This is a genomic window from Nocardia jinanensis (assembly GCF_014645735.1).
Classification (GTDB): Bacteria; Actinomycetota; Actinomycetes; order Mycobacteriales; family Mycobacteriaceae; genus Nocardia; species Nocardia jinanensis.
Genome location: NZ_BMMH01000019.1, coordinates 1 through 57671, shown reverse-complemented (window position 1 = coordinate 57671; position 57671 = coordinate 1). Strand labels below are relative to the sequence as shown.

The following is a 57671-nucleotide window of genomic DNA, read 5'->3' as shown; positions in this document are numbered from 1 at the left end:
GTCGTCGGGCTGGTCTTCAGTGCCAGTGGTTCGTTCCAGCTGGTCTTCCTCGTTCTCGCCGCCGGTCCCTGCCTGGCGATCGTCCCGATGTTCTTCATCCGGGACGCCGACAACCGTGAATCCGTGCCCGGCGCCGCCCCCGCGCAGCACGACGGCACTCCGCTGATCCTCGCCACCGATGGAAAGGGCTGATCCCCGAATGACCCCGAGCAGTACGTACTACGACGTCATCGTCGCGGGCGGCGGATCGGCCGGTATCGCGGCGGCGGTGGGCGCTGCCCGCGCCGGCGCCCGCGCCCTGCTGATCGAGCGCGGCCCGTGCCTGGGCGGTGCGGCGACGCTGCGCAATGTCGTCACCTACTGCGGTCTGTACACCCGCGAGGAGCAGGAGCAGGTCGTCTTCGGTATCGCCGACGAGGTGGTGTCCGAACTGGAGATCCGTGGCGCGGTCAGTGAGCCGCGCAGATTCAACGCGGTCACCGTGGTCTTCGACCCGGAGAACGTGAAAGTCGTCCTCGACGAACTCTGCCGCGCGGCGGGGGTGGATATCCGCCTGCACAGTCTGCTGGTCGACGCGCGCACCGAAGGCGACAGCATCACCTCCGTCGAGATCGCCGACCACGAGGGGGTGCATCGGTTCACCGCCGAGGCCTTCGTAGACGCGACCGGCGATGCCGATCTGGCGCACCGCGCGGGGGCCGAAATCCGTTACGGCACCGACGGGTGGGTGCAGAACGGCAGCCTCGGTGTGCGCTTCGGTGGTATCGCGCCCGAGGCCGAGGTCACAGTGCGTACGGTCGGGGAGGCCGTACGCGAGGCCAAAGCCGCGGGGGTGGAGGGTCTGCTCGCCGAATCCGGATTGGTGGCCCGGATGCCTGTCTCCGGGGACGTCATCATGTATCTGGTGGACGAGGGTTACGATGCCCGTTCCGCGGCCGACACCACCCGTGCCGAGATCAGCGCGCGCCGGCAGGCCCAGGCTTATCTCCCGGTGGTGCGGACGATCCCCGGCGCCGAACACGCCTACATCGTCACCACCGGCCCCGAACTCGGTACCCGCGAATCCCGCCATATCGTCACCCGATATCGCCTGCGCGAGGCGGATATCCTCCACCCGGACAGCACGGAGAGCGCGGTCGCGATCGGTGCCTGGCCGATGGAGTACCACCCGGGCCCGGGTATCCCTTCCACCTGGAAGTTCATCGGCGACCCCGGCTACTACCCGATCCCGCTCGACTGTCTGCGCAGTGCCGGTACCGACAATCTCTACGCGGCCGGGCGCACCCTCGACGGCGACCGGCAGGCAGGCGCGTCGCTGCGTGTCATGGGGACCGCGTTCGCCACCGGCCAGGCCGCCGGGGTGGCGGCCGCGCAGCAGGCCCGCACCGGCACGGTGACCACCGCGGCGGTCCGGGCGGAATTGCAGCGTCAGGGCGCCCGCCTCCCGGATCCGGTGCGCGTCTGATCCGTGACCGCGGGGCTCCGGCCGCGGCGATGCGCATCCGTGGGCATCGGCTGTCCCGGCCGACGGGCGCAGGGGAATCGCGCCCGAGCCCGCATACGGCCGGGATCGGGTGCGATTACGCGGTAATCGATGCTCTTGCCCGGGCGGCAGCGGACCGGATCAGAACTGGATACGTAGATGGTCGGTGACCGGCCGGGCCTGGCAGCCCAGGATGTAACCGTTCTCGATGTCCTCGGGGTCCAGGATCTCGGCGTTCGCCATCTCGACCTTGCCCTCGAGTACGGTGCAGGCGCAGGACCCGCATTCACCCTCCTGGCAGGAGTAGGGCACATCGAGTCCCTTGTCCAGCATGATGTCGACCAGCGTCTGTTTACGCGGCCAGCTCAGGTTGTGCGTCTCGCCGTCGAGTTCGACCTCCACGGTGGCCGCGTCGGCGGCTTCCTCGTCGGAGATCTCGACCGGGGCCGTATCGGCGAACGGGTCGCCGGCCAGCGAATTGAAGACCTCGGCGTGTGTGCGGTTGCGCGGGACACCCAGTTGAGCGAGCGTGTCGTGCACTCCGTCCATGAAGGGCTTCGGGCCGCACAGGAAGGCCGCGTACTCGGTGTAGGGCCGCAGCAGTTCGGCCAGCGCGGCCACGGTCGGCAGGCCCTGCAGGGCCTCCAGCCAGTGCACCACCACCAGCCGCTGCGGGTTCTTCTCGGCCAGTTCGCGCAGTTCGGTCGCGAAGATCACCGATTCGGCGTCGCGGTTGGCGTAGAACAGCACGATCCTGGCGCTGCCCCGCTCCAGCGCGGATTTGAGGATGGACATCACCGGGGTGATACCGCTGCCGGCCGCGCACAGCAGGAGGTCCTCGTCGAGATTCTTCGGAGTGAAGAGGCCCGACGGCGGTAGCACCTCGAGCTGGTCGCCCGGTTTGATGTTGTCGCAGAGCCAGTTGGAGCCGTAACCGTCCCTGGTGCGTTTCACCGTGACCTTGGGGAGATCGTCGGTGAAGGGGGAACTCGCCAGCGAATAGCAGCGCGCCACCGATCCGGTGCGGTCGCTGGGGATGCGCAGGGTGAGGAACTGGCCGGGTTGGTACGCGAACTTCTCCCGCGCCTGCTCGGGGACCTCGAAGACCAGCGAGCTCGCGTCGGTGGTTTCCGCGATGACCTGGGCGACCCGCAATACGACGGATCGCGAGCCATGGGGCACTTCGACGGTGGTCATCTCGTCCTCTCGACACTGGTAGCCGGTGGCATCCGAGCCTACGGCAAAACTAGAACGTGTTCCAATTTTAGCCTATGCCGGCCGCTTGTTGGCGGACGAGCTGACCTTCCAGGCCGGCGACCAGGACGCCCACCCCGAAATCGTAGGAATACTTGCCGCGGAGATCGGGCAGGTATTCCATTGCGCGGGCCACTCGTTCCGGCATCACCACATCGGGCGGGGTGTCGAGGTTGCGCGGGTTCACCCGGCGGCGGCCGAACAGATAGGTGTGGATCGTCGCGTAACCGGCCAGCACATTGCGATCGTCGAACCCGGCCTCGTAGAGGATCTCCATGATCCCGGCGATCAGGTCGAGCTGTTTACCGAGCATCTGCTCGATGAGTACATCGCCCAAGCCGGGGTGTCTGCGCAGCCGTTCGTCGATCTGGGCCAGCAGATCGACCAGGCGGTCCTGCCAGGGCCCCGATTCGGGCGGCGGTTTGCGCACCCCGGTCAGCGCGGCGGTGGCCACCAGGTCCAATAGCTCACGTTTGTCCGCGACGTAGTAGTACGGCGCCATCGGGGAGACGCCGAGCTCGCGTGAGAGTCGCCGCATGGACAACTTCTCCACTCCATCGGCTCGGACGACACGAAGTGCCGCCTCGACGATCTCGGTCTCCGAGAGGGTGCTGCCGTTACCGCCCCCGCCCCCGCTCGCCTGCATCCGCACGACTCCCATTGCCACCTCTACACGTCGAGCGGCATCCGCCCGTCACGTTCTTGTTCAGCTGCTTTGCCCCCGCAGTCTAGAGGTCGCGTTACGGCGCGAGCGCGGACATTACCGTAAAACTGTTCCATTTTGTCAGTGGATGACGTTATGGTGTGACTGTGGTCGCAGCGTGCGGCCGCGGCGCCGGCACTGTGCCAGGGCTCACCGGCGGTATCCACAGCGGTGCCGCCGCGGCGGTCCGTCACGGCATCGGGTCGGCGCGGGCACCAATCTGTGGAGGCAGCCATGGCCGACAACCGTTCCTTCGGACAGACCGAAACCGATCACCGCGGCCCGATCGGAACCGTCGACACCCACGGGGCCGAGGAAGCACCCGTGATCGAGGAATCGCTGATCGAAGAGGTGTCCATCGACGGTATGTGCGGCGTCTACTGACCGGCGGGAGCCAACCATGCTCGATCTGGAAACGCGCTGGCAGTTGCATCCCCGAGTGGCGCTGCGCCCGGAACCCTTCGGTGCGCTGCTCTACCACTTCGGGACCCGCAAACTGTCGTTCCTGAAGAATCCGCGAATAGTCGAGATCGTGCGCTCCCTGCCCGGGCACACCTCGGCCCGCGCGGCCATCCGGGCCGCCGGAATCGAGGACTCGGCCGCCGATCCGTATTTCCGGGCACTGGCGGATCTGGCCGATTCGCAGATGATCCAGCACGCGCCGGAGACGGCCGTGCTCGGCGAGCCCGCACCCTTCACCGGGGTGGGTCCGGCCGACCCGGCCGTACGACTCGTGGACCGTTTCGAATCGGGCCTGGCGGCCCCGATTTGCCTCACCTGGGAACTCACCTACGCGTGCAATCTCTCCTGTGTGCACTGCCTGTCCTCGTCCGGCAGGCGCGATCCGGGAGAACTCAGCACCGAACAGTGCAAAGCACTGATCGACGAATTCCAGCGGATGCAGGTGTTCTACGTGAACATCGGTGGTGGCGAACCCACCGTGCGCCCGGATTTCTGGGAACTGGTCGATTACGCGACCTCGCATCAGGTCGGGGTGAAATTCTCCACCAACGGGGTGCGAATAACTCCCGAGGTCGCGCAGCGGCTCGCCGCCAGCGATTACGTCGATGTCCAGATCTCGCTGGACGGCGCCGACGCCGAGGTGAACGACGCGGTGCGCGGCGCGGGTAGCTATGCCACGGCAATCCGGGCGCTGGAGAATCTCGCGAACGCCGGATTCCGGGACGCGAAATTGTCCGTAGTGGCGACTCGGCACAATATCGATCAGCTCGACCAGTTCAAGGAGATCGCCGATCGGTACGGCGCCACCCTGCGGCTCACCCGGCTCCGGCCGTCGGGTCGCGGCGCCGACGTATGGGACGAATTGCATCCACTCCCGGAACAGCAGCGCACGCTCTACGACTGGCTGGTCCGCAACGGAGACGGTGTCCTCACCGGAGATTCGTTCTTCCACCTCTCCGCCTACGGTCAGGCCCTGCCGGGACTGAACCTGTGCGGGGCGGGCCGGGTGGTGTGCCTGGTCGATCCACTGGGTGATGTCTACGCCTGCCCGTTCGCGATCCACGAGAAATTCCATGCCGGAAACGTGGTCACCGACGGTGGTTTCGCCACGGTATGGCGGGAATCGGCGCTGTTCGAGGAGTTGCGGGAGCCCAGCGGTGGCGGGGCCTGCGCCTCGTGTGCCCACTACGACTCGTGCCGCGGCGGGTGTATGGCGGCGAAGTTCTTCACCGGACTGCCCGCCGACGGCCCCGACCCGGAATGCGTTCAGGGTTACGGGGAAGCGGCACTGGCCGCCACCGGGCGGGTGATCCCGCGTCCGGCGGTCGATCATTCCCGTAAGAGCACCCCCCGCCGGTCGCGTTCCGGCGGACCGGTTCCGCTGACGCTGCTGCCGCCGACACAGCGTCCGGCGCGCGCGTGTGACGAGAGTCCGCTCGTGTGAGGATCATCCGGAAGACCGCTCGGAGCGGCGATAGCCAGGCTGTTGCTCCGAGCGGTTTTCCATATCCGCGCAACGGCTCCGGTGATCCATTTCATGCTGGTACTCACGGTAGTTCCGGCAATTTCTTCGGATCGAAACACTTTTTCCCGGACTGCTGATGTCTCGTATCGAATCGGCAGTTACCATCCGTGGAATGCGCAATGATCGCCTGCCCGACGGATTCGGGGTGCGGATCGACCCACGGGTACGCGCATACTCGGGGGGTCGAATCCTTATCGGAGGTTCACCTGCCCGGTTGCTGCGCTTGGCTCCCGAGGCCGCCGAAATGATCGGCGACGGCTATCTCGAGGTGAACAGCCCGCAATCGGCGGTGGTTGCCAGACGGCTACTGGATTCGGGGGTGGCCAATCCGCGGCCGCGGCTGTTGCCGTCGCCGGAGGATGTGACGATCATCGTCCCGTTGCGCAACAATCCGGTCGGCCTGGATCGGCTGCTGGCCGCGCTGCGCGGTCATACCGTGATCGTCGTGGACGACGGTTCCGATAACGAAGTGCGGATCGCCGACGAGCACACCGGCCGCTGCCGAGTGAAAGTTCTGCGCCACGAACGGAGCCGCGGCCCGGCCGCCGCCCGCAACACCGGGCTGCGCGCCGCGACAACCCAGTTCGTCGCCTTCCTCGATTCCGACGTGGTACCGCGCAGCGGCTGGCTCGAAGTGATGCTCGGCCATTTCAGCGACCCCCAGGTCGCGCTGGTCGCGCCGCGGATCGTGGCGCTGGACCCGGAGTCCAATACGCTGGCCCGTTACGAGCACACCCGCTCCTCGCTGGACCTGGGCCGGCGCGAATCGGCGGTGCAATCGCGCGGGGTCGTCTCGTATGTGCCCAGCGCGGCCCTGCTGGTGCGCCGTTCGGTGCTGGAAGCCGAAGGCGGGTTCGACGAAACCATGCAGGTCGCCGAGGATGTGGACCTGTGCTGGCGCCTCGAACGCTCGGGTTGGCGGGCACGGTACGAACCGGCCGCCCATGTGGCCCACGATCATCGGGTCTCGTTCCGGGACTGGTTCCGGCGCAAACAGTTCTACGGCACCGGCGCCGCCCCGCTCAGCGAACGGCACGCGGGCATGGTGTCGCCGCTGCAGGTCCCGAAATGGACCGCGGCGGCGGTGCTGCTGCTCGCGACCCGCACCCGGTGGGGTGCGCTGGGCGCGGGGCTCACCCTGCTGCTGCCGCTGCGCCGGTTGCGCCGCGCGTTCGCCGGTGTCGACAACCCGACCGGTGTCGCGGCGATCTATGTGGCGCGCGGATTCTTCGCCGGACTGTGGCGTATCGCCTCGGCCATGTGCCGCCACTACTGGCCGATAACCGTGGCCGCCATGCTGTTCTCCCGCCGGATCCGGCGGATAGCGGTGTCGCTCGCGGTGGCCGAAGGGGCGGTCGACTGGTACACCCATCGAGAACCGGGCGGGCTGGATCCACTGCGTTATATCGCGTTCCGGCGGGTCGACGATATCGGCTACGGCACCGGTCTGTGGCTGGGCGCGTTCCGGGCCGGGAGCCTCGCGGCCCTGAAGCCGACCGCCCCGCCCCAGTAGTCCGAGCGATAATCCGTGGTGGACACGCTGATCATCGGTGCCGGTACCGCCGGATGCGTACTGGCCGCCCGGCTCAGCGAGGATCCGGGGCATACTGTGCGGGTCGTCGAGGCGGGCAGTCACTGGGCCGGCACCGATGATTTCCCACCGGAATTGGCCGATAGCGCGGACCTGCCGCTCGGTGACCGGGCGTCCTGGCTGTGGCGGTACTCCGTGGCGCTCACCCCGGACCGGCCGGGCACCATCGTGCGCGGGCGCGGAATCGGCGGTTCCGGATCGGTGAACGGCTCCTATTTCATCCGGGCCGCGGCCCGGGATTTCACGGCCTGGAGCCGGGAGACCGGCAGCCGGTCGTGGGATTTCGAGTCGGCGCTGCCCTATTTCCGCGCGCTGGAAAACGATCACGACTACGGGGATCATCCCGGGCACGGCCGGGCGGGGCCGGTTCCGGTGCGCCGGACCGCGCGGCCCACCCCGTTGGTGCAGGAGTTCGGCGCGGCCTGCCGGGATCTCGGGTTCGGTGAGGTGGCCGACTGGAACGCACTGCCCGGCGGTCCCGAATCGGGCGTCGGTCCGGTCCCGTGCACGGTCGGGCCACCCGACGCGTCCGGGCGGCGTCACCGGATAGGGCCCGCGCATTCCTATCTGCTGCCCGCGCTGTCGCGCCCCAACCTGACCGTGCGGGGGGAGACCGTGGTGACCCGGCTGTGTTTCCGGGGTAGCCGGGTGACGGGTGTCGACTGCCTGACCGCCGGCGAGCCGGAGACGATCCGGGCCGAGCGGGTGGTGTTGTGCGCGGGCGCGATCGAATCGGCGGCGCTGCTGCTTCGTTCCGGTATCGGGCCGGTCGCGCAGTCGGCGGCACTGGATATCCCGGTGATCGCCGAAGCGCCCGTCGGCCGCTGGTTCACCGATCATCCGGAGATCGGGATCGACTACCGGCATCCGGCCCCCGAAGGCCGTTCCGTTCCGCTCGAATACGTCCTGGAATTCGACGATATCGAGATCCGGCCCTATACGGTCGCGTTCACGCCGGGTGCATACCGGATGGGCGTGACGCTGATGCGACCCACCAGCGCCGGCGGTATCCGGCTGACCACCGCTGATCCGCTGTCCGCTCCCCGGATCGAACACGGATACCTCGAAACCGGTAGCGACCGGGACCGGCTGCGCGATGCGGTGGAACTGACCGGGCAGATCCTCGAGGCCATGAATGCCGAACCGGTCGGAGGAACCGGTCCGATCTCGGACCGGTGGCTGCTGGATCGGCTCGGTACCTCGCAGCATCTCGCGGGCACCTGCCGGATGGGTCGCGCGGACGATCCGCGCGCGGTGGTCGACGCGCGGTTCCGGGTGCACGGCGTGGAGGGGCTGTCGGTCGTGGACCTCTCGGTGGTTCCGGTTCCGCTGAGCCGGGGTCCGCAGGCGACGGTCGTGCTGCTGGCGGAACGGGCCGCCACCGAGCTGCGCTGAATTCGCGCCGGAAACGGCCGGTGGGTCCGGCGCGGGTGTGCCGGAACAGTATTCGATACATTGGGCATTCGATGTCGCGCTAATCGGTGGCGAACCGCTTGCGGACGGGTGCCCGGCGCCGCGTGATGCCTCCTGTTTCCCCACTGGCGCGCCTTTGGCCGGTGCGGTACTTTCCACCGGTGCGATTCGCCGGGCGGACCTCCGGCCACCCGTAACGGGCGGTCCGGATACCGCCATCCGCCCGTTCGCGAATTGCCGGCACCGAGGTATAGCCGTCTGCTATCGGCGTGCTTCATTCGCCTGCGCCGGGACAACCGGTGTGGTAGGTGAGCTGTATCGGTCGGGGATACAGCTCACCGGGGTCGACGGGTCGAAATATCAAGCGGCACCGCGCAATATTGCATCCCCATTTTCGACACCCCGGGCGGATCTCCCGGGAATCGGGCCGCGAGCTTGTACTCTGGTCCCTCGGGTGGCCCGCTGCGGCAACGTGATCCGGCCACCCGGGAATCCGCACCCGGCGCCGGACTCGGGGAAGGTACGGCGCCGGTGCGGAAGACTCAGCGAACTCTCCGCGACCTCGGGATTCTCGCCAGGTCGACCGACCCTCTCGCACAGATGATCTATGTCGAAGAGATCTATGTAGATACTTTCTACATGGATTCCAGCCCGGGACGAAGATAGTCCGTCACTCCTCGGGTACGGGCCGGTTCGGATCGGATACTGCTGTGTCTCAGACCAGGTGGCGGCCGCCGGCCGAGAGCGCGGCTTCGTCCACAGCCGGGTACCGCGTGCCGGTGCGGACACGTTCACACGGCCGATTCGTCACCGTCCACCGATTCCGGACAGGGTGACACCCCGGATGAATGCCTTCTGCGCGAGGGCGTACACGATCACCAGCGGCAGCAGGATCAGCATGGACGCGGCCATCAGCACCGGCCAGTTCGAGACGTACTGTCCCTGCATCCACACCAGTCCGAGGGTGACGGTGGAAATATCCTGGCGTTGGATCATCACCAACGGCCACAGGAAATCGTTCCATACGTTCACCCAGGTGAGGACGGCCAGAACCATGACCGCCGGCTTGGCGTTGGGCAGCAGCACCCGCCGGTAGACCTGCCACGGCGAGCAGCCGTCGATAATGGCGGCCTCTTCGAGTTCGACGGGCAGGGCGCGGAAGAACTGCCGCATCAGATAGGTCCCGAATGCGCTGCCGAACAGACCCGGCACGATCAATGCCCAGGGCGTATCCGTCCAGCCCAGCATGCGGATGAGGATGAACTGCGGAACAACGGTCACCGTGAGTGGGACCATGAGCGTGGCCAGGTAGGCCACGAACAGGACATCGCGTCCGGGGAAGCGCAGCCGGGCGAACGCATATCCGGCCAGCGAGCAGAAGAAGACCTGACCTGCCGTGATACATCCGGCGTAGAGGATCGTGTTGAGGAACATCCGGCCGAACGGCATCTCCTGGAAAACAGTGCTGTAGTTGGACCACTGCGGATCTTCCGGGAGCAGGGCCGGTGTGGTGACTTCGGATTGTTTCTTCACCGAACCCGCCAGCGCCCACAGAATGGGAAGCAGCGCGCACCACGCCATCGCGATGAGCGCGAGATAGAGCACCGCGGCCCGGACCAGGGCGCGGGTTCTCCAGCGCCGCGCCGGTGTCGCCGTCATCGATCCGTCGAATTCTTGCGGGCGAACCACAGTTGCGCGACGGTCAGCGCCAACAGCACTACGAAGATCAGCCAGGCGATCGCGGACGCATATCCGGCGTCACCGAACGCGAAGGCGTGCTGGAAGATCATGATGCCGAGGACATAGGTTCCCGTCTCCGGTCCGCCGTGGCCGCCGGTGAGGACATATATCTGGTCGAACGCCTGTACCGAGTCGATGATCGAGACGACGAAGACGAAGGACAGCGCACCCCGGATCAAGGGCACGGTGATCGATACGAATCGCCGGATCGGCCCCGCTCCGTCGATTTTCGCGGCCTCGTACAGGTCCTCCGGGACACCCTGCATCGCGGCGAGCAGGACGATCGTGGCGAACGGGATGCTTTTCCAGACGCTGACCAGGCATACCGAAACCATTGCCCACCGCGGGTCGACCAGCCAGGGCACGGGATCGATTCCGATCCAGCCGAGCATCGTATTGAGCGGACCGTTGTTCGTATCGAAGACGAAACGCCAGATCACCGCCATCACCACGCTCGATATCGCGAGTGGAAGGAACATGACCGTCCGGAAGAGGCCGGTTCCCCGGACTCCCCGGTTCAGGGCCGCGGCGACGACGAGGCTGATCGCGACCGTGGGGATCAGGGTGCCGAGCGTGAAGACGATCGTGTTGCGCAACGCGATGGTGAACAGCGGATCCGCGGTGAGCAGCCGGCGGAAGTTCTCCAGGCCGGTGAACCGTATCGGACTGAACAGATCCCACTGTTGGAAGCTCAGATAGAGCGAGAATCCCAGTGGGAAAACCAGGAACACCGCCACCGCCAGGAGGTTCGGCGCGATGAACAGCCGCGCCGCCCGTGCCTGCCGCCGGGCGAGGTCCGAGCGCCGCGGCGCGGCGGCGGATTTCGGTGCCGCAGGGCCCCCGATCGCGATCTCGTCGGTGGTGGTCATCGGTTGCGCAGCACCTCGTCGGCTTCGGGAGCGAGCCGGTTCGCCAGCGATGTCGCGGGGGTGGCGCCGCGGAGCACGGGGCCGATGTACCGGTCCATCAGCGCATCGATCCGTGCCCACTCGGCCGTGACCGGCAGGGGCGCGGAATGCGCCGGGCCCTCGATGAGGATGTCCAGGTTTCCGATATCGCTGTGCGCTTCGGCGAACCCGGCAGATCTCACCGCGGATTCGAGAACCGGCACGAACAGGCCGGTCTCCGCGATGAGCGCCTGACCAGCCGGCCCGGCCGCGAATTTCAGGAACTCCCACGCCTGCTCTTTGTGGCGGCTGCCGGCGGATATGGCCAGGCCCGTCGTGCCGATATTCGACTGTGCCCCGCGGATCGCCGACCCGGACGGCAGGGCGGTGACGTCGAAATCCAGGTCGTCGGCATCGGAGAAGGTGCGGTATCTCCAGTGCCCGCCCAGCGCCAGCGCGGCCCGGCCCTGGGTGAACAGGTCCATAGCCGATATCGACTGCTGATCCGCCGGGGTGGGGGCCACGTGATATCTGTTGGCCAGGTCCGCGTAGAACTGGACGCCCTCGGCGAAAGCATCGCCGGAGAAGGCCGAACGTTCGGGGGCGGTGCGCGGGCTCGCCCATTCGGCGCCGTTGTTGATGGCGAAGAGGCCGGCCGAATAGTACGGCACCCAGGTGTCCACGAACCCCCACTGCGCAATCTCCCCAGACCGGTCACGTTCGGTGAGAGCGCTGCTGGTATCGCGGAATTCGGCGAAGCTCCACGCGTCCTCCCAGCGCGCGGGGGGACGTAGTCCGGCCTCGTCGAACAACGTCCTGTTGTAGAACAGGAAGTTTCCCGACCACTGTTCCGGGAGCGCGTATTGCCCGCCCTCGAAAGCGAAGGTGTCGTACAGCGACGCGATACCTTCTGCCTCCAGCTCGGCGGCGAAGGCCGGATCGCGGTCGAGCATGATATTCAGATCCAGCAGGACGCCCCGCTCGGCGAGACCGGCATAGGTCTGTTCCCACGCCATCAACACGTCGGGGCATTTACCGCCCGCGCAGAAAGTGGACATCTGCTGCATCGGGTCGGGGCCGGACAATACGGTACGCACCCGGATATCCGGATGGCTGCGGGCGAATTCGTCGATGACGCGCCGGCGGCCGTCGGCTTCGGCGGGGTTGGCCTGGAAGAAGAACGTGAGTGCGTCACCGTCGTTGCCGCACCCAGCCAGTGCCGGCAGGGCCAGCGCCGCGCCGACGCCAGCGGTGGCGCGCAGGAATTCGCGCCGCCCCACGGGCCTCCCTCGCTCAACCACGCCGCGGTCACCTCCTGCGCCGCGCCCGCTCGCGCGAAGTCGTCCTGGTCCGGAATCGCGAATCGTGCATCGAACGCCGGGAGACGTCGGCTCCTTCTTCCTCGGATGCCGACGTCCCGGCCTCTGCGATTGTCCAACGCCGTCGTGTGAATCGACCCGAGCGACTCGCCTGCTTCTCGCGGGTCGGCCCAGTGGCGAATTCCGCACGGTACGGTTCGGCCCTGTTCGAGGACCTCGGAGAATTCAGCCGGCGAAATATCCGATCCCCCCGGCCCGCGGGGCCGATGGTGTGCAATCCGAGTCCAGCCGGCCGCGGCGAATCAGCGATTCCCGGTTTCTGGATCCTCCGCCGACACATCGCCGTCGGGCGTCGCGGGGCTACCGGCCCCGCCGGAATCTCTACGCGAGGGAAGGTTGTCGATATCGACGCCCAGGTCCGCCAGATCATCGGCGAACGCACTCATATCGATGACAGGGTCGCTGCCGCCGGCGTCGGCTCCGTCGGAGTGGTGGAGTTCGAACCAGTGGGTGGCACTCGAACCGTCTGTGCCGAAACGAAGCTCGCGGCCGCAGGCGGCGCTCAGTTCGTGCGCGAGTTGGGTGCCCCGGCCCCCTTGGCGGTTGACGGACTGCTGGTCGGGAACCCATTCCGCCATATTCCTGGCCGCACCGGGGGCCAGGGCATTGCTCACCGAGATCCGCACCTGACCGTCCGCCGGCGCGGTGATATCGATATTCGCTCGATGGTCGGGCGAATAAGTGACCGAATTCGTGTACAGCTCCGAGATGATCAATCTCGCGTCGTAGATCTGCTCCGGCGTCAGCCACGGAAAGTTGTCGCTCAAATGTCTGTCCAGCGCCCTGCGGATCTCACTGACTCCCCTTTGATAGTCCTGATTCACCACCTCACCGTCCCGGCCCCACATCGGATTCTGCCGGTCATCCCCGTCGACCCCTGTCTCGCGTTCCGGTCGTGGGGCGGGATCCGGTCCCCGCTCCACTGTCCGCGGCGTCTGGTCCAGTTCCCAGATCGTGCGTACCTGGCTGGCGCCGGTGTGGGTGACCTGGATACCGAGTAGCCGGGATCCGCCCGGCCGGCCGAAGGTCGCCGCGGTGATCCGGACCGTACCGCGGCCGTGCTCGACCACCTCGCCGACCGCGCTCGCGATATCGTCGACGTAACCGGGTGAGGACCAGCCGTGCAGCCTCGCGGTCAGCGCGTCCCGCACCCGGGCGGCGCTGTCGGCGTTCGCGCGGAGCGCGGGCGAACCGGGGCCGCCCAGGTCCAGGAGCATGGAAGGCTCGTCGTCATCGGCTCCGGATCCGGCGCCCCTGGGCGGCAGCGGAGGCTCTCCCGTTCCATTCCCGAAGAGGGCAGGTGTGTCTCCGCCGGACGATTCCCGACGTCCGGCGGTATCGGTGGCCTCGGGCAGTCCTCGCCGCCCGGCCGTACTTTCCGGCCCGGATCGATGCTGTGTGCCGTCGACGATTTCCTTGCCCCTGTGGTTCCCGTCGAGGAGCTGGTCAGCGGATTGCCTTGTCCCACCGAGTATTGCCTGCTCTCTCCGGACAACCTCCGAGGTGCCTGTCAGCACGGCGCGCGCCGCGCGCGCCGCCACCTCTTGCGCAACCGCAGCCGGGTTGGTCGGACCCGGTGATCCCGCGCTGTTCATTGTCCTCTCGATCACGATCGGCTCCAGGAAATCCTGGATGGCATCGTCGATCAGGCCGATGGGCCGGCGGGGCGAGGGAGTCGCGTAGCGGAGCAATTCCGGTAGCGGACGCTCCGGTGACTCCATCGTCCGACGACCGGAATTCTTGCGGGGAACGCTTCCGCTCCCTGTGGCGGAACCCTCGCACCACGCGTCGAGCCTATGCCAAGGCGGTGTGCGGGCTGCCCGGAATGTTCCGATTCCATTGTCGGGAGCTCAGTCCGCCGAACAAGCCGGGTTTCCGATCACCTCGTCTTCGGATGGACCCGCGGTGAAGCGACCGCACACCACACAGCCGGCAGGGCGGGTCAGATGAGGTTCTTCTGCTTCTCGACGCGCCGGCGGACGTCGGCCATCAGGGCGTGGCTTCCGCCGTGCCGGAAGAAGCGGGGGATGAAACGGTTCACGAAACCGACGAAGAGGAACAGATTCTCGAAACGCCGCTGATCGGCAGCGGTCCATTCGACCCGCAGCTGTTCGCGGAACCAGGGGCTCAGGAATCCGATGGTGAGGAACTTCAGCAGGTTGCGGAACGGGATACGCAGGTACCAGCCGATCATCCGCAGGTTCAGCAGGTCGTCGAGGTAGGCGCGGACGAAATCGTCGAGAACGGCCTGTTCGCAGGCGGTGTTCCAGTACTCGTCGAATTCGGCACGGGTGGCCGGCCACATATCCTCGGTGACCTGCAAGGTGGTGCCGAGCGAGGACGAGGACCGGTAGAACGCTTCGTTCTGTTCGGGACTCATCCGGCCGGAGAGCAGCTGGTAGGTGTCCTCGAAACCGATGTAGAGACAGGCCGCCACCCAGAGTTGGAGGTCGCGGTCGAAGGCGTTGTATCTCACCGGGGCGCCGGGTTCGGACCGCACTTGACGATGGGCGCCGTTCACCGCTTCCCGGAATGCCTTCTTCTCCTCTTCGTCGCCGAGGATGGCGACGGCCAGGTACTGGGTGGTGGTGCGGGCGCGTTTCCACGGCCGCTTCAGCAGTGAACCCGATTCCACCTTGCTCTCGGCGACACCGTATCCGACTCCGGGCCGGGCCATCTGCATGATGACGTTCGCGGCGGCGCCGGCGAACTGCCAGAAGTCGAGGGCGTCGGTGAGCTTCAGTGGGCGTTCGGTGAACGGGCGGTGGGTGGTGCTGATCCGGATGCGCGTCTGTTCGGTGGTCAGCCGCGGCCGGTCGGCGGGCCGCGGATCGCGCGCAGTGTCGGAATCGTGCGCGGGATCGGTTTGCCAGGAGTGTGCGGCGGCTGCCATGAGTGTCCTTCCCGAGGAATCCGGTGTGGCCTAAGTTACTCCAAATTCTTCTGACAGTCAGTTGTTATCAATGAACAGTCGCTAACTTATTACCCTTCGATCTGGTTGGGAAATGCCCCTAGAACAGGTATCGAGCCATGATCCCGGACCACAAATCTTCGCGAAACCTTCCGGCGTCGCAGGAATCGTGCGTAACATACGGCTCCGACCCGACCGTCTCAGACGTTCCCCCGAGGGGAGGGCACGTCAACGGCCGGCCAAGGAAGGATCGCACTATGCTCAAGCGGCTGGATCGCCTGTTCAGCTACGAGATGAAGGTGTCCGAGTTCCTCGGAACCCTGATCATCCTCGGCATTCCCTACGGGCTCGTCGGGATCGTCTGGACACTCACCCACACTTCGCATCTGCGGGAGATGCACGGTCCGGACGTGATCATCTCGTTCCTCGGGTCCATCGTGTGCTGGCCCGTGCTCACCTTCGCGAACGTGACGATGACCTGATGATGGCGCTGGTATGGCTCATCGACATCCTGGTGATCATCGTCAAGATCCTCGGTGGGCAGATGTCGGTCGACCCGATCCTGCGCTTCGGTCTCCGGCTCGCTCTGCTGTGCGTCCTCGCTGCCGGACTCGCGGTGGTGGGCGCCGGATTCGTGCTGTTGCAGCAGTACCTGACCGGTGATCTCGCCACGACCGGACCGGAACTGCCATGGTGACGGCCGGGCCGGACGAACCGGCGGAACGCACCGATCTCGAGCAGGCGGTCGACGACCTGAAGGGACTCTGGCAGCGGCATCCGCAACGCTCCCTGGAAACCCTCGGCAGGCAGGTGACCCTGGGCCGGGAAGCGATGGTGGAGACCGTGAAATCCGTGGTCGCGCGGCGTTTCCCGTTCGCGGAGTTCGCCAAGCAGTGCGGGTTCATGGCCAATGTGTCCGCCGCGCCCACCATCTTCGTGGCCATGCCCATCGCGGTGGTGGTCTCGATCCAGATCGGCGCGCTGGTGAACCAGGTGGGCGCCACCACCTTCATCGGCGCGGTGGCCGGGCTGGGCATCATCCGGCAGGGCGCCCCGCTGGTGACCTCGCTGATGATCGCGGGAGCCGTGGGTTCGGCCATCTGCGCCGATCTCGGCTCCCGGACCGTCCGCGAGGAGATCGACGCCATGATGGTGATGGGGGTCGACCCTGTCCGCAGACTCGTGGCACCACGGCTGGTGGCAGCCGTGGTGGTGAGCATGCTGCTGTGCGGGTTCATCGTGTTCGTCGGGTTCGCGACGGCCTATATGTTCAATGTCTACGCGCAGTCGGGGACGCCGGGCTCGTTCATCGGCTCTTTCGCCTCGTTCGCGGTCGCCAACGATATGGCCGTCGCGCTGGTGAAATCGGCGATATTCGGTGTACTCACCGCGATCATCGCCTGCGATATCGGACTACACGCCAAGGGCGGCCCGGGCGGCGTGGCCGACGCGGTGAACTCCGCGGTGGTCTCCTCGGCGCTGATGCTGTTCGCCACCAACATCATCATCACGCAGGTGTACAACACCGTCTTCCCGACGAAGGTGATCTGAGGTGGGCACGCGATACACGCCTCCGGCGCTCAAACCGGTCCGGATGGTGGCCGCGGCGGCGGCCGTGCCGATGGACGCCAACCGCCGTCTCGGTCACCAGGGGATCATCTTCGTCCAGGCGCTCATCGCGATCCCGTTCGTGCTCGAGCACTATCGCAAGGAAGTGCTGCGGCTGACCGCCGACGTCGGATGGGGCAACGGTTCGCTCATCGTGGGCGGTGGCACGGTCGGCGTGGTGATCATCCTGTGCGGTTTCGGCGGGATCACCGTGGGGATGGAGGCCTTCAGCGCGCTGAACCTGCTGACCATGGGCCCGCTCACCGGTGCCATATCCGGGTTCGCGACCACGCGAGAGTTAGCGCCGATTCTTGCCACCCTCGCGTTCGCGATCCAGGCTGGCTGCCGATTCACCGCGCAACTGGGATCCATGCGGATCGCCGAGGAGATCGACGCGCTGGAATCCCTCGCGATCCGGCCGCTGCCGTATCTGGTGAGCACCCGGATGATCGCGTCCACCGTCACCATCATCCCGCTGTACAGCGTCGGGCTGGCGGTCGCCTATCTCGCCACGAAACTGTCGGTGCTGCTGCTGGGCGGTACTTCGGCGGGCACCTACGACCACTACTTCTTCCAGTTCCTCATCGGACCGGATCTCTTCTTCTCCCTGCTCAAGGTCGTGGTGTTCGTCCTGTTGGCCACCTTCATCCAGTGTTACTACGGATTCTTCGCCACCGGCGGGCCGGAGGGCGTGGGTGTGGCGGCCGGGCAGGCGATCAAGATGGTGATCGTCGTGATGGTGTTCGCGAACCTGTTCCTGACCTTGGCGATATGGGGTATCGACCCCGGCTTCCGGATTTCGGGGTGATGCGGCGATGTTCACAGATCACAGCGGCCGGGGCCCGCGGCCGTGGCATATGTCGGCGGCCGGTCTGGCGATGATCACCCTGGTGGCGGTGCTGCTGGGCCTGCTCGGGCTGCGGTACTCCGGTCGTTTCGAGGATCGGGTGCCGGTGAACGCGGTACTCACCAGCACCGGTGACGGACTTCCGGAGCGTGCGGATGTGAAGTTCCGCGGCATGGTGGTCGGTGCGGTGACCGCGGTGGACGTGGTGGCTGCCGGTAAGCGGCAGCAGGTCCGGATCGATCTGGATTCCCGTATCGCACCGACGATCCCCGACAATGTCACCGCACGGATCGTGCCGAACAACCTGTTCGGCGTCACCGGTATCGAGCTGGTGGACAACGGCTCCGCACCCGGCCGGTTGGCCGCGGGCGCGGAGATCGCCGAGGACACCAGCGCCGGGACGGTGCAGTTGCAGACGACGCTGACCGTACTGCGCGATGTACTGGAAAATATTCAGCCGGAGAAACTCGGCCGGGTGCTGGCGACCTTCTCCGAGGCACTGGACCCCGGCGCCCGGGCCCCCGGATCCACAATCGAGCGGCTGGACAAATGGGTGACCGAGGTCCGGCATATCGAGGGTGTGGGTGATCTGCTCGGCGATCTGGGGCGGGCGACCACCGCGCTGAGCCGGTCGGCGCCCGAACTCGTGGGTGTGCTGTCGGAATCGGTGACCACCGCCCGCACGCTCACCGAACGCCGCGAGAACCTGATCACCATGCTCGCCAACGCCAGTGGGGCGGTGGACTCGGTGAACGCCCTGTTCGCCCGGAATCCCGACGCGGCCAAGGAATTGGTACCGGGGCTGGACGGTCTCTTCGGATCGCTGGCGCAGGACCCGGAGGCGATTCCGACAGCGGTGGCCAACCTGAACGCGGCCCTCGCGAAACTGTCGGGAGCGTTCGGCTGGGGTGCGCAGGGGCAGATGCGCTGGAGTCTGGACGTATCGTTCACACCGTTCCAGCAGTACACGGCGAAGGACTGTCCCCGCTACGGCGAGATGGCCGGACCGCGCTGCGATGGTCCCTCGGTGCCGCAGGTCGCGCCACCGCAGGAGTATCCGCCGACGCTGCTGCCCGGCTGGGTCGAGGGCGCGGGACCGAAACCGCCGCTGCCGGTGCCGGGGCTACCCGCACCGGCGCAGACTCCCGCGATTCCGCTGCTTCCGGGGCTGCCCGCGCTTCCCGGCCTGCCGGCCATCCCGGGGATCACCACGCCACTGTTCCCCGCAGCTCCGGCGCCCGCGGGGCAGCCGGCAGTGCCCGGGCAGGCGGCGCCCGCCGCTGGGCCGATCGCGCAGCTGCGCGGCCACGCCGCCGTCGCCGCGCTCCTCGGCAGACAACCCACCACCGCCGAATTGCTCCTGCTCACACCGATCCTGGCGGGCGGCACGATCGATATCTACTCCGACGGGGAGGCCTGATGCGCCTGGCGCGGACAATCGCCGGATTCAGTATCTTCGCCGTAGTCGCGATCGTGCTGACTTTCACCATCTGGTCCACCCTGCAACGGTCGGTGCCCGGGGAGACCGAAACCTATTCGGCCACCTTCACCGATGTGATGGGCGTGCGGGTCGGCGACGATGTGCGCATGGCCGGGGTACGGGTCGGCCGGGTCGATTCGATCGAGTTCGAATCGGACTACAAGGCCCGGCTGGTACTGCGGATAGAGCAACGGCAGCGGCTCACCGACACCTCGAAAGCGCTGGTGCGGTATCAGAACCTGATCGGCCAGCGCTATATCGCGCTGTTGCCGGGTGAGGAGAAAGGCACCGAGGTACCGCCGGGGTCACATATCCCGGTGGAGCGCACCGAACCGTCGTTCGACGTCTCGGCGCTGCTGTCCGGTTTCGAACCGCTGTTCAGCGTACTCCAGCCGGACCAGATCAATTCACTGTCGGACACCCTCATCCAGGCTCTCCAGGGCGACGGTGTCTCGCTGAGCGCCCTCATCACCCAGGCGGCCGAATTGGCGAACACCTTCGGTCAGCGCGACGAGATCCTGGGCGCGGTGATCACCAACCTGAGCAGTGTGGTCGCCGGGCTGGCCAATCGAAGCCAGGAGTTGGAAACACTGATCACCCAGACCAGAGGATTGATGGACGCGCTGTACGCCGAGGGCGAGACGCTGAAGAGTTCGGTGGATCAGGTGGCGCGTTCCACCGATTCACTGACCGCCCTGATCAGCTCCGTCAAACCCGATGTGGTCGCGGCCCAGGACCAGGCCACCACCGCCGTGGAACTACTGCTGCGCAACGGCACCGCACTGGACCAGGTGGCGGTCGAACTGCCGAACGTGCTCAACGGCCTGGCCCGGTTCACCGGATACGGCGCCTACGGCAACGCCTATATCTGCAACCTGGATGTCTCGCTGTGGGGCGTGCTGTTGCCGCCGGGCCTGTTCTCCCGGATAGGTGGCGATTCGCAATCGGAGGTGTGCCGCTGATGGCCCGGTTGCGTCGTCCGGCTTTCACGAAGAACCGGTTTCTGTGGCAGGGACTGCTCGCCGCCGCCGCGGTGGCCGCGCTGCTCGTCGGATCGAATGTGTTCTCGCAGCTGCGGCTCGGCGACAAAACCGTGACCGCGGAGTTCGCGCAGGCGGCGGGTATGCGTCCGGGCGCGACGGTGGACGTCTCGGGTATCGAGGTCGGCGAGGTGCGCTCGGTGCGGCTGGCCGGGGACAAGGTCGAGGTGGTGATGAAGATCAGCCGCGATATCCGGCTTGCGGCCGACGCGCGCGCGGCGATCGAGATGTCGACCATCCTCGGCCGTATGCACATCGAACTGGTACCCGGTTCGGGCCAGGAATCGGGAGCCGACCGGATTCCGCTGGCCAACACCTCGGTTCCGTACAACTTGGCCAAGGTCATCCAGGACCCGAAGTACACCTCGTCGTTCGAGCGGATCGAGCGGATCGACCCGGACAAGTTGCGGGAGGCACTGGACGTCTTCTCTCAGCAGATGGGTGGTTCACCCGAGCTCGCCGTGACGGCACTGGATTCGATCGGTGCGCTGGCGAAGGTGATCAATGCCCGGCGCGACGAGGTGGACACCCTGCTGCGGAGTATGGATCAGGTCTCGCAGCTGGTCGCCGACAATCAGAACAGTGTGCTGATGCTGCTCACCCGCGGTGAGGCGATCGGCAACGCGGTCGCGCTGCGCCAGGACCTACTGCGCCGGTTGCTGGACAATGTCGCCGCGCTGTCGGGTCTGCTGCGGGATATGGGTCTGGAGAACAACGGCCAGCTCGGCCCGCTGATCCAGAACCTGAACACGATGACCCAGGGGCTGGAGAAGAACCGGGACAACCTGGACCGGCTCTACGAGATCCTGCCGGTCTCGCTGCGGCAGTTCAACAATGTGATCGGCAACGGGCCTTACGCCGATGTGTGGGCGCCCTGGTTCCTACCGGACAACTGGCTGTGCTTCGCGCAGGTCGTACAGGGGTGTGGCAAATGAACCTACGCACACTCGCGCGCGTGCTCGCCGCCGGTATCGCCGGCCTGTGCGCGGCGGGCTGTTCGGTCCTGCCGGACAGTATCGCCGGGCTACCGGAACAGTATCTGGGCGAACACGTCCGGATCAGCGCCGACTTCGAGAACGTGGCCGGTCTGTACGCCGGTAACGAGGTGGCGGTGCTCGGGGTGCCGGTCGGCCGGGTCGAGACCGTCACGCCGCGTGGCAGCTACGTCGAGGTCACCATGGCACTGGACAAGAACGTCGATGTGCCGGCCGACGCCATGGCCGCGCTGATCTCGCCGCAGCTGATCACCAACCGGCATGTGGAACTGGCCCCCGCTTACCGCGGTAACGGCCCGAAACTTCTCGACGGGGCGCATATTCCGCTGGAACGCACCCGGGTCCCGGTGGAACTGGACCGGATCCTGGAGAACTTCGACCAGCTCGGTGCCGCGCTCAAAGGTGACAACGAGGCCGGCCCGCTGGCCAGCCGGGTACTGTTCCCGCTGCTCGAGGGCAACGGCGACCGGTTGCGCGAAACCCTCGACAATCTATCCGCGGCATTCGAGGTGACCTTCGCCAACAAGGACCAGATCGCCGACACCATCGTCGAGCTGAACGAGATCACGCAGGTCGTCGCCCAGAACGACCGGACCGTCCGCGATTTCAGTGCCCGGCTCACCGAGCTGGTGCAGCTGATGGGGGACCAGTCCCCGGGGTTGCAGGCGGTGCTCGTACAACTCGACGATTTCGTGAACACCACCTCGACGCTGGTCGGCGAGAACCGGGACCAGCTGTCCGGAGCGCTACAGCGCTTCGTCACCATCACCGCGCAGATGCGGGCCAATGCCCGTGGCCTCACCGAACTGGTGGATGTGGGTCCGCTGTTCTTCGAGAACCTCGCCAACGGCGTGAGCCACGAACACCGGGCATTCCGGGTGCACGCACTACTGGACAAGGCGCTGCTGGACAACGAGGTGCTGTCCACCTTCTGCGAACGCGTCCAGATGCGCTCCGACGGGTGCCGTACCGGCCGCGTCCAGGACTTCGGACCGGATTTCGGGATCACCGCCGCGCTGCTGGGAATGATGCGATGAGGGACAGGAACCGGGTGTACCGGAGAGCGCTGGTCGTGCTGGTGGCGGCGGTACTCGCCGTACCGGGGTGCGGTGCGCTGACGGTGCAGAGTGTGCCGATGCCGGAACCGGGTATCGGCGGACCGGGTTACACCGTGCGCGCCCGGTTCGAGGATGCGCTCAATCTGCCCGACCGGGCCCACGTGAAGATCGGCGGCACAGATATCGGGGTGGTCACCGATATCTCCACCACCGATTTCGTCGCCGACGTGGATCTGCTCATCCGCGAGGACATCCGGTTGCCGCGGGGCACCACCGCCGAATTGCGGCAGGGCACACCCCTCGGCGATATCTTCATCGCCATGACCCTCCCCCGGGAGGATCCGGACGCGGTGATCCTCGCCGACGGTGATGTGATCGATACCGACCTCACCGGCGCCGGCGCTTCCGTGGAAGAACTCATGGTATCGGTATCGCTGCTGCTCAACGGTGGTGGTTTGAATCAGGCGGCGCGGATCACCGCGGAAATGGATTCGATGTTCGCCGGGCGGGCACCGCAATTGGGGCATCTGATCACCGAGATGACCCAGGTGCTGAGCGCGCTGAACACGCGGACCGCCGATATCGACAGTGTCCTGCACGGGGTGAACGTGCTCACCGGAGAACTCGCTGCCCGCAAACAGGAACTCGGCCGGGCAGCGGACGCTTTCCCCGATCTGCTGGGGCTGGTGGCGGAGAACAACCGGGATATCACCGGGTTGATCCAGAAGATCTCGGTGACCATGTCGGCGCTGGGCGATTTCAGTGATACCACCAGCCCGGAATTCATCAGCCTTTTCGACAGTATCCGGCGGCTCATGGGCGGTTTCACGGCAATGGGCGACAACCTGCGGCAGACCCTGGACGGTCTGCACGCGCTGTATCCGTCCTTGGCACAGTCTTTCGAAGGTCCCACACTGGCCGTCGCCGCGCGGGTCTCCTACCTGAGTGTCGGCGCGCTGACCGATCCCTCGCGCAGTCGGCTGCCCGATGGTTCGGATGTGCCGGCCTTCATCGGCAGCCTCGCGCAGGTGTTGCAGAAGATCCAGGGCCGGCTGACCGGCCCGCCACAGCCCGGCCCGGCGCCACAGGAAGGCCCGCGATGAACATTCCGCTCTGGAACTGGCTGGTCCGGCACCGGATCGGCGTCGCGAATATCGGCCTGATCGTGGTTCTGCTGGTGGGCTGCGGCTATCTGGGGACCGAGGTACTGCGCATCAACCTGCTACCGAACAGCACTTACCGGGTCACTGTGGAACTGTCCGGGTCCGGTGGGTTGCTCGCCGATAACGATGTCGACTTCCGTGGTACCCGGGTGGGCCGCGTCGCCGATGTCCGGGTATCGGAAACCGGTATCGAGGCGGTCGCCGAGATCGATTCCGGGATCCCGATCCCGGTGGGCGGCACCGTGGTGGTCGGGCGGTTGTCGGCGGTCGGCGAACAGTACCTGGACTTCCGGCCCGACGCGGATACCGGCCCCTACCTGCGCGACGGTGATCGGGTCGCGCCGCAGCGCACCCGGATACCGGTCACCGTGCATTCGCTGCTGTCGAATATGAGCGCGATGATCAGCGGGCTCAATCCGGAACGGCTGACCGTGATCGTGGACGAACTGGACAAGGCGCTGGCCGGCGGGCCGGACCGGCTGCGCAATATGATCTCCGGCATCAGCCGGGCGATGGCCGGTCTCGAGGATCTGCTGCCGCAGACACGGCAGCTCATCGAGAATCTCACCGTAATCGCCGACACGACCCAGTACGCCCAACCCGACCTGGGGACCCTGACCGGTTCCGCGGGCGTGCTGTTCCAGCAGCTCACCGCTGCCGACCAGGAAGTGCGCCGACTGCTGGACCTGGCGCCGGGACAGTTGGCCACCCTCGGCGGTTTCGTCGACGAGACCCAGGATCCGATCACGAACCTGGTGACCAACTTCGTGGCCATCACCCGGGCCGCGAAACTGCGGCAACCGGCGATCGCGGCGCTGTTCCCGGCGCTGCGGGCGGGGACGGCGGCGCTGAACGTGCCGGTACACGACGGGATGTTCAACACCCTGGTGGATATCTGGCCGCGGCCCACCTGCGAATACAACACGATTCCGCTGGTCCCGACCGAGCGAACGGCCGATACCCGGGTCCGTTTGTACAACTACTGTGTCACCGACGATCCAGCGTTGCAGGTGCGCGGTTCCGCCAACGCACCCCGCCCGAACGTGCCCGACAACACCGTCGGACCGCCGCCCGGTGTCAGCGGTGACGAACTGTCCCGCCCGATTCCGGGCCGTTGAGGAGTAGACGACGATGAGTGACGACAAGTCAGTGGAAGCCGGTACCGGGGAAGCCGAGGAGACGGTGAATCCGGCGGCGGGGGCGGCGGACGAGAAAATAGCCGCGGCGGATTCCGAAGCTGTTGCCGGCGAATCGAAATCCGCGGCAGCCGAATCGTCTTCGGCGGCTCGGGACAGCGGGCCCACCGAGTCGGTGAAGCCGGGCGGTGATCGACCAGACGGTGACGTGGTCCGGTCGGTGAAGCCGGGCGGCGACCCGGCCCGCGCCGGATCGGAAGGGCCGCGCAGCACGTCCCGGCCCGCCCGGCCACTGATCGCCGCTCTCGTCGCGGCAGCGGTTCTGCTGCTCGGCGCGGTAGGAGTCGCCGGCTATCTCTTCGTGCAGGAGCGCGACAAGTCCGCGACACTGGCCGCATACGAGGAAGCGCGACAGGCAGCCTGCCGCTACGCTCCGGTGCTCGCCAATTACGACGCGAAGAACCTGGACCCGTACTTCTCCGCTGTGACAGCGGGCGCCACCGGCGACTGGAAGCGGGAATTCGAGACCACCACCGCCGAACTCCGTGAGGCCCTCGTCGCGGGGCAGGTGGTCTCCGCTGCCGGCGATATCCAATGCGCGGTGAAATCGGCGGACGAGACTTCGGCGGAGACCGTGGTGGTGATCGGGCAGACCATCAGCAGCCTCGGCACCCGGGGACAGCCCGCGCCGGGGCAACTGAGCATGGTGATGCGGATGCAGAAGATCGACGGCAACTGGCTGGTCGATCAGATGATCACGCCCCTGGCCCCCAGCCCGGCGCCTTGACCGGAAACGGCCGCCGGACTCGGATGGCCGTTCGCCCGGGCGTCAGCTGATGGAGTGTCCGTACAGAACTGTGCGCATGAGCAGGGAGACCCGCTCCTGCGAGGCGGTCGCGACAGTGCCGAACGCGCGACCCAGGTCGACGACCAGGGCGAAAGCCGCGTGGACGAGGAAGCGCGTCTGTGGACCGGACAGTTCCGGGCGGACCTGGCGGACCAGTCGCGCCCATTCCTCCACGCTCAGCCGCTGCACATTGCGCAGGGCGGCGCGTTCCTCGGCGGGAACGTGCTGGAATTCGGTGTAGTAGACGAAGGTGAGCTCGCGTTCGGCGAACGAACCCTCGACGTACTGATGGATCAGTGAATCCAGTGCCTCGCGCGGTCCGGACGCCCCCGCGACAGCGGGACCGATCGCGCTGGACACCCGTTCGGCGGCGCGCCGGAAGGCCGCGGCCAGTAGATCGCTCTTACCGCGGTAGAACCGGTACACCGCCGAGGCGGCGGACAGGCCTGCCGCGGTGGCGATATCCTCCACACTCACATTCGGATAGCCGCGGGCGTGGAAGAGTTCCACGCCCTTGCGTAGCAGTAGTTCGTGCTTGAACGACTCCGGAATCTCCACCGGCCGAGCGGGTGCGACGGCGGCGGGTTCGGGGAGCGAGACTTCGGCGAGGTCCATCGCAGTGGTGACGAGCAGTCCCACAAGGGCTTTCGTGGGCAGCGTCGCATGATGGTCGGCGATACTGGTGATCACCGACAGCAGTGCCACTACCAGTACCTGGCGATCCTGCCCGCGTACATCGGGCCGATAGGCGGCGAGCTGGGTACCCAGCGCGGCCAGTACCGCGTTCTGCTGCGCGTCCCGGATCTCCCGATCCGCCGGTTCCAGATAGCGGCCCTCCCATCGCACCAGCGCGACACTGGCCCGATTGGCCACCGTGACCGCGCACAGCCCCTCCAGCACGCCGCGCAGTCGCTGCTCGGGTTCGGCCGCGGTGGCCTCGGGATCGAGTCGTACCGCGTCGGCCATGGCCTGGCCCACGCGCAGGGACTCCTCCTGGAACAGCGCGTACTTGCTGGGGTAGTGCCGGTACAGTGCGGCGGAGCTGATACCGAGCCCGCCGGCGATATCCTCCATGCTCACGCTGTGGTATCCGAGCGCACCGAACGCATTGGCCGCGGCTGCGGCGATCTGCGCCCGCCGGTTCTTGGGCCGGCGGCGCACGGGCCTGGCCGCCGCGGCGCTCTCCTGCTCCCCGGCGGCGTCGTCAGCCGGATCCGCGCGACCGTCCGCGCGCACCGACGGCGCGGACGACCGGACCCGGCGATTGTCGACGCTCATTCCGCAATCCTAACGTCGGGTAACCAGCGACAACGCCTCGCACCCCGCTCAGGGGCAGTTTTCGGCGGCGAGCGCACAGCGCGCCGTTTCCGGCTCGTCGCCGGAACGGGGCCCGGGAACCGGACGGATACGCGCGCTCCCCGATGTGGTGTCTGCGCGACGCGCCGCCGGATCCATTCCGCCAGCCACTGCGCGCCGGGTCCACGACCGACGTAGCGCAGACCGCGTTCTCGGGGATCACGGAACTGTGGCCGCGGAGTTCACCGACGCGCACGATGGTCGCCGGAGCCGCGCGGTGGCGGCCGCCGTCTCAGCACCGACATTCGCCGGCCCGGCCGCGACCGGAATGCAACCCGACTCGGAGCGGCGGCAACCGTTCCGTGACGACAGAACCCCGAAATTGACAATTACTTGTCTGGTTTCGACTTCCTGACCGGCGAAAACTTAGGCGTGCGTCAGGAAAGCAAACGTCCATCAACCGGAGGTCGGGAAATGTCGGCCAGAATCACCAAACTCTTAGCCGCGAGCGCGAGCGCGATCGCCTTGTCCTTGAGCGTCGTCGCGGCCCCCGCCGCCTCGGCCGCGACGGAACCGGTCACCCCGGTCACCGGGTCGGTCGTGATCTGCATCCCGTTCGGAATCGCGTCGATCTGCTTCTGAGTTCGCGGCCGCTACCCGCCCACGATCGCCGGCCCGGTCGAGCTACGGCCGGAGCTCGCGTCGGCGGGCGGGTCTGAGCGTGTCCGTCCCGGGGGCCACTCCCACGCTCCCCTGAGCATCCGCAGCGGGGCGATCCGACGCCGGCCGACCGCGGTGCCCGCTGCCTCCGCCGCAGGCAGGGCCGGGCCTGAGCGTATGCCGAAACCTGTCCACTGACGGGGAACGGAGCCGGGTCCACCGCGTGCGCCGGGTCACTATCGGCGCAGTTACTCAACTCCGCTGGAACATGGAGGTTCCGATGCCGGCTCATGCACCGAACGGGCGATCCCAGCACGGTACAGACGAATACAGGCAGATCGAGGCGGCGGCGGCCCCGACCCGGTTCGCGCGCGGCTGGCACTGCCTGGGCCTGGCGAGATCGTTCCGGGACGGGCAGCCGCACGAGGTGAAGGCCTTCGGTACGACCCTGGTGGTCTTCCGCTCCGAGATCGACGACACGCTGCACGTACTCGACGCGTACTGCCGCCATATGAACTGGTCAGGATCACCGACCCGCCGCCGCGCGCGATGATATCGGCGCCCTCCTCGGCCAGCCGGCGGCAATGGGCGCGGCCCATCCCACCGGCCGCCCCGGTCACCACCGCTACCCGGTCCTGTAGGCGCTTCATCGCGCGCCACCGGCGAATACCGTATCCATACGGGCGACGCCAGGTCCCACCGATTTCCGGCGGTGCCGTTCCTCCCGGTCACCGGGCCGTGACCTACACCGCTCCCGCTGGGTGGGAAGGGCGCCATCGCGACGGCGCCATGGGCCCGGCCGGTCGGGCGATCAGCACGGTGCCGACCGCGCGATTCGGAATCCGATATCGTCGAGCCGGACCGTGGGGTGACTGCGGCGGCGCACCGAGGCGCGGCAACTCCAGTGTGCGTCGAACCAGCCACCGCCCCGAAGCACCCGGTAGCTGCCGTAGACATCCGGATCGTAGAGGTCCCAGCACCATTCCCAGACGGTGCCGAGCATATCGGCGAGCCCCCACGCATTGGGTTGCTTGGTGCCGACTTCGGGCAGTCGGCCGTCGGAATTCTCCCGGTACCAGGCGATATCGTCGAGCCGGCCGTAGCGCGGTCCGGTCGTGCCCGCGCGGCACGCGTACTCCCACTCCGCCTCGGTCGGCAGTCGATATCCGTCGGCCGCCGCGACCCGATCGACCGCGCCGTCGTCGCCGATCCGGTACATCGGAGTCATACCGCTTCGTTCGGACAGGGCATTGCAGAAACGAATCGCCTCGTCCCAGGAGACGCTGTCGGCGGGCAGCCGATCGCTCCGAGCCCCGTCCGTCGGGCAGCCCGAGACCTCTGCGTACTGCCATCGGGTGACCGGAACGGCCGCCAGCTGGTACGGCCCGACTTCCACCGACCAACTGCGCTGGGTCCGCCGATCGGACAGCGTCACCTGTCCCGGCGGGATATCGACCATGTCGAGCCCGGTCGCGTGCGCATTCACCACACGAACCTACCGGCAGGTGCGCGACAGGGCGGGAACTGTCCGAACCACCCGTCGATCACGCGCAGACCTCGCGGCGGATGTCTACCGCGAGGTGGTGCTTCGTCGGTTGTGTTCGCCCGCGCTACGGGACGATGACCGCGCGGCCGCGCAGAGTTCCGGCGGCCAGCCGGCGATACGCCTCGGGCGCCGCGTCCAGGCTGAAACGCTCGGTGGCGATATCGAGGACCCCCTCGTGGGCGAGGTCCACGAGTTCGATCAGCTCGGCGCGCGCGCCCCAGTACGGCGAGGTCGCGGCCGCCTCGTAGGGGCTCACCCCGAACCCGACCCGCGCGGCCGATCTGCCGTCACCGATCCCGACGATGGTCACATCGGAGTCGATACCGGCCACCGCCATGGCGGTATCGATGGTCGGCTGGAAACCGACGAAATCCAGCACCAGGCTCGCCCCGGCCGGGCCGGTGATCTTGCGGACCTTGCCGGCGGCCTTCTCGTCGGAGAGCACCGCCTCGTGCGCGCCGACCGAGCGGGCGAAATCGAGTTTCTCGTCGTTCACGTCCAATGCGATGACACGGGTAGCGGACAGATGCCGTAGCAACTGGATGGCGACATGGCCGAGACCGCCGCTGCCGATCACCACCGTCCAGGAGCCCGGCCGCAGTTTGCCCAACGATCGTTTGATCGCGTGATAGGGCGTCAGGCCCGCGTCGGTGAGCGGCACGGTGGCCACCGGGTCCAGATCGCCGATGGGTACCAGATGGCGGGGCGAATCGACGATCAGGTACTCGGCGATGGCGCCCGGCGAGCCGAGCCCGGGCGGCATGATGCCCAGCTCGGCGGCCCGGGAACAGTAGTTCTCCAGACCCTGCGCGCAGAACCAGCAGTTTCCGCAGCCCCAGGGCCCGTAGACGACGACATTCGTGCCGATATCGATCCCGCGCACCCCGTCCCCGACGGCCGCGACCTGTCCGGCGCCCTCGTGTCCGAGGGTCAGGGGAAGCTCGATGCCGAACTGTTCGGGTGGGTTGTTCATGACGAAATCGTCGGAATGGCAGACCCCCGCCGCGGTCACCCGGAGCAGGACCTCCCCGGGGCCGGGTTCGGGGGTGGGAATCTCGCGGACCTCCGGTTCCGCCCCGGCGGTCACGTATTGCAGTGCCTTCATAGCGCCTGTCCTCTCCGAGCCGAGCGACTGGGTGCGTACTGGTGACGGTAGCGAATGCGCATGGACAACGGTTGCCGACCAGGCTAGTCCGGCGGCGTCCCACCGGCCCAGTTGTGGAATACGACACGAGCTCACCGGGATCAGGCCCGCGTGTCGGCGAAACGATCTCTGCCGTCCCGGGAGCGTGCAGTGGTGGTCAGTCGGTCGTACCGTCGGCGCCTTCCGCGGCGGGGGTCAGCGGTTGCCGGGCGGGCGGATACCGGTGAACCAGTCGAGCAGATCGGGATCATCGACAGCGCTGCGCTCCACCACCCGCGCCGGATCGGCACCCTGGAACAGGCGTTTGATCGGGACCTCGAGTTTCTTACCCGTGCGGGTGTGCGGAATCGCGGGTGCGGCCAGGATCTCGTCGGGGACATGGCGCGGCGAGACCTCGGTGCGGATGACCTCGTTGATCCGGTCGCATAGTCCGTCGGTGAGCTCGGCGCCCGGGGCCAACACCACGAACAGCGGCATCCAATAGCCGCCGCCGGGTTGTTCGGCGCCGATCACCAGGGCCTCGGCGATCTCCGGCAGGCGCTCGACCGCCTGGTAGATATCGGCGCTGCCCATCCGGATCCCGTGCCGGTTCAGGGTGGAATCGGAACGGCCGTGGACCACCACACTGCCCCGGCCGGTGAGGGTGATCCAGTCGCCGTGCCGCCAGATACCGGGGTAGGTGTCGAAATAGGCGTCGTGGTAGCGGTTGCCGTCCGGATCGCGCCAGAACTGCACCGGCATGGACGGCATCGGCGCCGTCACCACCAGCTCGCCGACCTCGCCGCGGATCGGTTGTCCCACCTCGTCGAAGGCATCGAGCGCGACGCCCAGATACGGCGCCGAGAGCTCACCCGGCCATACCGGGACCGTGCGTACGCCACCGGCGAACGCCGACACCACATCCGTACCGCCACTGATCGACGACACCGGCACACCCCCGGCGTTCTCGTGCAACCACAGCGCCGACGCCGGCGGCAGCGAGGAACCGGTGATACCGATCAGCCGCAGTGCCGAGAGGTCGTGCTCGGCGACGGGTACCGACCCTGCCTTCATGCAGCCCAGAACATAGCCCGGGCTGGTGCCCAGGACGGTGGTGCGGGTGCGGGCGGCGATTTCCCAGAGGCTGTCCGGCCGAGGGTGAGCGGGACTGCCGTCGTAGCAGACGATGGTCGCACCGGCGAGCAGACCGGCGATCTGGAAGTTCCACATCATCCAGCTCGGACTGGTGTACCAGAGGAACGTATCGGCCGGACCGATATCGGATTGCAGCGCCACGGCTTTGAGATGTTCCAGGACCACACCGCCGTGGCCGTGCACGATCCCCTTGGGCAGACCGGTCGTACCGGAGGAGAAGACGATCCACAGCGGATGCGCGAAATCCACCGGCTCGGTTTCCAGGCCCGGAGCTCCGGCCGGATCCGCTGCCGCCGCCCACGGGGTGCTACCGGGGATCTCGACGCCCAGCCGCTCGACCACGACGGTCGCGCGCAGACTGTCCAATCCCTCACGCAAGGTGGCGATATCCGCACTCTTGTCGTGTGTTTTCCCGCCGTAGCGATAACCGTCGGCGGTAACCAGAACCACCGGTCGCAGCTGGCCCAGCCGGTCCAGTGCGGCCTTCGCCGAATAGTCCTGGCCACATGCGCTCCAGACCGCTCCGATCGCGGCCGTGCCGAGGAAAGCCACCACGGTCTCGGTGATATTCGGCAGATAGCCGATCACCCGGTCGCCGGGGCGCACCCCGAGATCGCGCAGCGTGCGCGCGAACGCGGCGGCCCCGGCCAGCAGATCCGCCCACGAGGTCTCGGTGACATCCGTAGTGCCCTCGGTAACCTGTAGTACCGCCGGACGGTCGGTTCGTGCCTGACCGGCCACCCGATCCACATAGTTCAGAGTCGTACCGGGGAACCAGCGCGTATGGGGCATCTCCGGGCACGGCAGCACCTCATCGGCGATGGGCCCGAGGTCGAAGTACTCCCAGACGGCCAGCCAGAAATCGGACAGGTTGTCCACCGACCAGCGCCACAGCGCGCGGTAGTCCGGTAGTTCGGCTCCGGTCCGCGCGGCGACGAAACGGGCGAAATCGGTGATCCGGGCGTCGGCGATATCCCGTTCGCTCGGTACCCACTGTGGTTCCACCGGGTAACCCTTCCTGTGCTGTGTTCGGCGCCGTTCGTGGCGGGAGTGAGTGCTGTCCTGTTGCCGAAAGGGCTATCCGGGCAGGACGCGAGATCATGCGCCCATGTTCGACGATCGCTCCGGCAGTCGCATCCGGTTCTCCCGCCCCTCGGTTGTTCGTGGTCTCGAACGTTCCCTCGAACAGTGCGATGAAACCCACGGCGGCGAGCCGGTTCTCCGGGAATCGGTCGAACGTGGTGTCCTGCGCTCGGCCGGTACTTCGATTCGGAGTCGGGTGCCGGTGGGTCCTGCTGGAATGTAACTGTTTCACAGTTTCTCGGGGCGCGCGCACCGGAAGTCCGCTCCGGCATGCCATCGAATACTGCCGGCGTCATCTCAGTGAGTGCTCTGTTCGTCGCCCGGGGCGCGCAGGCAGATCTGCTCGGCGTGGCGCAGCAGAGGCGCGTCCACCATGCGGCCCTCATAGGCGAAGACACCGCGATGGTTCGGTGCGGCGGCGAGTACCCCCCGGGCCCACTCGATCTCGTCCTGCGACGGCGCGTACGCGGCCCGGATGACCGGGATCTGCGAAGGATGGATGGCGACCTTGATCTCGAAGCCCACCGCCACCGCGTCCTCGGACTCGATACGCAGTCCGTCGAGATCGCGGATGTTCAGATACACCATGTCCAGGGCCAGCCGCCCGTATGCTTTGGCGGCGAGCAGGCCGGTGCTGCGCAGGTGCAGTGCCACATCGCGATAGCTGCCGTCGGCCCGGCGGGTGCCGGTACCACCCATCGCGGCGACCAGGTCCTCGACTCCGCACATCACGCCGCGGGTATTGGCGGCCGAAGCGATCTGCTGGATCTCCAGCGCGCCCAGCGGTGATTCGATCAGTGCGAACACCTGGTATCCGGACAAGCCGGTCACCTGGTGGATCGACTCGGTCTTGGGCAGCATCACCAGCCGGTAGGCGGTGCGGCGCAGTGCCGCCAGGTCCAGTTCGTGGTCGGGGGTGCCCGCCGCATTGACCCGGACCACCGTGGTCGCGGGGTCGAGCGGAGTCTCCACGAGGGCCGTTCGGGCGGCGGGTTTATCGGCCGGGGCCACGCCGTCCTCGAGGTCGAGGATCACCACATCGGCGGTATCGGCGGCTTTGCGGTAGCGCTCCGGGCGGTCGGCCGGGCAGAACAGCCACGCCGGGCCGGGGGACTGCCAGGTGGCATCCACGCTGTTCTGATCGGTCACCGGTCGTACCTCCTGACGCTGCTTTCGCCGATCGTGAGCCTCACGCCTGCTCCCCGGTAGGGCGCAACCTGATCAGCGCGTTGCGGACGGCCACTCCGACGACTGTGCCGTGTTGATTGCGGGCGACGTGACGGAAGGTGACCACGCCCTGACCGGGCCGGCTCTTCGATTCCCGTTTGTCCAGCACCACGGTCTCGGTGTACACGGTGTCGCCGTGGAACAGCGGCGCCGGGAACTTCACCTCCTCGAAGCCGAGGTTGGCGACCGTGGTGCCCTGGGTCAGATGCGCGACCGCCTGCCCGATCATGGTGCCCAGGGTGAACAGCGAGTTGACCAGCCGTTCGTGGAACGGCTCTTGAGCGTCGCTGAAGGCCTTGTCGATATGCAGACCCTGGGTGTTCATGGTCAGGGTGCTGAACAGGACGTTGTCGGTCTCGGTCATGGTCCGGCCGGGACGGTGCTCGTAGAGCACCCCGGTCTCCAGTTCCTCGAACCACAGCCCGGTCTGCACGACCCGTTTCAGGCCGGAGGTGTCGTGGTCGACGTCCTTGGTGATCTTCTCGCCACTCACAGGCCGAGCTCCCGTCCGATCAGCATGAGTTGTACTTCCGTGGTGCCCTCGCCGATTTCGAGGATCTTGCTGTCCCGGTAGTGCCGGGCCACCGGGTACTCGTTCATGAAGCCGTAGCCGCCGAAGATCTGGGTGGCGTCGCGGGAGTTGTCCATGGCGGCTTCGCTGGCCACCAGTTTGGCGATGGAGGCCTGCTTCTTGAAGGGTTTGCCGGAGAGCATGAGCGCGGCGGCGTCGTAGTAGGCGGTGCGGGCGGTGTGGGCGCGCGCCTCCATCCGGGCGATCTTGAACGCGATCGCCTGGTTGCTCCCGATCGTCTTCCCGAACGCCTCCCGCTCCCCGGCGTAGCGGACGCATTCGTCCACGCAACCTTGGGCGGCGCCGACGGACAGCGCCGCGATGGCGATCCGGCCCTCGTCGAGGATGCGCAGGAAGTTGGCGTAGCCGCGACCGCGTTCGCCGAGCAGGTTCTCTTTCGGCACCCGGACGTCGGTGAAGGTGAGTGGGTGGGTGTCCGAGGCGTTCCAGCCGACCTTGTTGTAGGCGGGCTCGGCGGTGAATCCGGAGGTGTCGGCCGGGACCAGGATGGTGGAGATCTCCTTCTTGCCGCCGACCTGCCCGGTCACCGCGGTCACCGTGATCAGAGCGGTGATATCGGTGCCGGAGTTGGTGATGAACTGTTTGTTGCCGTTGATCACCCAGCTGTCCCCGTCTTCGGCGGCGGTGGTGCGGGTCCCGCCCGCGTCGCTACCGGCGCCCGCCTCGGTGAGCCCGAACGCGCCGAGGTTCTGTCCGCTCGCCAGCCGGGGGAGCCACTCCTGCTTCTGTTTCTCGTCGCCGAAGCGGTAGATCGGCATGGCGCCGAGCGAGACCCCGGCCTCCAGGGTGATGGCGACGCTCTGGTCGATCTTGCCGAGTTCCTCGAGGGCCAGACAGAGCGCGAAATAGTCGCCGCCCATCCCGCCGTACTCCTCCGGGAACGGCAGCCCGAACAAGCCCATTCGCGCCATCCCCGCGACCACCTCGTACGGGAAACTGTGCTCGGCATCGTGTTTCGCCGCCACGGGGGCGACCACCTGGTTCGCGAAGTCCCGGACGGTCAGAGCCAGGTCGCGGTAGTGCTCGGGCAGTGTGCCGGTGGAGAGGAAATCGGTCACCAGTGCCTCATCTCGTTTCTCGGGGACGGTTTCGCCTGTTCTCGGACCGGAATCAGTGCAGGGCGGGTTCGGCGGCGGGCTCCGGGTCGGTCCCGGCCGCCGGTTCCGGATGCACGCGCGCGAGCACCTCGTCCAACCGCACCGAAGCGCCCGCCGCGACGAGTACCTCGACGATGCCCGGCAGCGGCGCGGTGAGCGAATGCTCCATCTTCATGGCCTCGACCACCAGGATCGGCTCTCCCGCGGTCACCGGCTTCCCGGATTCCGCGGTCACGGTGAGCACCGTGCCCGGCATGGGACTGCGGATCTCGGCGTCGTGCGCGGCGGCGTCGTCGGCGCGCACGGATTCCTCGGCGAGTTCGCGCAGCAGCGCCACCCCGGAGGCTCCGGCGACCCAGATCGCGTCCGTGGATTCCGCGACGCGGTACTCGCGGCGGATACCGTCGAGAGTGAGCGTCACGGTGTGGACCACGGTCCCGGGCGGGAGCCCGGCGGACGTATCGTCCGGGCCGAGTCGTGCTGTCGCGCTGGCGGGTTCGCCGTCCTCGATCCGCACTTCGGCGGCATCGGGTGTGCCGGTGAGGTGGACGTGCACCACGCGGTCCCCGCCCGTCAGCCGGACCCGGATCGGTGCCTGCGTACCGACCCGCCAGCCGTTCGGATATGCCCACGGATCGGCCGGCGCCGCCGGCCAGCGCCGCAGCCACCGGTAGACCGCTGCGGCCGCGAAGATATCGTCGGCGACCGGCGGTGCCCGGAAATCACCGGCCCGGCGGTCCAGCAGCGCGGTGTCCAGTCGGCCCGCCGCCACATCCGGGTCGGCCAGCAGGAAACGCAGGAAGTCGATATTGGTCCGGACCCCGAGCAGGACCGTATCGCCGAGCGCGTGGTCCAGGGTGGCCAGCGCGGCATCGCGGTCGTGACCGTGCGCGACGACTTTCCCGAGCATCGGGTCGTAATCGCTACCGACCACCGTGCCCACCGCGAGCCCGGAATCCACCCGGACCCCGGGACCGCCGGGTTCGGCGAGGTCCAGGACGGTGCCGCCGGTCGGCAGGAAATCGCGGGCCGGATCCTCGGCGTACACCCGGGCCTCGACGGCATGGCCGTGCAGCCGGATATCGCCCTGCGCCAGCCGGATCCGCTGACCCGCCGCGATCCGGACCTGGCATTCCACCAGATCGAACCCGGTGACCATCTCGGTGACCGGATGTTCCACCTGCAGGCGGGTGTTCATCTCCATGAAGAAGAACTCGTCCGGCCGGTCGGCGGAGACGATGAACTCCACCGTCCCCGCGCCCACATAGTCGACGCTGCGCGCGGTGGCACACGCGGCGGCACCGATCCGGGCGCGCGTAGCGGGGTCCAGCAGCGGTGAAGGTGCTTCCTCGATCACCTTCTGGTGCCGCCGTTGCAGACTGCATTCGCGTTCGCCGAGATGGAGCACGGTGCCGTGGGTATCGGCCAGGATCTGCACTTCGATATGCCGGGGCCGGGCGACGAAACGTTCCAGGAACAGGGTGTCGTCACCGAAGGCCGCGGCCGCCTCTCGTCTGGCGCTGACCAGCGCCGCGGGCAGATCGGCGGGATCGTCGACCCGCCGCATCCCCTTACCGCCGCCGCCCGCGGACGGTTTCACCAGCACCGGGTAACCGATATCGGTGGCCGCCGCGACGAGCGCGGCATCGGTCAGCCCCGATTCGGCGATCCCCGGGACGACCGCGACCCCGGACGCGGCGACCGTGGTCTTCGCGGTGATCTTGTCGCCCATGATCTCGATCGCCGCGGCCGGGGGGCCCAGGAAGACGATTCCGGCCGCGTCCAAGGTGGCGGCGAAAGCGGCGTTCTCGGACAGGAACCCGTATCCGGGGTGGACCGCGCCGGCGCCGGTGCGGCGCGCGGCGTCGACGATCCGGTCGATGTTCAGATAGCTGTCCCGGGCGGGTGCCGGACCCAGCCGCACAGCTACATCCGCGGCTCGGACGTGCGCGGCGTGCGCGTCGGCGTCGCTGTACACCGCGACCGAGCGCAGGCCCATGGTCCGCAGCGTCCGGATGACCCGTACCGCGATCTCACCACGATTGGCCACCAGCACCGTGTCGAAGGGCAGGGGGTGATTCGAGTTCAGCATGGTGATCACATCCGGAAGACGCCGTAGGAGACCGGCTCGAGCGGTGCTTGCGCGCACACCGAGAGCGCCAGTCCGAGCACTGTGCGGGTATCGGCCGGGTCGATGACGCCGTCGTCCCACAGTCGTGCGGTCGAGTAGTAGGGGTTGCCCTGGGCTTCGTACTGTTGCCGGATGGGTTCTTTGAACGCCTCCTGATCGGCAACGCTGCACGGCCGGCCGTTGCCGTCGAGCTGATCACCGCGCACTGTGGCCAGTACCGACGCCGCCTGCTCGCCACCCATCACCGAGATCCGGGCATTCGGCCACATCCACAGGAACCGTGGTGAGTAGGCCCGGCCGCACATCGAATAGTTCCCGGCCCCGTAGGAGCCGCCGATCACTACGGTCAGTTTGGGCACCCGCGCGCATGCCACGGCGGTCACCATCTTCGCCCCGTGTTTGGCGATACCGCCGGCCTCGTAATCGCGTCCGACCATGAAACCGGTGATGTTCTGCAGGAACAGCAGCGGGATCTCGCGCTTATCGCAGAGTTCGATGAAATGCGCGCCCTTCATGGCGGATTCGCTGAACAGCACTCCATTGTTGGCGACGATGCCCACCGGATGGCCGTGGATATGCGCGAAACCGGTGACCAGGGTGGTGCCGTATTCGGCTTTGAACTCGTGGAATCCGGCGGCGCCGGTGGTGTCGGCGTCGACGATGCGGGCGATCACCTCGCGTACGTCGTAGGGCGTGCGCAGATCAGCGGGGACGATGTCGTAGAGCTCGTCCACGGGGGCGGCGGGTTCACGGGCGGGACGCACCTCCCAGGCCGGTTCCGGACGCGGACCCAGGGTGGCGACGATCCGGCGCACCGTGGCCAGGGCGTCACGGTCGTCGTCGGCCAGATGGTCGGTGACCCCGGAAGTGCGGGAATGCAGCGCGCCGCCGCCCAGCTCCTCGGCGGTCACCACCTCACCGGTGGCCGCCTTCACCAGGGGCGGTCCGCCGAGAAAGATCGTGCCCTGGTCGCGCACGATGACCGCCTCGTCGCTCATGGCCGGTACATACGCGCCGCCCGCGGTGCACGACCCCATGACCGCGGCGATCTGGGCGATACCACGGGCGCTCATGGTGGCCTGGTTGTAGAAGATGCGGCCGAAATGTTCGCGGTCGGGGAACACCTCGTCCTGTTCGGGCAGGTACGCGCCGCCGGAATCCACCAGGTATACGCACGGCAGGTTGTTGTGCAGGGCCACTTCCTGGGCGCGCAGATGCTTTTTCACCGTGACCGGGTAGTAGGTCCCGCCCTTGACCGTGGCGTCGTTGGCGACGATCACGCATTCACGCCCGGAGACCCGGCCGATACCGGTGATGATGCCCGCGCCCGGACACGCGTCGTCGTACATACCGTCGGCGGCCAGCGGGGACAGTTCCAGAAACGGACTGCCGGGATCGAGCAGCTGGTCCACCCGATCGCGCGGTAGGAGTTTGCCGCGGGCGATATGCCGCTGCCGGGCTTTCTCCGGTCCGCCGAGCGCCGTTTCGGCGAGCCGGTGACGTAACCGGTCGGCCAGGGCGAGATTCGCGGTCCGGTTATCGGATCCGGACCGGGTGGCGGGCGCTGGGCTCGCGGTGCGGGTCATCGCGTCATCCTGACGTATGAGTTAATCACTGATAACTGGAAATGAGGTTAATCTTGACTAACCGAGTTGTCCAGAGCTGTGAAAGGAGTGCGGGTGACCAGTGCCGAGTCTGCCACCCCTACCCGACGCGAACTTCTGAAACAGGAGCGGCGCGGCCAGCTGCTGATCGCCGGGGCGCGGCTCATCGCCGAACGCGGATACCTCGGTATGCGCCTCGACGACCTGGGTGCCGCGGTCGGCATCAGCGGCCCCGCCGTCTATCGGCATTTCCCCAACAAGGAAGCATTGCTGATCGAACTGCTGGTCGGGATCAGCCGCCGACTGCTCGACGGCGGCACCCTCGTCGCCGCCGACGCGGCCGGACCGCCGGAGGCGCTGGCCGCACTGGTGGATTTCCACCTCGACTTCGCGCTCGGCGAACCCGAGCTCATCCGCATCCAGGACCGTGACCTCGACAATGTGCCGCCCCCGGCCCGCCGGGAGATCCGGCGCACCCAGCGCCGCTACGTGGAGATCTGGGTGGGGGTGCTGTGCGAACTGACACCCGCCCTCGACGAGGAGACCGCACGAGTACAGGCTCACGCGGTGTTCGGGCTGCTCAACTCCACCCCGCACAGTGCCGGGCCCGTTCGCGGTCGTACCCGTACGGTGCTGCGCTCGATGGCCCTGGTCGCGTTGACCGGTTCGGTACCGGACTGAGGTGAAGGTTGGCACCGGCGGCCCACGAAAACGCCCGGCCGGGATACCTCGGCCGAGCGTTCTCGTGGGCGCGCGTCGAACCCCGGCCTGGTGTCGTACCGACCTCGGGGCCCTTGTGGCGATGCGTGGGTACTACCTACGCTGCGGCCTCGAATCGCAGGTGGGTTTCGATATCGGCGGGGGATCCGGTGTAGTGGAGAGTGCGCAACCCCAGGTCGGCGGCGGCCCGGCAGTTGTCGGCACGGTCGTCGATGAACAGGACGCGGCCGGGATCGCGGACGCCGGTCGCGACGAGTGCGTTCCGGTAGGTAGCGGGGTGGGGTTTGTTCATGCCGAGCCGGGCCGAGTAGAGGGCGTCGGTCATCAGCGGGCGCCAATCGGCGGCGTCGAGCGCATCACTCACCGGATGGGGTGCGTTGGAGAGCAATACCATCGGGAGCCCTGCCTGCCGAAACCGGTGTAGGAGCGCGACGACGCGATCGTCGGTCCGGGTCCACAGCGCGGTGTCGACGGCACGCAACCGGATGAGCAGTTCCGGGTTCGGGCGATGACCGAGCACAGCGGTCCAGAAGCCCGCGTCGTCGAGCTCGCCGGAATCGTAGGGTTCCCGGGCGCTCCAGAAAGCGCTCTGGAAGTGTCCGAGCTGGTCGGTGCCCCAACCGGTGAGTTCGGCGAGTCCGCTCCAGCCGAGCAGGGTGGGCTGCAGACCGATGACGCCGTTGTAGTCGAAGATGATCGCGTCCAGTCGCGGGGGCCGATACGAGAGTTCGGTTGTCATTTGTTCTCCAGGGCTCGATGGGACAGTCCGGCCACGCCCGCGGCGAGCAGGGCGGGCAGCATGAGGGCGACGGGCAGGGATGTGACGGCGGCCAGCGCGCCGATGAGCGCCGGTCCCGCGAGGAGCCCGAGGTAGCCGGTCACGGTCACGGCGGCGATCCCGCGAGGACCGCCGGCCCCGGCCGCGCTGATCAGGACGGGGATCGTGACGGACAGGCCGAGGCCGAACGCGGCCCAGCCGACGAGCGCCAATGGAATGCTGGCCACCGCCGAGCCCGTGAGAAGTCCGATCGAGGCCAGAATCGCACCCGCGCGCACCACATTCGAGGCACCGAAGCGCGCCGTGAGCCGATCACCGACGAGACGGCCAGCGGCCATGGCCGCGCTGTATCCGGCATAGGCCGCGGCACCGATCGCGGCGGATGCGTGCAGCCCGGTGAGGTGGACAGCCGACCAATCCGCCGCGGTGCCTTCGCCCAGCAGACATCCGGCGGCCAGTAACCCCAACAGCCAGAGCCGGGCCCGCGACAGTTCGGGCCGGCCTTCCCGTGTCCCCTTTTCCACCGGATCGAGGGCCGTGGCCGGCCATCCGATACAGCGGGTAGCCGGTGCCACCCCGACTGCGGCCACCATGACCACGACCGCGGTGACGCCGAATACATAGGTGTGCGAGTAGTGGGCGCAGACAGCGGCGAGCACCGCCCCACCCAGCGCGCCGAGACTGTAGGCCGCGTGCAGGCCCGACATGATCGGGCGACCGTATGCTTCCTGGCACCGGACCGCCGCGACATTCACCGCGACGTCCAGCACACCGTGCGCGGCCCCGAAGAGCAGAGCCGTGGCGGCGAGTGCGATCGCAGATCCACCGATACCGAGCAGGGCGAGACTCGCGGCGAGACAGATCCCGCCACCGGTCAGCAGTCGGGGAAGCCGGCCGGGTTCGGCGATTCGCCCACCGGCACGGAGGCCTGCGACCATACCGACCGCGGCCGCGAGCAGGACCGCGGCCAGCCCGGCGGTGTCCAGCCCGGCGGCCGCCTGTACGGCCGGAATCCGTGTCCCCCAAATAGCCATCACTACGCCGAGTCCGGCGAAGTATCCCGTCAACAACCCCCGACTCCGCACGACGGCATCGGATACTTTTTGTGCGCGTTCCAAAGCCGGGGGCGCGCTTGTATGCGTCATGAGATCTCCATGAATTCAGGCGCCGCAATAGGTTTCGCGGGTCACGCGAAATCGGCTGCGGGGTAAGACAATTCCAGACTCTTTCCACGACGAAAGAGGCGAATGAACAGCGGAATGACAGAATGTTGCGCGGGTCGAGAGTCGAAGATGATGCGACGCTGCACGAACAAGCCGAAACATATCAACGGTTGTTGCGCTGTACCACCCGAGAACGGGTCTCAGTGACCTGCTCCACAAAGTGCCACCCGAAGGTCTCACCGGAGTCGTTGCCCGGAACCACTCGCCGGTGCCGCATCCGGTCCTCGGACAGCTCCGAGTATGTGTGCCCTCCGCCGAGATGATCTGGCTCCCAGACCTACCGGCGTCTGACCGACCCCTGCGAGCAACAACCGCTCGGCCACAGATTCGACTCGTATCGACGGACCGCACGGCCACCGGCCCGGTCGGCCCGACCTGCGCGCTCCGGACTCGGGCGATCGCACCGTGGCTGCACGCCCTCGCCCGCCCCTTCGGCACCAGCCGCTATCGAGGCACAACCGAGGCCCTGCAAATCGGCTCGGCGATCGAGGAATCTCGATCCTGCTCTCGCGTACGACCGGCGCACGGGCGCTGCCGCCCGCGAAATAGTTACTCGCTACCCTGTCGGGTCTCCGGGCGCGAGCACACTTGGATCACGCTGTGCCCGAAACCGAACGCACCGACTCGAGACCTCTCTTATTCGAGCGCCTTCAGGGCCAGACTCCAAGGATAGGTATCAAGTACCTTTCCGCCTGTTCGTGGTGGGTGCGGCTCGAATTCTCCGGGCCCGAACAGTACGCGTATTCCGGCGTGCCGAAGCTCTTCCACACTGCGCACGAACACTCGGTTGGCCGCGAGTGCTTGATTGACAAACGGCAAGACCACCATCTTGGCCCCGAGTCCGGTCAGTTCCGCAAGCTGGTTGAGCGCGTACGTATCCGAGATTCCTGCCGCCCACTTGTTGATCGTGTTATAGGTCGCCGGTGCCACGATGACGCCGTCTGGTCTCGGTAACGGCTCATCACCAGGTTTCCGGTACGACGTGCGCACTTGATGGCCGGTCGCATTCTCCAGATCCTGAATGTCCAGGAAATGTTCGACCGCCGCCGGGGTGGCAATGCAGTACACCGACCAGCCCTCGGCCTGTGCTGAGGTCACCATCTCGATTACCCGACTCGCTGGACCTGCGCCACAGATGAACAGGTACAGAACGCGGTCCCTCATGCGGTGACGCCTGCCCGCGATGCTATCCGTCGCACGGCACGCCCCGTATCCTCGCCGGTATTTTTCAGCATTGCCCGGAGTAGGCCATGCGACAAGGGGCGGCAGCGGACCTCCTCGGGTGCGATTCGATCAGCGTCGATCAAGGTCCGGGCGGCGTCCGTATATTGGCCGGTCTGGGTATACGCGGAAGCGATGTCGAGCATGTAATTGACTCTCCGCTCCGGTGGCAGATTCGAAATAGATTCCTGATCAATGGTTTGGGCATATTCCAACGCTTGCCCCGGTTCATGCAATCGAACAAGGGCGGCTACCCGATGAAGCCCAACATTTGTAGGCCCGAAGAACGTTCGGTGCATATCGTAGCCGGGACAAAGCCTTTCAGCTGCCGCTCGTGCTTGCTCATGCATCAGGAGTGCTGTGTCTGCGTCTTCCTGATCGGCTGCCGCGATCGAGGCAGCCAAAAACAGCATGCCGTACAACGACAGTAATTCGTCTGCCCGCGTGTCGAGTTCGGGTTGCATTCGGTCGGTCATGCCTGTGACAGCGTTGATAGCACTCGTTAGTTGCCCCGTGCTGGTCAGTGATCGGGCGACGCTGCGTGTCGCTCTTGCGAGGGCTAACGTGTCGTCCACTGCCAAGGCTTCTTGCATAGCGCGATCTGCTGCAAGCCACGCCACGTCGTTGGTCTCGAACTTCAGGAGAACCGAGGAAGCCAGCCGATAAGCCAGGACCAGCGTTCGGGTTGCCGGGATCTGTTGGGAAGGCTGAGCGATGTAAGCCAACATTCGGGCCTCGTGCAGCAGCCGCGGAAGATAGCGAACTACAACCGTGAAATGCGAAGAAAGCCAGGCCTGATCAACGTATTTCAGTTGCTTGGTTACTCGATCGAGAGTCGGCTCTTGCTTGCTGTCTTGTGCCGACAACGAGGGGTACCGACTCAATGCCTCGCGAATAGTCCGCACCTCGACGGCATCCACACACCCCACCGTCCGGCGAGCGGTTGAGATGTCGGTCAGGGCGGCGGGATCAACGCCGAGAACCTCGGCTACTCGGTCGAGCATGGGCAGGCGAAGAAGATTGCGCTCGCCCTTTTCGATCTTGTCCAGCCACGACGTCGAGCGGCCCACCATGTCAGCGAACTGTTGCCGGTCGAGGTTGCGCCGGAGCCGCCAGTATCGAACGCGGCGACCGATTGCGTGAGCTTGCTCGTCCATGCGGCTGGTCTCTCACTACCTCGAGGTCTGCGGGGCGGGTGTGAGGCGTAGCGGGCCGAAGCGCGGCCATGCGACACCGGCTCAACAGTACTGATCTCTCCGAAACCGAACTAGCTGTAGGTACTCACACATTTTGTACAAACCGCAGTCTGTCCTCGCTCATAGTGTCGTCGCCATGACCAGCAACAACGCCATCCTCACAAGGCTTCGATCGAGGCTGGAGCCGATCGGATCGGCAGATACCGAAGGTTGCCGACTTCCGCAGCGCCTGAGCGGTCGGTTTCATCCCGTCAGGTACCACGTCGAGCTTCTCGCTCGGTCGGGTATCCACCCCTGCGCGTATCGCTCATACCTATGACGACGGCTCGAGTTGTTACGTCGATCGTCAACAGGCGAGGAGTCGGCTTCCCGGCCCGAGCAGGTCGAACCACCACACGACAACCATGAACGAGGTATCCGTATGTGTCACGAGACACCGGCCCTGCCCGTCAGGGCTCCGCACAATCTGGCCATGGCCGCCACGGTCCGGCTGTGGCAGGCGGGCAAGAGGTGGGTTGCCGATGACCCGGTGATTCTGCGGCAGCTGGCCGACGGGCTCCGGGCGTTACCGGCTGGCTGTCCCACGGCGCACTGCCGGTCGCGGGACCCGATCCGCGGGTACGCGCATGCCCATCAGGTGATGGATGTGCATGCCGCGCATCGCTGTCCGCGTTACGAGGCGGCGGCGGCGTACGCGGCGGAGGTGCGTCGGTGACCACCGCCCCTGTTCAGCGGGCGGGATCGGCTACCGGCCGCCCGTCGCTGTCCCGCGATTCTGTGCCGGCTGCCGCTCCCGGCCCGACGCGGCGCGAGCGGCGTCGGCCCGGTCGATATCGGTCAGGTCGAACCCCTTGGTCTCGCGGGCGAACAGCACCGCCACCGCCGTCACCGCGGTCGCCGCCGCGAGATACAGCGCGATGGGTACGGCCGAATCGTAGATCTCGAGCAGTTTCACGGCGATCACCGGAGCCAGCGAACCGGCGACGATCGAGGTCACCTGATAGCCCAGCGACACCCCGGAGTACCGCATCCGGGTCGGGAACATCTCCGCCATGATGGCCGGTTGCGGTGCGTACATCCCCGCGTGCGCGATCAGGCCGAGCATGATCGCCGCGGTGATCACCCACCCGTTGCCGGTGTCCATCATCGGGAAGGCGAAGAAACCCCAGGCCCCGGCCGCGACGGTACCGGCCAGGTAGACCGGTCGCCGTCCGATCCGGTCGGCCAGCGCACCGGCCAGCGGAATGGCCGCGAAGTGCACCGCGTGCGCGGCCAGCAGCCACCAGAGGATGTCGTCGGTGGCCATACCCTCGCGCACCTTCAGATAGGTGATGGTGAACGTGACGACCAGGTAGTACATGATGTTCTCGCCGAAGCGCAGGCCCATCGCGGTGAACACACCCCGGGGATACCGCTTCAGTACTTCCACTGCGCTGAACGACGAGGACCGTACCTGCTCGGCCTCCTGCCGCGCGGCGGTGAAGATCGGGGCGTCGCTCACCTTGGTGCGCACGTAGTAGCCGATCAGGACGACCACCGCGGACAACCAGAACGCGATCCGCCACCCCCACGACAGGAAGGCGTCGTCGGACAGCATCGCGGTCAGCGCCAGCAGGACCAGCGTGGCCAGCAGATTCCCGCCGGGCACCCCCGACTGCGGCCAGCTCGCCCAGAAACCGCGACTGCGGTTCGGGCTGTGCTCGGCCACCAGCAGTACCGCGCCACCCCACTCGCCGCCGACCGCGAAACCCTGCAGGAACCGGAGCAGCACCAGCAGCGCGGGTGCCAGGTAACCGATCTGGCCGTAGGTGGGCAGACAGCCCATCAGGAAAGTCGAGGCGCCCACCAGCACCAGGCTGAACTGCAGCAACCGTTTGCGGCCGTAGCGGTCGCCGAAATGACCGAACACGATCCCGCCGAGCGGGCGGGCGGCGAAACCCACGGCGTAGGTGAGGAACGCCTTCAGGATCGCGTCGAGTTCGCTGTCGGAGGCGGGAAAGAAGATCTTGCTGAACACCAGCGTCGCGGCCGTGCCGTAGAGGAAGAACTCGTACCACTCGACCACGGTCCCCGCCATGGAAGCGGCGACCACCCGGCGCAGCCCGGACCGATCGGAAGGAGAGGTCCCGCCGGTCTTCCCCGACCCGTCCACCACACTCATCGCCAACTCCTCACACGCTGCGGCTCCCGGTGACGGGCGCCACACGGAGTATCACCCGCGAGAGGTCGCGATATCGGCGGTTTCGCGGGGACGGCCGGGGCGCTGCCCGGTCAGTGGGAGGGTGTTGTCCGCGGCGACCTTTTCGTCCGTGGGAAACGGCGGCGGCATCGTCCCGGGGGGACAGGTGGACGCCGCCGCGGCCGGTGGGTCAGCGGGCCAGTTGCAGGACGAGGGTGGCGACGATCGGAGCCAGGTACAGCAGCGGGAACACCGCCGTCTTGTACGAGCGGGCCCGTAGGGCAGTCGCGGTCGCGCCGAGGAAGTAGAGGATCAGGCCGACGGCGGCGGCCACGCCGAGAGCCGGGAGGACGAAACCGGCGATCAATCCCAGCGCTCCGGCGGTCTTGGCCAGGGCCAGCCAGTTCCACCACGACCGCGGCACACCGTACTGCTCGAGAGGTTCGACGACGAATTGCTGCTTCGAGAACAGCGAGTAGCCCGAGAATCCGACCCACAGAGCGGTCAGGACCGCGACGATGTAATAGGCGATATTCATGGCGAACCTCTTCTCTTCGACCGGCGTATCCCGGCGGATACCGAATCGACGGTGTGGGTCGCCCAGGTGTGACATCACCACCGGTGGACAGGCGGTCGGCAGCGAGACGCGGATGTTCTTACAGTCCCTGGTGTGGAACCATCGGACCTACTGCCGGGCGGGCCTTCGCGGTTACCGGTCGATCTCATGAAATACCTGACCGAGCAGCTTCAACAGACACTCGACACGGTGGCCGCCGGCGGGGCCGCGAACCTGAGGACCGTGGCTCGCGAGAGCCCCGCGGGGGCGAACACGGTGGCCGCGGCGGCGGATGGAAGCAAGCTCGGATTCCATCCCGAGATACTCGGCTCCCCCCGGCTTCCCGCCGGGTCCGGTGGGCGATCGATACCGCCGAATTCGCCGTTGACCCCACGGGAGATCATGGCGCTGGAGACCTACACCGGAACCGGATCCCCAGAGGTCAACAGAGCGCTTCGTGAAGGCAGGGGCATCGATTTCCAGCACGATGTCGACGATCTTCGATCTGCCCTTCGAAAGCTGGATGATTTCCGGGGCACGGTCTATCGGCATATCGATCTACCGGAAGAAGTTCTGGCCCAGCACCGAAAGGGTGCGGTGATCACCGAATTGGGCTTCATGAGTACCTCTACCCGGCCATACGCACTCAAGAAGGGTCACGTGCACATAGCGATGGCATCGTTCACCGGTAAGTCGGTAAAGCAGTGGTCGGCCGATCCGGACGAAGAGGAAATCCTGTTTCTCGACGGCACGTCGTATCGAGTGCACTCGCGCGTCGATCGTCTCGAGCAGGGGCGACTGCACAGCTATATGAGCGCATTCCAAACAGAGATGCCGCCGCGGATCGTATGAGCGGCGACACACAGAGCTGTTTCGCGTGCGCGCGGTCGGCCGTTTCCGGATCGGCGACGATCGAGTACTCGAGAGACGAGGTGCCTTTCCGAGCCGACCGAAGGCGCGCCTGTGCAGACACCCCCACACCTCCTCCCTACTTCGGATGGTCCGCTTCCGTGGTCGGGGCCCGCCCCGGTTCTGGAGCGACGTAGCGAAGGAGCGCAGCGACTGAGCGAAGGAGTGAAGAACCGGGGTTAACAGGGCCCCGACCCGCCCCGCCGAAGGCGGGGCAAGTAGGCACAGCCCCCTAGGCTGGTCGTATGGCCTCACTTTCCGATCCCAAGGTGCGTGAATTCCTCAGTTACGGAACCCGAACCGCGAAGGTCGCCTACACCGCGTCCGACGGGCGTCCGCTGGTCACCCCGGTGTGGTTCCTGCTCGACGGCGACGAGATCGTGTTCAACACTGGTAAGGAGACGGCGAAGGGCAAGGCATTGCGGCGCGACCCCCGGATCGCGATCGTGGTGGATCTGGAGGAGCCGCCCTTCGCCGCCGTGCAGATCCAGGGCACCGTCACTTTCTCCGAGGACCCGGCCGAACTGCTGCGTTCGGCGACCGCGATCGGCGGCCGCTATATGGGTACGGCCCGTGCCGACGAGTTCGGACGTCGCAACGGTGTCCCCGGTGAACTGCTGGTCCGGGTGCAGCCGATCAAGGTCATCGCTTTCTTCGACGCCGTCGGCTGACTTCGGCGGGCCGCGGCGGCCGCTCCTGCCGATTGCGGCTCGACCAGACAATGCCGGGATGCTGACCGGCTCCGATGTGCGGGCGGTGGTCGCCGACCTGCTCGTCGGCGGCCGGTGCCTAGACTCGACCCATGACGGTGCACTTCATCGGAGCCGGGCCCGGCGCCGCGGATCTGCTGACGGTGCGCGCGGTGGAGCTGCTGCGGCGTTGTGCGGTCTGCCTGTATCCGGGGACCTACCTGGATCCCGAGGTGCTCGGTCACTGCGCGCCGGCCACCGAACTCATCGACACCCAGCGGCTCGACCTGGACGAGATCACGGCGCATATGGTGCGCGCCACGGCGGAGGGCCGTGCGGTGGCGCGGTTGTGTTCGGGTGATCCGTCCCTCTATTCCGCCCTCACCGAGCAGACGCGCAGACTCGACGCGGCCGGGGTGGGCTGGGATATCACCCCGGGTGTCCCCGCGTACGCCGCCGCCGCGGCGCTGCTGGGTGCCGAGCTGACCGTTCCCGAGGTCGCGCAGTCGGTGGTACTGACCCGTACCCGGGCCCGGTCGACCGCGATGCCGGAGTCCGAGGCACTGCCGGAATTCGCGCGGACGCGCGCCACGCTGGTGTTACACCTGGCGATCACCCGTATCCGGGAGCTCGCGCTGGAGCTCGTCGCGGATTATGGGCCGGGGTGCCCGGCTGCCGTGGTCTATCGCGCGAGTCAACCGGATCAGATTGTGCTGCGTGGCACACTGGCCGATATCGCGGATCGGGTCGAGGCGGCGGGGCTGTCGCGGGCGGCGGTCATCCTGGTCGGACAGGCTTTGGACCCCGGAATCGATTGTGCGCAATCGCACCTCTACGACCCGGCGCGCGACCGCAGCGACCTGAGCGGATAAGCGCGAGGTGGCCGGGTTGTCCGGAACCGCCCGGAAACCGCCCCGTGACCGGTGGGACGGTCACGGAACCCGGTTGGTGCCACGGCCGTGCTTCGGTAGATTGGATCGGTGATCAGGAGTCGACGCCCGGGTGCGATGGCACGGTGGCATGGGGCACCGGGTGTGCCGGGTGGTACGGGGCGCCCGATGTAACGTCCCTGGCTTCACAAACGGATAACTCCGATGGACATTTCTGCCTGAGCAAACGAGAAGTGGGCCTGGAACCGCGGATGCCGAGCTGTCGGCGGTGCGCGTCGCAATCCGGGTGGTAACGGGAAGCGCACGCGTGCGTTCCGGAAGCGAGGTTACGGTTGGACCGGCTGGACAACGGCGGGAACGGTACGGACAGTGGCGCAGCAGCCACGGACGGGAGTCTGTTCCCCCTGTCGCCCGCGCAGCTGGGCATCTGGTACGCGCAGCATATGGACCCGCAGGTCCCGGTCAACATCGCTCAGTACGTCGAGCTGCACGGTGAGCTCGATGTCGACACCCTGAGCCGGGCCGCTCTGGACGCCTCCCTCGAGGTGGGTTCCTCCTTCCTGCGCATCGTCGAACGCGACGGTGAACCGCTGCAGTGGGTCGACCACTCCATCGCCGACGACGAGAACGACGGTGTCACCGCTGTCGATCTGCGCGACGCCGACGACCCGGTGGCGGCCGCCCGTGCGTGGATGCGCGCCGAGTACAGCCGTCCGCTCGATATGACCACCGATCGCCTGGCCGCCAGTTTCGCCCTGCGGCTGGCCGACGACCATTGGTACTGGTACTCCCGCGTCCACCACATCGCGTTCGACGGCTTCGGCGCGATGAACTATGTGAACCGGGTCGCCGAGCTGTACACGGCCTACCGCACCGGGACCGATCCGCAGAAGTCCAAAGCGGCGTCGCTGCGCACGCTCTACGACCAGGAGATCGCCTACCGCGACAGTGCCCGGTTCGAATCCGACAAAGAGTACTGGGCCGAACGCGTCACCGGGCTCGAGGAGGGCAACAGCCTGGCCGGCCGGACGGCCGCGCCCTCGGCATGGAACGGGGTCCAGCAGGCGGCGCTGACCGATCGCCGCAACGCGCTGCTCGACGCGAGCGTGGCGCAGCGCGAGTCCACTCCCGCGCAGGAGCTGCTGGCGGGGTTCGCCGCGTATCTGGCGCAGTGGAACGGCGTCACCGAGGTGATCCTGAGCCTGCCCGTGACCGCGCGCGTCACCGCGGCCATGCGTCGTTCCGGCGGCGCATTGTCGAATATCGTGCCCCTGCGGTTGCGGGTAGGCCACGATACGACCGTCGCGGATCTGCTGCGTCAGGTCCAACTGGAAGTGGCCGGGGCACTGCGCCACCAGCGCTACCGGAGTGAGGACATCCGCCGCGATGCCGGCACGAACTCCACCTCCTTCGGCCCGGCGGTCAACGTCATGTTGTTCTCCGACGAGATCGTCCTCGGCGATGCCGTCGGCACTCTGCAGGTACTGACCACCGGCAGCATCACGGATCTGAGCGTCAACTTCTATCAGTCGATGCGCGGCACCCGGCTGCACATCGACTTCGAGACCAACCCCAACGTCTACACAGCCGCCGAGGCCGAACGCCACCACACGCGCTTCCTCGAATTCTTCGACGGATTCCTCGCCGCCGGCGCGGAGACCGCGGTCTGGGATCTGGAACTCACCAGTGCCGCCGAACGCGAGCTGACGACAGTCGAATTCAACAGCCGGACCCTGGAGGTCTCGGCCGCCACCCTGCCCGAACTGCTCGATGAGCAGGAAGTGGATCCACAGAGCGTCGCCCTCGTCTTCGAGGGACTGACGCTCACCCGCGCCGAATTCACCGCCCGGGTCAATCGGCTCGCGCGCTATCTGGTCGCGACCGGGGTGGGACCGGAATCGCTGGTCGCCGTCGCGATGCCGCGGTCGGTCGAACTGGTGGTGGCCATCCACGCGATCGTGCGGGCCGGTGGCGCGTACGTGCCGATCGATCCGGACCATCCGGCCGAGCGGATCGCACATATTCTCGACAGCGCCGATCCGGTCTGTGTGCTCACGCTGTCCGGGCAGGAGCTGGTCCTGCCGGAGCAGGTGCGACGGGTCGACGTCGATGCCCTCGAGGTGTCGGACTTCTCGGACGCGCCGATCACCGATGCCGACCGGCGGCGGCCGCTGCGACCGTCGAATACCGCGTACGTGATCTTCACCTCGGGCTCCACCGGCCGCCCCAAAGGTGTGGTGGTATCGCATTCCGCGATCGTCGCCACCTTGACGGTGACACAGGACAAGTACCGGCTGTCCGCCGAAGACAGCATGCTGCAGAAGACCGCGGTGACCTTCGACGCGTCGGTGCGCGAGTTCTTCCTGCCCTTCCAGTCGGGCGCGCGGCTGGTGCTGGCGAAACCGGACGGTCACCTCGACCCGGCGTACATGGTGCGCACCATGATCGCCGAACGGGTCACGATCGTGCAGTACGTGCCGTCGGTCCTGGCAGTGCTCATCGCCGATCCGCGGTTCGCCGAATGCACCGCGCTGCGATACCTGATCGTGGGCGGCGAGGCGCTGCCGCCCGCGCTGGGCCGCCGGGTGCGTGAGCTGACCGCTGCGCAGCTGCACAACTTGTACGGTCCGACCGAGACGGCGGTGGACAACACCTTCCACGAGGTCACCGCCGACGATGTGGACTCGGTGCCGATCGGTGCGCCGACAGCCAACAACCGTGCCTACATTCTGGATTCGCGGTTGCGGCCGGTTTCGGTGGGCACCGCGGGCGATCTGTACCTGGCCGGCCCGCAGCTGGCGCGCGGCTACGCGGGCCGCCCGGATCTGTCGGCCGACCGGTTCGTCGCCGATCCTGTCGTCCCGGGCAGCCGTATGTACCGCACGGGCGACCTGGCCGTCTGGCGAGCCGACGGCGAAATCGAGTACCGCGGCCGCGCCGACTTCCAGGTGAAGATCCGCGGTCTGCGGATCGAACTCGGCGAAATCGAGGCCGAGCTGGGTTCGTACCACGCGGTGGACCAGAGCGTGGCGCTGGTGGCCGAGACGGCGACCGGTCCGCAGCTGGTCGCCTACGTGGTTCCCCTGCCCGGCCGGACGGTCGAACCCGAGGAGCTGGCCCGCTTCCTGGGGACGAAACTGCCCGCCTACATGGTGCCCGCGGCGATCACGGTGCTCGCCGAGTTCCCGCTGAACACCAGCGGCAAGCTCGACCGCAAGGCGCTGCCCGAGCCCGTGTTCACCGCCTCCGACGCGGATTTCCGGGCACCCCGGAGCCAAGCCGAACAGCTCGTGGCGGGGATCTTCGCCGAAGTACTGGCGCACGACCGCGTCGGCGCCGACGACAGTTTCTTCGATCTGGGCGGCAACTCGTTGATCGCCACCCAGGTGGTGGCCCGGATCAATGCGGCATTCGGCGTCCAGATCGGCGTCCGCGTGCTGTTCGAGGCGCCCACGGCCGCCGGTATCGCCGCCCGGCTGGAAACCGCCGAATCCGCTGCGCCCGACCGGCTTCCGCTCGTCGCCCAGCCGCTGCCGGACCGGGTCCCACTGGCGCTCGCGCAGCAGCGCATGTGGTTCATCAACCTGTTCGATCCGACGATCCCGGCCTACAACGTGCCCTTCGTCATCCGGATGAAGGGCCAGGTCGATCTGGCGGCACTGCAGGCCGCCGTGCGCGATGTGATGACCCGCCAGCAGTCGCTGCGGACCATCTATCCCGAGTCGGAGGACGGCGGCTACCAGCTGGTACTGCCGATGGACGAGCTCGAGACCGAGGTCACGGCCGAGCCGATCGACGCGGCGCTGCTGACCACCGAGCTGACCGAATTCGCGGCCAACGGTTTCGATGTGACCCACGAACTACCGTTCCGCTGGCGGATCTACGAGGTGACGGGTAGCCGCACCAACGGCACCGCGGAGTACGCGGTCGCGTTCGTGCTGCACCATATCGCCGCCGACGGATGGTCGATGGGTCCGCTGTCCCGCGATGTCGCGGCCGCGTACCTGGCGCGGGCCGCGGGGTCGGAGCCACAACTGCCGCCACTGCCGGTGCAGTACCTGGACTACAGCATCTGGCAGCGCCAGATGCTCGGTTCGGAATCGGACCCGCAATCCGTCGCCGCGCGGCAGATCGCCTATCACACCGAACAGCTGGAAGGCCTGCCCGACCAGCTCGAACTGCCCACCGACCGGCCGCGCCCGGCGGTGCAGAGTTTCCGCGGCAGCCGGGTATCGGTCGATATCGATGCCGAAACGCACAGCCGGCTCGACGCCCTGGCCCGGCAGCAGGGCGCCACCCTGTTCATGCTGTTGCACGCATCGCTGGCGGTGCTGCTGTCGCGGCTCTCGGGAACCACCGATATCGGCGTCGGTACCCCGGTCGGCGGCCGCGGCGAGGCCGCGCTCGACGATCTGATCGGTATGTTCGTCAACACGCTGGTGCTGCGCTCGGAGATCGACGGTGAGCAGACGTTCACCGAACTGCTCGCCGAAACCCGCACCCGGGATCTGGCCGCGTTCTCGAACGCGGACGTACCGTTCGAGCGGATCGCCGAAATCGTCAATCCGACGCGTTCGCAGGCCGTGCATCCGCTGGTGCAGGTGATGCTGTCGTTCCAGGAGGTCTCGCACGCCGCCCTGGAGATTCCCGGACTGTCGATCAGCGCGGACGAGATCGAACTCGATATCGCCAAATTCGACCTCGTCTGGACGATCACCGAAAAGCGTGGGGCGCGGGGCGAACCGACGGGTATGGGACTCGTCCTCTCCTACGCCACCGATCTGTTCGACGAGTCCACGGTGCGATCGTTCGTGACCCGCTGGCAGCGGTTGCTCGACGTCATCGTCGACGACCCGCAGACCCGCGTCGGGACCATCGAACTCCTCGACACCGCCGAGCGCGCCGAGCTGACCACCCGTAGCGGTGGCCCGGCCGAAACGCCGGATACCTTGGCGGGGCTGCTGAGCGCCGCCGCCCGGATCGATCCCGCCGGGACCGCGGTGATCGCCGACGACGAGAGCTACACCTACGCGGAACTGGATACGGCGTCGAATCAGCTGGCCCGGGTCCTCATCGAGCGGGGCGCGGGCCCGGAGGTCTCCATCGCTCTGGCGCTGGGCCGCTCGTGGCGCTACCACCTGGTCCTGTGGGCCATCGCCAAATCCGGCGCTGTCCTGGTACCGGTCGATCCGGCCTATCCGGCCGACCGGATCATCCATATGGTCACCGATTCCGGTGCGGCCCTGGGTATCACCGAGGCAGCCGAACTGCCGGACCTGCCCGAGCTGGCCGACGGCTGGATCGACTTGGACGATCCCGAGTTCGCCGCCGAGATCATGGCCAGTTCGGCGGAGCCGGTCACCGACGCCGATCGGCGCGCACCGCTGCGTACGGCGAATACCGCGTACATGATCTACACCTCGGGATCGACCGGCCTGCCCAAGGGCGTCGCGGTCACCCACGCGGGGTTGTGCAACTTCAGCACCGAGCAGGTGCAGCGCTTCGGCCTGGACTCTTCCACCCGGGCGCTGGCTTTCGCCTCCCCGTCGTTCGACGCCTCCGTGCTGGAACTCCTGCTCGCCATCGGAGCCGGCGGCGCCCTGGTCATCGTGCCGCAGATGATGTTCGGCGGCGCCGAACTGGCCGATCTGATCGAAACCACCGGGGTGACCCATGCCTTCCTGACCCCGTCGGTGCTGGCTTCGCTCGATCTCGACGCGATGTCGGAGGTGCGTGTCGTCATCACCGGCGGCGAGGCGGTCTCGCCGGAACTCGCCGCCCGCTGGGCGGCGACCCCGGATCGCTACCTCTTCAACGCCTACGGCCCGACCGAGGCCACTGTCGCCACCAATATCAGTGACCGGCTCCGGCCGGGCGACCCGGTCACCATCGGTGGCCCGGTCCGGGGTATGCGGGCGCTGGTATTGGACGGCCGGTTGAGCCCGGTGCCGGAGGGTGTCACCGGAGAGCTCTACGTCGGTGGTATCCAGCTGGCCCGCGGCTACCATGCCCGGTCCGCGCTGACCGCCGGCCGGTTCGTCGCCGACCCGTACGGTGCGCCCGGCGATCGCCTGTACCGCACCGGTGACGTCGTGCGCTGGCGGCGCGACAGCTCCGGTGCCCTCGTGGTCGAGTACGTGGGCCGCAACGACTTCCAGGTGAAGGTTCGCGGCTTCCGGATCGAGCTCGGCGAGATCGATTCCGCGCTGACTTCGCACGACACCGTCGACTTCGCGGTGACGATCGGGCACGAGAACGTGTCCGGCGCCATGACGCTGGTGTCCTATGTCGTTGCCGCATCCGGTGATTCGGTCGATGTTCCCGCGCTGACCGCGCATGTCCAGGAGCGGCTGCCCGCCTATATGGTGCCGTCCTCGATCATGGTGCTCGACGAGATCCCGCTGACCCCCGCCGGGAAGCTGGATCGCCGGGCGTTGCCCGTGCCGCAGTTCCAGTCGCATACCTTCCGGGCCCCCGCCACCCCGATCGAGGAGATCGTGGCCGGGATCTTCGCCGAGGTGCTCGGCGTCGAACGGGTCGGTATCGACGATGATTTCTTCGAGCTGGGCGGTAACTCGCTGATCGCGACCCAGGTCGCCGCTCGGCTGGGCGCCGCACTCGATACCCGTGTCCCGGTGCGCACACTGTTCGAGGCCTCGACTGTGATGGCGCTGGCCACGCGGGTCGAGTCGCATGTCGGCGAGGGCGCGCGCCAGGCACTGGTGGCGCGGAGCCGGCAGGAGGAGATCCCGCTGTCGCTCGCGCAGCAGCGGATGTGGTTCCTCAACCGGTACGACACGGAATCGGCGGTCAACAACATCCCGATCGCCATCCGGATGTCCGGTGACCTCGACGTGGCCGCCCTGCAGGTGGCCTTCATCGATGTGATCGACCGGCACGAATCCCTGCGCACCGTATTCCCCGATACGGGCCGCGCTCCCGTCCAGGTGATCCTGGACGCGGCTCAGGTGGTCCCGGATCTGACTCCGTTCCGGATCCGCGAGGACAAGCTGATCGATCATCTGATCGATCTGGCGACGATGGCCTTCGACGTCACCGCCGAGGTACCGCTGCACGCCCGGCTCTTCGAGATCGACGAGACCGAATACGTACTCGGCATGGTGGTGCACCATATCTCTGCCGACGGCTGGTCGATGGGACCGCTGGCGCGCGATGTGATGGCCGCCTACGCGGCACGTATCAGCTGGGAGCCCCCGGCGTGGGTGAACCTTCCGGTGCAATACGCGGATTATGCGTTGTGGCAGCGTGAGGTGCTGGGTTCGGAGGACGATCCGGATTCGCTGATCTCCGGTCAGGTCCGGTACTGGAAGCAGGAACTGGCCGGTCTGCCCGACGAATTGGTCCTGCCCGCGGACCGGCCGCGACCACAGGTGTCCTCCTTCGAGGGTGGCGTCCATTCGTTCGTGATCAGCTCGGAGATCCGTCGCCGGATCGTGGAGCTGGGACGGCGTCACAATGCTTCACCGTTCATGGTGGTGCACAGTGCGCTGGCCGTATTGCTGGCGCGAACAACCGGAGAATCCGATATCGCTGTCGGTACTCCGGTGGCCGGTCGTGGTGATGCCGCCCTGGAGAATCTGGTCGGCATGTTCGTCAACACATTGGTGTTGCGAACCCAGGTCCGTGGTGAATCGACTTTCGCCGAACTGCTCGCAGAGGTCCGGAATACCGATCTCCAGGCATTCGCGCACGCGGATGTACCGTTCGAACGCCTGGTGGAGGTGCTGAATCCAGCGCGTTCCCAGGCGCGGCATCCCATTTTCCAGGTCGCGTTGTCGTTCGAGAACCTGCCGGACCGGCATTTCGAATTGCCGGAACTGCGGGTGGCCCCGGTCGATTTCGAGACCGGTCTGGAGAAGTTCGATCTCTCGCTCAATTTCCGTGGAATGGGCGAAGATTCGGATACCGGCATGCTCGGCGAACTCTCGTATTCCCGGGACCTGTTCGATCACGCGACGGTGGAGGGTTTCGCGCATCGGTTCGCGCGTCTGCTGCGGGAGATAGTCGAAGCGCCGGAGACGGCGGTCGGGGACCTCGAAATGCTCGCCCCGGTCGAGCGCACTCGGGTGCTGGCGGAGTGGAACGCGACCGGGCATGCGGTGCCGGCGGGGTTGCTGTTGGACGGGTTCAATGCCGCGGCTGCTGCTCATCCGGATCGGGTGGCTGTCTCGTTCGAGGGGACGAGTTTGTCCTATGGCGAGTTCGCGGGTCGGGTGAATCAGCTGGCGCGGTACCTGATCGCCGAAGGTGTGG

Annotated in this window: 46 protein-coding genes and 2 pseudogenes (1 of these 48 running past the window's edge); 24 read left to right on the top strand and 24 right to left on the bottom strand. The window is 67.1% G+C overall.

Going from position 1 to position 57671, the window contains the following annotated elements; genetic code table 11:
• Together IEY68_RS29235 and IEY68_RS29230 are read left to right on the top strand one after the other, a co-directional pair.
• On the top strand, positions 1-192 hold the 3' end of the coding sequence (locus IEY68_RS29235; RefSeq protein ID WP_229719104.1) for an MFS transporter. It extends 1080 nt beyond the left edge of the window; only the last 192 of its 1272 coding nucleotides appear in the window; its start codon lies off the left edge, out of view; it ends in the stop codon at positions 190-192.
• Between the two features lie 7 nt (positions 193-199).
• Positions 200-1465 (top strand): FAD-dependent oxidoreductase, encoded by a 1266-nt coding sequence (locus IEY68_RS29230; protein ID WP_063000294.1) that lies wholly within the window; start codon positions 200-202, stop codon positions 1463-1465.
• Positions 1466-1624: 159 nt separating this feature from the next.
• Here the strand turns inward: IEY68_RS29230 and IEY68_RS29225 are convergent, their stop codons facing one another.
• The gene (locus IEY68_RS29225) at positions 1625-2680 is read right to left on the bottom strand and encodes a ferredoxin--NADP reductase (protein ID WP_063000301.1); all 1056 of its coding nucleotides are present in this window, start codon (positions 2678-2680) and stop codon (positions 1625-1627) included.
• A 67-nt stretch (positions 2681-2747) separates the two neighbouring features.
• Positions 2748-3398 carry a mycofactocin system transcriptional regulator MftR2 gene (gene mftR2 / locus IEY68_RS29220; protein ID WP_229719103.1) on the bottom strand — a complete coding sequence of 217 codons (651 nt, stop codon included), beginning with the start codon at positions 3396-3398 and terminating at the stop codon, positions 2748-2750.
• Positions 3399-3725: 327 nt separating this feature from the next.
• Between mftR2 and mftA the strand changes: the two genes are divergently transcribed.
• The 4 genes from mftA to mftG all read left to right on the top strand — a co-directional run bounded on the left by mftA (position 3726) and on the right by mftG (position 8413).
• Positions 3726-3824, top strand: a complete 99-nt coding sequence (gene mftA, locus IEY68_RS29215; RefSeq protein WP_229719108.1) for a mycofactocin precursor MftA — start codon at positions 3726-3728, stop codon at positions 3822-3824.
• Between the two features lie 16 nt (positions 3825-3840).
• Positions 3841-5346, top strand: a complete 1506-nt coding sequence (mftC, locus tag IEY68_RS29210) for a mycofactocin radical SAM maturase (protein WP_189094548.1) — start codon at positions 3841-3843, stop codon at positions 5344-5346.
• Positions 5347-5539: 193 nt separating this feature from the next.
• Positions 5540-6940: a mycofactocin biosynthesis glycosyltransferase MftF gene (mftF, locus tag IEY68_RS29205; protein ID WP_063000303.1), complete on the top strand. Its 1401-nt coding sequence runs from the start codon at positions 5540-5542 to the stop codon at positions 6938-6940.
• Positions 6941-6958: 18 nt separating this feature from the next.
• A complete protein-coding gene (gene mftG, locus IEY68_RS29200; RefSeq protein ID WP_308434998.1) occupies positions 6959-8413 on the top strand; it encodes a mycofactocin dehydrogenase MftG in 1455 nt (484 codons plus the stop codon).
• A gap of 825 nt (positions 8414-9238) precedes the next feature.
• On the opposite strand, the gene IEY68_RS29195 is transcribed toward mftG, so the two are convergent.
• The 5 genes from IEY68_RS29195 to IEY68_RS29175 form a co-directional block, all read right to left on the bottom strand.
• The gene (locus IEY68_RS29195) at positions 9239-10090 is read right to left on the bottom strand and encodes a carbohydrate ABC transporter permease (protein ID WP_063000307.1); all 852 of its coding nucleotides are present in this window, start codon (positions 10088-10090) and stop codon (positions 9239-9241) included.
• Positions 10087-11040, bottom strand: coding sequence for a carbohydrate ABC transporter permease (locus IEY68_RS29190; RefSeq protein WP_189094547.1), 954 nt, complete (start codon positions 11038-11040; stop codon positions 10087-10089). Before IEY68_RS29190 ends, IEY68_RS29195 begins: the two co-directional genes overlap by 4 nt.
• Positions 11037-12359, bottom strand: a complete 1323-nt coding sequence (locus IEY68_RS29185; protein ID WP_063000309.1) for an ABC transporter substrate-binding protein — start codon at positions 12357-12359, stop codon at positions 11037-11039. Before IEY68_RS29185 ends, IEY68_RS29190 begins: the two co-directional genes overlap by 4 nt.
• 320 nt (positions 12360-12679) lie before the next feature.
• Positions 12680-14158, bottom strand: coding sequence for an ATP-binding protein (locus IEY68_RS29180; RefSeq protein ID WP_063000311.1), 1479 nt, complete (start codon positions 14156-14158; stop codon positions 12680-12682).
• A gap of 221 nt (positions 14159-14379) precedes the next feature.
• Complete coding sequence (locus IEY68_RS29175; RefSeq protein WP_189094545.1) at positions 14380-15330, bottom strand: oxygenase MpaB family protein; 951 nt, start codon at positions 15328-15330, stop codon at positions 14380-14382.
• 275 nt (positions 15331-15605) lie between these two features.
• Between IEY68_RS29175 and IEY68_RS29170 the strand changes: the two genes are divergently transcribed.
• Genes IEY68_RS29170 through IEY68_RS29120 form a run of 11 tightly spaced genes read left to right on the top strand, consistent with a single transcriptional unit; the run spans position 15606 to position 25462 of the window.
• Positions 15606-15830 carry a hypothetical protein gene (locus IEY68_RS29170; protein ID WP_063000313.1) on the top strand — a complete coding sequence of 75 codons (225 nt, stop codon included), beginning with the start codon at positions 15606-15608 and terminating at the stop codon, positions 15828-15830.
• Entirely contained in the window at positions 15830-16045 is a 216-nt protein-coding gene (locus tag IEY68_RS29165; protein WP_063000315.1) for a hypothetical protein, read from the top strand. Before IEY68_RS29170 ends, IEY68_RS29165 begins: the two co-directional genes overlap by 1 nt.
• A complete protein-coding gene (locus IEY68_RS29160) occupies positions 16039-16899 on the top strand; it encodes an MlaE family ABC transporter permease (RefSeq protein ID WP_063000317.1) in 861 nt (286 codons plus the stop codon). Before IEY68_RS29165 ends, IEY68_RS29160 begins: the two co-directional genes overlap by 7 nt.
• Before the next feature lies 1 nt (position 16900).
• Entirely contained in the window at positions 16901-17764 is an 864-nt protein-coding gene (locus IEY68_RS29155; protein ID WP_063000319.1) for an ABC transporter permease, read from the top strand.
• Between the two features lie 7 nt (positions 17765-17771).
• The gene (locus tag IEY68_RS29150) at positions 17772-19223 is read left to right on the top strand and encodes an MlaD family protein (RefSeq protein ID WP_063000321.1); all 1452 of its coding nucleotides are present in this window, start codon (positions 17772-17774) and stop codon (positions 19221-19223) included.
• Positions 19223-20245 (top strand): MCE family protein, encoded by a 1023-nt coding sequence (locus tag IEY68_RS29145; protein WP_058856553.1) that lies wholly within the window; start codon positions 19223-19225, stop codon positions 20243-20245. The genes IEY68_RS29150 and IEY68_RS29145 overlap by 1 nt, the downstream gene beginning before the upstream one ends.
• Positions 20245-21258 (top strand): MCE family protein, encoded by a 1014-nt coding sequence (locus IEY68_RS29140; RefSeq protein ID WP_058856560.1) that lies wholly within the window; start codon positions 20245-20247, stop codon positions 21256-21258. Before IEY68_RS29145 ends, IEY68_RS29140 begins: the two co-directional genes overlap by 1 nt.
• Positions 21255-22355 carry an MCE family protein gene (locus IEY68_RS29135; RefSeq protein ID WP_058856552.1) on the top strand — a complete coding sequence of 367 codons (1101 nt, stop codon included), beginning with the start codon at positions 21255-21257 and terminating at the stop codon, positions 22353-22355. Before IEY68_RS29140 ends, IEY68_RS29135 begins: the two co-directional genes overlap by 4 nt.
• Complete coding sequence (locus IEY68_RS29130) at positions 22352-23479, top strand: MCE family protein (RefSeq protein ID WP_058856551.1); 1128 nt, start codon at positions 22352-22354, stop codon at positions 23477-23479. The genes IEY68_RS29135 and IEY68_RS29130 overlap by 4 nt, the downstream gene beginning before the upstream one ends.
• Positions 23476-24657: an MCE family protein gene (locus tag IEY68_RS29125; protein ID WP_058856550.1), complete on the top strand. Its 1182-nt coding sequence runs from the start codon at positions 23476-23478 to the stop codon at positions 24655-24657. The genes IEY68_RS29130 and IEY68_RS29125 overlap by 4 nt, the downstream gene beginning before the upstream one ends.
• A 13-nt stretch (positions 24658-24670) precedes the next feature.
• Positions 24671-25462, top strand: a complete 792-nt coding sequence (locus IEY68_RS29120; protein WP_058856549.1) for a hypothetical protein — start codon at positions 24671-24673, stop codon at positions 25460-25462.
• A gap of 42 nt (positions 25463-25504) precedes the next feature.
• Here IEY68_RS29120 and IEY68_RS29115 read toward each other — a convergent pair whose 3' ends face one another.
• Together IEY68_RS29115 and IEY68_RS29110 are read right to left on the bottom strand one after the other, a co-directional pair.
• The gene (locus IEY68_RS29115) at positions 25505-26800 is read right to left on the bottom strand and encodes a TetR/AcrR family transcriptional regulator (RefSeq protein WP_058856548.1); all 1296 of its coding nucleotides are present in this window, start codon (positions 26798-26800) and stop codon (positions 25505-25507) included.
• A gap of 455 nt (positions 26801-27255) precedes the next feature.
• Positions 27256-27429: a hypothetical protein gene (locus IEY68_RS29110; protein WP_156426367.1), complete on the bottom strand. Its 174-nt coding sequence runs from the start codon at positions 27427-27429 to the stop codon at positions 27256-27258.
• A gap of 317 nt (positions 27430-27746) precedes the next feature.
• On the opposite strand from IEY68_RS29110, the pseudogene IEY68_RS29105 reads away from it, so the two are divergent.
• Positions 27747-27992, top strand: a pseudogene (locus IEY68_RS29105) (Rieske 2Fe-2S domain-containing protein); the annotation flags it as partial.
• 31 nt (positions 27993-28023) lie between these two features.
• Here IEY68_RS29105 and IEY68_RS36495 read toward each other — a convergent pair.
• The 9 genes and pseudogenes from IEY68_RS36495 to IEY68_RS29065 form a co-directional block, all read right to left on the bottom strand.
• Positions 28024-28128, bottom strand: a pseudogene (locus IEY68_RS36495) (SDR family NAD(P)-dependent oxidoreductase); the annotation flags it as partial.
• Between the two features lie 161 nt (positions 28129-28289).
• On the bottom strand, positions 28290-28937 hold the full coding sequence (locus tag IEY68_RS29100) for a formylglycine-generating enzyme family protein (RefSeq protein ID WP_082681603.1): 648 nt from the start codon (positions 28935-28937) through the stop codon (positions 28290-28292).
• Between the two features lie 151 nt (positions 28938-29088).
• Entirely contained in the window at positions 29089-30129 is a 1041-nt protein-coding gene (locus tag IEY68_RS29095) for an NAD(P)-dependent alcohol dehydrogenase (RefSeq protein WP_058856546.1), read from the bottom strand.
• Positions 30130-30363: 234 nt separating this feature from the next.
• On the bottom strand, positions 30364-32307 hold the full coding sequence (locus tag IEY68_RS29090; protein ID WP_058856545.1) for an acetoacetate--CoA ligase: 1944 nt from the start codon (positions 32305-32307) through the stop codon (positions 30364-30366).
• Between the two features lie 375 nt (positions 32308-32682).
• Complete coding sequence (locus IEY68_RS29085; RefSeq protein ID WP_229719102.1) at positions 32683-33534, bottom strand: HpcH/HpaI aldolase/citrate lyase family protein; 852 nt, start codon at positions 33532-33534, stop codon at positions 32683-32685.
• A gap of 40 nt (positions 33535-33574) precedes the next feature.
• The gene (locus tag IEY68_RS29080; RefSeq protein WP_229719101.1) at positions 33575-34105 is read right to left on the bottom strand and encodes a MaoC family dehydratase; all 531 of its coding nucleotides are present in this window, start codon (positions 34103-34105) and stop codon (positions 33575-33577) included.
• On the bottom strand, positions 34102-35262 hold the full coding sequence (locus tag IEY68_RS29075; protein WP_058856543.1) for an acyl-CoA dehydrogenase family protein: 1161 nt from the start codon (positions 35260-35262) through the stop codon (positions 34102-34104). The genes IEY68_RS29080 and IEY68_RS29075 overlap by 4 nt, the downstream gene beginning before the upstream one ends.
• 52 nt (positions 35263-35314) lie before the next feature.
• Entirely contained in the window at positions 35315-37393 is a 2079-nt protein-coding gene (locus tag IEY68_RS29070; RefSeq protein ID WP_063000347.1) for an acetyl/propionyl/methylcrotonyl-CoA carboxylase subunit alpha, read from the bottom strand.
• A gap of 5 nt (positions 37394-37398) precedes the next feature.
• Positions 37399-39018, bottom strand: coding sequence for a carboxyl transferase domain-containing protein (locus IEY68_RS29065; RefSeq protein WP_058856542.1), 1620 nt, complete (start codon positions 39016-39018; stop codon positions 37399-37401).
• 93 nt (positions 39019-39111) lie between these two features.
• On the opposite strand from IEY68_RS29065, the gene IEY68_RS29060 reads away from it, so the two are divergent.
• Positions 39112-39717 (top strand): SACE_7040 family transcriptional regulator, encoded by a 606-nt coding sequence (locus IEY68_RS29060; protein ID WP_058856555.1) that lies wholly within the window; start codon positions 39112-39114, stop codon positions 39715-39717.
• A 136-nt stretch (positions 39718-39853) separates the two neighbouring features.
• Here IEY68_RS29060 and IEY68_RS29055 read toward each other — a convergent pair whose 3' ends face one another.
• The 4 genes from IEY68_RS29055 to IEY68_RS29040 all read right to left on the bottom strand — a co-directional run bounded on the left by IEY68_RS29055 (position 39854) and on the right by IEY68_RS29040 (position 44135).
• Positions 39854-40495, bottom strand: a complete 642-nt coding sequence (locus IEY68_RS29055) for an HAD family hydrolase (RefSeq protein ID WP_058856541.1) — start codon at positions 40493-40495, stop codon at positions 39854-39856.
• Complete coding sequence (locus IEY68_RS29050) at positions 40492-41679, bottom strand: MFS transporter (RefSeq protein ID WP_058856540.1); 1188 nt, start codon at positions 41677-41679, stop codon at positions 40492-40494. The genes IEY68_RS29055 and IEY68_RS29050 overlap by 4 nt, the downstream gene beginning before the upstream one ends.
• Before the next feature lie 714 nt (positions 41680-42393).
• A complete protein-coding gene (locus tag IEY68_RS29045) occupies positions 42394-42921 on the bottom strand; it encodes a flavoprotein (RefSeq protein WP_058856539.1) in 528 nt (175 codons plus the stop codon).
• Entirely contained in the window at positions 42918-44135 is a 1218-nt protein-coding gene (locus IEY68_RS29040) for a helix-turn-helix domain-containing protein (protein WP_058856538.1), read from the bottom strand. The genes IEY68_RS29045 and IEY68_RS29040 overlap by 4 nt, the downstream gene beginning before the upstream one ends.
• A 460-nt stretch (positions 44136-44595) precedes the next feature.
• On the opposite strand from IEY68_RS29040, the gene IEY68_RS29035 reads away from it, so the two are divergent.
• The gene (locus IEY68_RS29035; protein WP_063000323.1) at positions 44596-44889 is read left to right on the top strand and encodes a hypothetical protein; all 294 of its coding nucleotides are present in this window, start codon (positions 44596-44598) and stop codon (positions 44887-44889) included.
• 30 nt (positions 44890-44919) lie between these two features.
• Here IEY68_RS29035 and IEY68_RS29030 read toward each other — a convergent pair whose 3' ends face one another.
• Both IEY68_RS29030 and IEY68_RS29025 read right to left on the bottom strand, forming a co-directional pair.
• Complete coding sequence (locus IEY68_RS29030; RefSeq protein ID WP_063000325.1) at positions 44920-46335, bottom strand: MFS transporter; 1416 nt, start codon at positions 46333-46335, stop codon at positions 44920-44922.
• Between the two features lie 208 nt (positions 46336-46543).
• Positions 46544-46891: a DoxX family protein gene (locus tag IEY68_RS29025; protein WP_058856554.1), complete on the bottom strand. Its 348-nt coding sequence runs from the start codon at positions 46889-46891 to the stop codon at positions 46544-46546.
• 186 nt (positions 46892-47077) lie between these two features.
• Between IEY68_RS29025 and IEY68_RS36490 the strand changes: the two genes are divergently transcribed.
• From IEY68_RS36490 to IEY68_RS29005, 4 genes are all read left to right on the top strand, one after another.
• Positions 47078-47761: an ADP-ribosyltransferase gene (locus IEY68_RS36490; RefSeq protein WP_058856537.1), complete on the top strand. Its 684-nt coding sequence runs from the start codon at positions 47078-47080 to the stop codon at positions 47759-47761.
• A gap of 302 nt (positions 47762-48063) precedes the next feature.
• Positions 48064-48489 carry a PPOX class F420-dependent oxidoreductase gene (locus IEY68_RS29015; protein ID WP_058856536.1) on the top strand — a complete coding sequence of 142 codons (426 nt, stop codon included), beginning with the start codon at positions 48064-48066 and terminating at the stop codon, positions 48487-48489.
• A 131-nt stretch (positions 48490-48620) separates the two neighbouring features.
• Positions 48621-49379 (top strand): precorrin-4 C(11)-methyltransferase, encoded by a 759-nt coding sequence (cobM, locus tag IEY68_RS29010; RefSeq protein ID WP_058856535.1) that lies wholly within the window; start codon positions 48621-48623, stop codon positions 49377-49379.
• Between the two features lie 350 nt (positions 49380-49729).
• Positions 49730-57671, top strand: a 7942-nt coding sequence (locus IEY68_RS29005; protein WP_189094544.1) for a non-ribosomal peptide synthetase, incomplete at its 3' end; no start/stop codon positions are given.

What these genes read in the sequence shown, in the direction of transcription:
- IEY68_RS29230 (WP_063000294.1), top strand. Translation starts at nt 200, where the DNA reads ATGACCCCGAGCAGTACGTACTACGACGTCATCGTCGCGGGCGGCGGA.
- IEY68_RS29225 (WP_063000301.1), bottom strand. Translation starts at nt 2,680, where the DNA reads ATGACCACCGTCGAAGTGCCCCATGGCTCGCGATCCGTCGTATTGCGG.
- mftR2 (WP_229719103.1), bottom strand. Translation starts at nt 3,398, where the DNA reads ATGGGAGTCGTGCGGATGCAGGCGAGCGGGGGCGGGGGCGGTAACGGC.
- mftC (WP_189094548.1), top strand. Translation starts at nt 3,841, where the DNA reads ATGCTCGATCTGGAAACGCGCTGGCAGTTGCATCCCCGAGTGGCGCTG.
- mftF (WP_063000303.1), top strand. Translation starts at nt 5,540, where the DNA reads ATGCGCAATGATCGCCTGCCCGACGGATTCGGGGTGCGGATCGACCCA.
- IEY68_RS29195 (WP_063000307.1), bottom strand. Translation starts at nt 10,090, where the DNA reads ATGACGGCGACACCGGCGCGGCGCTGGAGAACCCGCGCCCTGGTCCGG.
- IEY68_RS29190 (WP_189094547.1), bottom strand. Translation starts at nt 11,040, where the DNA reads ATGACCACCACCGACGAGATCGCGATCGGGGGCCCTGCGGCACCGAAA.
- IEY68_RS29180 (WP_063000311.1), bottom strand. Translation starts at nt 14,158, where the DNA reads ATGGAGTCACCGGAGCGTCCGCTACCGGAATTGCTCCGCTACGCGACT.
- IEY68_RS29175 (WP_189094545.1), bottom strand. Translation starts at nt 15,330, where the DNA reads ATGGCAGCCGCCGCACACTCCTGGCAAACCGATCCCGCGCACGATTCC.
- IEY68_RS29170 (WP_063000313.1), top strand. Translation starts at nt 15,606, where the DNA reads ATGCTCAAGCGGCTGGATCGCCTGTTCAGCTACGAGATGAAGGTGTCC.
- IEY68_RS29165 (WP_063000315.1), top strand. Translation starts at nt 15,830, where the DNA reads ATGATGGCGCTGGTATGGCTCATCGACATCCTGGTGATCATCGTCAAG.
- IEY68_RS29160 (WP_063000317.1), top strand. Translation starts at nt 16,039, where the DNA reads ATGGTGACGGCCGGGCCGGACGAACCGGCGGAACGCACCGATCTCGAG.
- IEY68_RS29150 (WP_063000321.1), top strand. Translation starts at nt 17,772, where the DNA reads ATGTTCACAGATCACAGCGGCCGGGGCCCGCGGCCGTGGCATATGTCG.
- IEY68_RS29145 (WP_058856553.1), top strand. Translation starts at nt 19,223, where the DNA reads ATGCGCCTGGCGCGGACAATCGCCGGATTCAGTATCTTCGCCGTAGTC.
- IEY68_RS29140 (WP_058856560.1), top strand. Translation starts at nt 20,245, where the DNA reads ATGGCCCGGTTGCGTCGTCCGGCTTTCACGAAGAACCGGTTTCTGTGG.
- IEY68_RS29135 (WP_058856552.1), top strand. Translation starts at nt 21,255, where the DNA reads ATGAACCTACGCACACTCGCGCGCGTGCTCGCCGCCGGTATCGCCGGC.
- IEY68_RS29130 (WP_058856551.1), top strand. Translation starts at nt 22,352, where the DNA reads ATGAGGGACAGGAACCGGGTGTACCGGAGAGCGCTGGTCGTGCTGGTG.
- IEY68_RS29125 (WP_058856550.1), top strand. Translation starts at nt 23,476, where the DNA reads ATGAACATTCCGCTCTGGAACTGGCTGGTCCGGCACCGGATCGGCGTC.
- IEY68_RS29120 (WP_058856549.1), top strand. Translation starts at nt 24,671, where the DNA reads ATGAGTGACGACAAGTCAGTGGAAGCCGGTACCGGGGAAGCCGAGGAG.
- IEY68_RS29115 (WP_058856548.1), bottom strand. Translation starts at nt 26,800, where the DNA reads ATGAGCGTCGACAATCGCCGGGTCCGGTCGTCCGCGCCGTCGGTGCGC.
- IEY68_RS29110 (WP_156426367.1), bottom strand. Translation starts at nt 27,429, where the DNA reads ATGCAGATCACGACCGACCCGGTGACCGGGGTGACCGGTTCCGTCGCG.
- IEY68_RS29100 (WP_082681603.1), bottom strand. Translation starts at nt 28,937, where the DNA reads ATGGTCGATATCCCGCCGGGACAGGTGACGCTGTCCGATCGGCGGACC.
- IEY68_RS29095 (WP_058856546.1), bottom strand. Translation starts at nt 30,129, where the DNA reads ATGAAGGCACTGCAATACGTGACCGCCGGGGCGGAACCGGAGGTCCGC.
- IEY68_RS29070 (WP_063000347.1), bottom strand. Translation starts at nt 37,393, where the DNA reads ATGCTGAACTCGAATCACCCCCTGCCCTTCGACACGGTGCTGGTGGCC.
- IEY68_RS29065 (WP_058856542.1), bottom strand. Translation starts at nt 39,018, where the DNA reads ATGACCCGCACCGCGAGCCCAGCGCCCGCCACCCGGTCCGGATCCGAT.
- IEY68_RS29055 (WP_058856541.1), bottom strand. Translation starts at nt 40,495, where the DNA reads ATGACAACCGAACTCTCGTATCGGCCCCCGCGACTGGACGCGATCATC.
- IEY68_RS29050 (WP_058856540.1), bottom strand. Translation starts at nt 41,679, where the DNA reads ATGACGCATACAAGCGCGCCCCCGGCTTTGGAACGCGCACAAAAAGTA.
- IEY68_RS29045 (WP_058856539.1), bottom strand. Translation starts at nt 42,921, where the DNA reads ATGAGGGACCGCGTTCTGTACCTGTTCATCTGTGGCGCAGGTCCAGCG.
- IEY68_RS29040 (WP_058856538.1), bottom strand. Translation starts at nt 44,135, where the DNA reads ATGGACGAGCAAGCTCACGCAATCGGTCGCCGCGTTCGATACTGGCGG.
- IEY68_RS29035 (WP_063000323.1), top strand. Translation starts at nt 44,596, where the DNA reads ATGTGTCACGAGACACCGGCCCTGCCCGTCAGGGCTCCGCACAATCTG.
- IEY68_RS29030 (WP_063000325.1), bottom strand. Translation starts at nt 46,335, where the DNA reads ATGAGTGTGGTGGACGGGTCGGGGAAGACCGGCGGGACCTCTCCTTCC.
- IEY68_RS29025 (WP_058856554.1), bottom strand. Translation starts at nt 46,891, where the DNA reads ATGAATATCGCCTATTACATCGTCGCGGTCCTGACCGCTCTGTGGGTC.
- IEY68_RS36490 (WP_058856537.1), top strand. Translation starts at nt 47,078, where the DNA reads ATGAAATACCTGACCGAGCAGCTTCAACAGACACTCGACACGGTGGCC.
- IEY68_RS29015 (WP_058856536.1), top strand. Translation starts at nt 48,064, where the DNA reads ATGGCCTCACTTTCCGATCCCAAGGTGCGTGAATTCCTCAGTTACGGA.
- cobM (WP_058856535.1), top strand. Translation starts at nt 48,621, where the DNA reads ATGACGGTGCACTTCATCGGAGCCGGGCCCGGCGCCGCGGATCTGCTG.